The sequence below is a fragment of the Streptococcus sp. zg-86 genome (assembly GCF_017639855.1).
GTDB lineage: Bacteria > Bacillota > Bacilli > Lactobacillales > Streptococcaceae > Streptococcus > Streptococcus zhangguiae.
In genome coordinates this window covers 461,372-519,042 of the sequence record NZ_CP072115.1, presented here as the reverse complement: position 1 = coordinate 519,042, position 57,671 = coordinate 461,372, and the positions used below count along the sequence as shown (strand labels likewise).

Here is a 57,671-nt window from a genome sequence, read left to right as displayed (position 1 = left end):
TTTACTTTCTTTAGCAAGGAGCGCTACCACTTCAAAAGCTCGTTCCGTATCCAAACTGGCTGTCGGCTCATCTGCTAATATCAAGGCTGGATCATTGTATAAAGCGCGGGCAATCGCCACTCGTTGGCGCTCTCCTCCGGATAAATCCTTGGGAAATTTTGTTTTTAAATGCGCTACATCCAACTCTGCTAGCAATTGTTCTCTCTTTTCCTTGTTCGAACATTTATTAACACGGTCTACCAATTCCAACTGTTTTTCTACCGTCAAAAAAGGGATCAGATTAGAGGATTGGAGGATAAAACCAATATCTCTGTAACGAAGCTGGGCCCGTTTCTTTTCTGGTAAATCAGAATAATCTGCTTGATTAATGATAATCCGCCCCTCTGACGGAGTTTGCAAACCACCTGCCAAGGTCAAAAAGGTACTTTTTCCAGACCCAGATGGTCCAATAATCGCTACAAATTCTCCAGCTTCTACACTAAAATTCGTTGGTTTCAGCGCAGTAATCATCTGCTCTCCGTCTTGAAATTGTTTACTAATGTTTTCAAATACTAAGGTACTCATCTTTTTCCTCCTAGGATAAATTCTGCAATGGATCGACTTTAAAAATGGAGCGAACAGAGAAGCTAGCACCCATTAAAGCAAATAAAATCAAGGAAATACCCACCCCTCCATAGAAAATCCAATTATTCTCAAAGGGAACTGCACTTGGAAGAGCAAGGGAGGACAGATAAGTCAAGACGAGACCAAGAAGCGTACCAAGCCCAGAAAGTAAGAAGGTCTGTGCTACGACACTCGCTGAAATGAATCCATTTGATAAACCTTGAATCTTCATTAAGCCAAAAATTGGTGCTTTTTGCGTTGTCAAGACATAGATGAAAATAGCAACTACAATGGCGGCAATCACAACTAAAAACCCAATCATAAAGGCAAAGGTCACATTTTGCGCCTTATAACCTGGAAGGTGTTCGATAAAATCAGCAGTCGTTAATTTCTCCAATTCTTCTGGATGAGCAGTCACTTCCCCTCGGACAATGATTCCACTAACCAAGGTAACATCATCTTGATTTGGCACCTTACTCGTTGTTGGTAAATCGTCAAAATCCATATAGACAACTGGGGCAACACCAAAAGCTGCACGATCTGTGTATCCAACAATGGTAACAGGTTCATCAAAAGCAGAGAGGTGGATCATTTTTCCTAATTCAAAGCCTTCTTTTTCTCCTAAGGATTTATCAACGACTACTTCGTGTGCCTTTTCAAACAAACGCCCTTCTACGATATTCGGTTCTATGAAGGAGCCTTTTTCAATGGCAAACACGCTAATTTTTTCCTTATCGTCAGAACTTGCATCCTCTTTTACCCACGCTGCACCTGCTTGTTGCTTGAGGAGCGCCTTCTCATCAGCTACTACATCATCTGCTAAATGGCGATCAATGTGCGAAGCTGTTATCAACTTGTTGGCTTCTGATGAGAGCAAGACTGTATCCGCCTGCCATTTATCAACTGCTGCCCTATTTTGCTGCATCAAGCCATAGGCCAATCCTGTCAGGAAAAAAACCAGATAGGCTATCAATACTAATAAGCCCAGAACTAAGCCATAACGGAGCTTACTCTGACGCATTTCTTCAATTGCTAAAAACATATATCCTCATTTCTATTTGTTCATTCGTATCACTTTTCTTTTGTCTTCCCTATTTCCAATCGGAATGCTAGGTAGAATTTTTATCATTTTTCACATTTTTACTCCCTCTTTTAATTCTCATGAGAACTATTTTAGTTCTTACGAGAACAAATTGCAAGAATTTTGTCTTATTCTCTATGAATACCAGAGGATGACATTATAAATACCAGATAGCTAAGGTAACGAAAAAAGCCTTACAGGTTTGATAACTTTTCCTGTTAAGGCTCTTCGCATGATATTTTCATTCCTAGATTAAATGTTGCTCACGTTTTACAAAAGTCTCCTTGGCTAGAGATACTAAGGTTTCGATTAAATCAGGATAGGTAAGACCCATATTATCCCATAAAAGTGGGTACATAGACCATTGAGTGAACCCTGGCATAGTATTTAACTCATTGAGAAAAATTTCGCCGTCTTCCGTTAAAAAGAAATCGCAACGAGATAGACCACAACCACCAATTGCTCGAAAAGCTGCTGCTGCATAGGTCCGCATTTGCTCCGCAATCTCAGATGAAATGGCTGCTGGAATTGCCATGGTAATCTTATTATCAATGTATTTAGCATCATAGTCATAGAAGGCAACATCCTTAACAACTTCACCTGGTAGGGTTGTCTTAACATCAGCATTACCTAATAGTCCAACTTCAATTTCTCGAGCGTTCACTCCTTGCTCTACCAAGAGACGGCTGTCATAACGAAAAGCCAGTTCAATCGCAGCTCGTAACTCAGCTTGATTTTCTGCCTTAGAAATACCGACACTTGAGCCCATATTCGCTGGCTTAACAAAGACAGGATAAGTCAGATTAGCTTCTACTGCACAAATCTTTGCTTCTACATCTTCACCTTCAATAACCGTTTCAAAAGCCACTTGTGGAATGCCTTCTGAAGCTAAAACGTGCTTGGTCGTAATTTTATCCATAGCTACACTTGAAGAGAGGACATTGGTTCCCACATAAGGTAAGCGCAAGATTTCTAGGAAGCCTTGAATGGAGCCGTCTTCGCCCATAGGACCGTGAAGCACAGGAAAAACAACCGCATTTTCTTCATAAATATCACTCGGCCGAATCCCTTGGCTTGGAATAATAGTGTTATTGGTCATTAATTTTTCATCCACAGAAGGTGTGGCATCAAATTCTTGTGTCTTGATAAAATCACCATTTTGCGCAATAAAATACGTTTTAACAAAAAATTTCTCATAATTAATCGCGCGCATCACGCTCTCAGCAGATAATACAGATACTTCACGTTCTGCCGAACGACCACCGTAAAGGAGGATAATGGTTTCTTTTGACATGGCTATTTCCTAACTTTCTCTCACAATTTTCATCTTATTTCAGCTCCCAAAAGGACAAGTTTAGAGCTCTGTACGATTTTCAATGGCCCTCAAGAGCGTTACTTCATCGGTATATTCAATATCTGAACCAACCGCTAATCCTCTTGCCAATCGTGTCACTTTAATACCTGCAGGTTTTAGAACCCTTGAGATATACATAGAAGTCGCTTCGCCATCAGCTGTTGCATTGGTGGCAATAATGACTTCTGTCACTTCGTTGTCCATTAAACGTGTTAGCAAACTTTTGAGGTTAATATCATCTGGTCCAACACCGTTCATAGGCGAAATCAAGCCATGCAGAACATGGTATAGTCCGTGGTATTCTTGAATATTTTCCATGGCTGAGACATCTCTACTGTCTTCAACAACTAAAATCGTAGATAAATCCCTTGTCTGATCTTGGCAAATGGCACAGGTTTCTTCTTCTGCCAAATTACCACAAATCTGACAATAGGCCAAGTCGCGCTTAGCAGCTAGCAGATTTTTAGCAAACTCATTCACGACATCTTCTTCCATACCAATCGTATAAAAGGCCAGACGGGTCGCTGTCTTAATCCCAATTCCAGGTAGTTTCGTATAACTCTCAATCAATTTTGCAATAGGTGTAGGGTATAACAATTCTATTTTCTATCTTTCTATAACATTCTTTAAACGTTGATTTGACGGTTTTTATCAAAGTTCCAACTTTGATTACATTCTATATTTTTTACAATTTTTAGAGCATTTCTGCCCCTTTTTGAGCAAAAAATTTTATGTCATACTCTATCAATATCCAACATTAACATTTTTCGATACTTTATTAGATAGTGCGGACGCAAGAGTTGCATGGCTACATTTGAAGTCTACGGTCTCAAAATTTCCTTTATTCGCAACAGTTGTTTAAACACCTTCGGCTTACCGTATTTCCAACCTGACACAATCACTATCCTAACTTTGTCAACGTAACCAATTTCTATTTTTTAAGGTTATAAATGGTGGATAAACTGATTATGTTTGAATTTCAATGAGTATCAATTCATATCTTTTTTCTATATTTAGTATACCACAAAATAATCAAAAGTGAGTTCTTTTACAAAAAAACACCAGCCTCACAGCTGGTTGTTTTTTGGAGATTATGAAAAATTTTAGGATTGACTATAGTATACCCTAGTCCAAGTAGTAAAACATCGGTCTTAGGACTGAATATTCTCTTTTTTACAACCGTTCAACTCACTCTACTCTCCCAGTACCTTTCTAGCGCATTGGATGAAGAGACTGGTATAGATTGATAATTTCTGTCGTAATCCGCTTACTAGTAGATGATTCGAGGTCTGTTAAATTCGGCAAGATGACTGCTACAGCAATCTGTGGATTCGCACTCGGCGCATAGGATACAATATTGGTATTGACTGCATCCAAGATCTGACCTGATTCTGTTGTTACAAAGGTTTCGGCTGTCCCTGTCTTGGCACTAATGGACACACTGGCACCTTCTCCAATAGCTCGTCCAGTTGTAAAGCCACTAGCACCATTTACAACCAGATAAAATCCTTGCTGAATGAGATCCATTTCATCAGCTGACAGATTGACCTGATTTAATTCCTTACCAGCTATTGGCTCCAGCAACTCACCAAGATTACCTTCTGCATTATTGGCATAGATTCCCTCTGCTATATGAGGACTGATGCGACGACCACCATTTGCTACGGTAGCAGCATATTGAGCCATTTGCATCGGTGTATAGTTATCAAATTGACCAAATGAATTGGTAATATAATTTGCAATCGTATAATCTTTAGGAATAAAACCGGTTGATTCAAGCGGTAGATCAATTCCGGTTGGAACTCCAAGCCCGTATTCGCCAAAAGTTCCACGCAATTTCTCCATTGAAGCACCGAGCGAATCATTCTCGTTTAAAATCATCCCCGGTATGTAGGGTTGCCCCAGTATACTCAAAGCAAGCTGAACCATATAGGTATTGGAGGAATATTGTAAGGCTTCTACCGCAGAGATATTCCGATTCCCAAATGCAGTAAACCAAGATGTAATCGGAGTAGAACCCGCAAATTGAATCGGTTGATCGGTTAACACTTGATTTCCCGCAATGATACCGTTCTCCCAACCTGCTGTCAGGGTAGCTCCCTTGACAATAGATCCTGGAACAAAGGCATTGGTCACGGTACCCAAGGCATTTTCTTTGACTTCATTGGTCTTTTTATCATGGCTATACCCTGCCATAGCAAGAACTGCTCCTGTCTGAGGTTCCATAACGACTGCATAAACACCTTCAGAATAACGGGCACTTCCTGTTGCTAATTCACTATCAAAATGGCGTTTTAAAATCGCATTAACCCCATCTTGAAAAGCAAGATCAATCGTTAATTTAATATTCTTACCTTTACTGCCTTCTTGCAAGGTTTGAATACTCTCCACATTGCCATTACGATCCAGGTTGATTTCCTTCTTTTCTCGCTGACCTTGCAACACTTCTTCATATTGTTTTTCTAAATAAGCCGTTCCCACACGGTCATTGAAGGAATAGCCCTTTGCTAAATACTCCTTGGCATCTTCTTCTGGCAAACCAGCTTGTTGAGTAGTCACCGTTCCAATAATCGAAGCAAGAGAAGTCGGCACCACTACGCGCTTCCAATTGCTAGCAGTTGAAATACCTGGTAAGTCAGCTTCATTTGCCGCAATCATGGCAATCTGCTCTGCCGTGAGTGGATCAGTAACCAGATTGACTGTTTCAAAGTAAGCTGCGGCATTCATCTGTGAAAAGAGTTCTACTACCTTTAATTCTTCATCTGAATAAGCCAGCTGCTCTTCTGTCAAGCTTGCAACAGCACTGTTATAAATAAGGGATTCATCAAGAAAATTCCCATCTGTGTCCAATCGCTGTTCCTTAGGCAATTTCTTAACAACTTCTGCATACACTTCTGGATCAGCCAAGTAGTAATCTGCACGTTCTCGTGGCGTCACATCACTCTCGGTCACAGTAACCCATTGTAACAACTTCCCAGCTACTTCTTTCATCTGCCGAGCTGTCATTTTATTGGAGCGTGTAAAGGTCGCTACTTGCTCTACCTGATTCTCCACCAAGGGAACACCCTTAGCATCATAAATCTGACCCCGCACAGAGCTGTTTGTAATGACTTTTTGACTAGCTTTTGCTAGTTTAGCAGTATAAAAGTCTTTATTGATAATCTGCATATAAGCCAATCTTGCAATCAAAATGGAAAACAAGGCAATCACAATAGCAAATAGAACGGTTAAACGCCGAGGAATAAAACTCTCCTCACGCCCCTTACGGGAATAGGTATTTTTCGTCACTCATCAAACCTCATTCTAGAAAATTCTTCTCTATTATAACATATCGAACTCATTTTTTTCTGTTTGGACAAGTGTTTTTTCAGCCTATTTCTTATCAAGCCTATGCCCGTGACTGACTTGTTTCAAGACACCGTTTTCAATGTTCCATGTCTGATTCGTTACGTTAGCGACAAATGCTTGATCATGGGAGATGACAATCAAACTTCCCTTATAGTCTTTTAAAAATTGTTCCAAAGCTAGAATGGTCGTCAAATCTAAAAAATTGGTTGGTTCGTCCAAAATCAATAAATGATGGTCACTCAACAAAGTCTTTGCTAGGGATAATCGAACCCGCTCACCGCCTGATAAAACAGCCACCTTTTGCCTTGCTTTCTCATAGCGAATGCCAAGCATTGCCAGTAGATTTAAAATCGTTACCCTATCTTGGACTGAACAACTAGCGGCATTTTCAAAGGCTGATTGTGTTTCATCAAGATCCTGCAAATCCTGAGCAAAATAAGCTATGGCTAGTTTTTCTGAAAAATAACCTGCAAGTTCTTTTCTCACCAACTGACGAATAAAAGTCGTTTTACCAGAGCCATTTCTTCCCGTAAGCGCGAGACGATCTCCTTTTTGCATCGAAAATAAAGGATAGTCAAATAACCGCTGACCGTCTATCCTAATCTGACCTGCTTCTAAACGGAATAAGGTATGAATGTCTTGTTCGATTACCCCTTTCATCTCCAATTTTGCCCAAGCTTCTTTGCGGGGCTGCCTAATCTTTTCTAAGCGTTCTATTCGCTTCTCAATCGCTTTTGCTCCCTTGGCCATAGCCTTTGCCTGACTATCGTAACTTCCCATTTGGGATTGGACTTTCCACTCCGAACTCGATCGCCCTTTTTTGCGCTTGGTTAACTTATCTGCTCTTTGTTTTCGCGTTTGTGCAACATCACGCAAGTGATTGACCGTCTGCCGGTAGTGCTGATAAGCCTGTTCTTGCTGCTCACGCTCCTTTTTTCTCGCTTCTTCAAATGCCTGATAATTGCCTACATAGGACGTAATTGTTTGTTCGGCTAATAGCCAAATATGGTCAACAACTTGATTCAAAAAATAGCGGTCATGACTCACGACAATAACTGTCCCTTTATACCGTCTTAATTGATGAATCAACCACTGACGATTTTCTTGATCCATACTAGCCGTCGGCTCATCCAAAAAGAGGATACCTGCCCGTTGAGACAAGGCTTTTTTGATAGCCTTCAAGGTCTGCTCACCACCCGATAAACTACTCGCCTCCTTCAACTGTGGTACATAAGCCCAATCTGAGCGTATCCATACCTGCCCACTGTATTCTTCATCTGCTCCGATGAAGATTTTTAATAAACTAGACTTTCCTATTCCATTTTCACCTACAAGCCCAATTCTTTGTCCTGATTGAACTTCCAAATGAGGAATCGTGACTAACTCTCTGCCTTCCACTTCCTTTTGAAGATTGATACAGCTGATAACTTCCATACTTGGTCTCCTTCTGATGCTTGCAAAAAGATTTAGAAGGGTACACAAAAAAGCCATGCTAAAGTAGCAACGTCTAACATAGCCTTCCTTTGCTGTGACAGTCAAAGAAAAACCAATGACTACTCATAAACATCCAAGCGAGACAGATCAATTCATCACCTCACCATGTTCATCAAGTAGAACTTCTAAATCTCAACAGTACAGTCTTGCCCCTTGTATCAGCACTATCCTTAGTGCACAGAAATAATACTCATCAAAAATCAGCTGCTTCTATCGTTAACTCACCTGCAGAAGTGGGACTCAATCGTGATTTCGAAGAAATCGATTATCCTCACTCCTGTATTTCTAGATTCGAGCTAGGTTTGTCTCAGCCTACTACCTTCGATTTCGTTGGCTAATCAGATGTTGATTTTATAGAGTATAAGGGGGAAAACAAACAGTGGATTTAGTTGTTATTCATGGTTTTTCTAACCTCTTTTCATTTATTAAGCATACTATACCACACTTTTTAGCCACTCGCAAGGAGCTTTCTCCTACAAACAAAAACCATACAGACGGTAAACGTCCATATGGCTCTGATGTGATTATATCTCCGTTAAGGGGGTAGCGGTGTCTGGTGATGTATCGTAAACTTGAAAATCAACTCCAACTCCCAAATCCGCTTGGGCAAGCTGATTGACCATGGTCATGTGGGCCAGTTCCTTGATATTGTTTTCCTTACTCAGATGACCTAGGTAAATCTTCTTGGTTCGATTACCAAGAGAACGAATCATGGCATCTGATCCGTCTTCGTTACAAAGATGTCCCTTGTCTGACAAAATCCGTTGCTTGAGATTCCATGAATAAGAACCCGCCCGCAAGATTTCCACATCGTGGTTGGACTCAATCAGGTACCCGTCCGCATTTTCAACAAGCCCTGCTAGTCGATCGCTCACATAACCTGTATCTGTTAGCATCACAAAGCTCTTGTCATCCTTCATAAAGCGGTAAAATTGTGGACAAGCTGCATCATGGCTGACCCCAAAACTCTCTATATCCAAATCCCCGAAAGTCTTGGTCACTCCTAATTCAAAAATATGCTTTTGCTCTAGGGCAATCTTACCTAATTTTCCCTCCATGGCCTGCCAGGTCGCTTCGTTAGCATAAATGTCCATGCCATATTTACGAGCTAGAACGCCAATCCCGTGAATATGATCGCTATGCTCATGCGTAACTAAAATGGCATCCAAATCCTCCGGTCTGCGGTCAATTTCTGCCAGCAAACTGGTGATTTTCTTGCCCGACAAACCTGCGTCCACTAAAATCTTTTTCTTCTCTGTCTCCAAGTAAAAGGAATTTCCACTCGAACCAGAGGCTAAAATACTATAACGAAATCCTGTTTCTCCCATACACTCCTATTCTTCCTCTTCTGCCTCCTCCCACTCATCTGTCATCATATCCTTCATATATGGTAAGACAATGGTAAAGGTTGAGCCATGCCCGTACTCGCTCTTAGCCCAGATAAAGCCCTTATGCTGCTTAACAATTTCCTTGGCAATAGCAAGGCCAAGTCCTGTCCCACCTTGCGCCCTTGAACGAGCCTTATCCACTCGATAAAAACGATCAAAAATGCGGGGCAAATCAGCCTTGGGAATTCCTAATCCTTCATCTGAAATCGACACAATCAATTGGGTATCTGTCGTCTTCATGCTAAAGGTAATCTTGCCACCATCAGGTGAGTATTTGAGGGCATTGTTTAAAATATTATCCATGACCTGGGTCATCTTGTCTGTGTCAATCTCAATCCAAATCGGTGTAATTTGATAATCACGGATAATCGTATATTCCTTATCTGTCTCCTTATTCTTCATCTGATCAAATCGATTTAAAATAAAGGTGACAAAGGCCGTAAAGTTAATCAGTTCCACATCAGCTGAGCTGACTTGATTGTCAATCCGTGACAGGCTGAGCAGGTCTGAAATCATCCGCATCATCCGATTGGTTTCATCGAGTGACACCTTGACAAAGCTCGGTGCTACTGATTCCGTCAAGGCTCCATCATCAAGGGCCTCCAGATAGGATTTGACTGAGGTGAGCGGTGTCCGCAATTCATGGCTGACATTGGAAACGAACAACCGTCGCTCCCGCTCTTCCTTAGCTTGTTCGGTCATATCATGCAAGACGACGACCAGACCTGAAATCAAACCACTTTCGCTTCGAATCGTTGCAAAATTGGCCCGTAAGGTCAAAAACTCCCCATTTTCATTATCATGTTCGATGACAATTTCAGGCGTTTGGGCTAGCAAATCCCGAAAACTATACTGTTCACGAATCCCTAAAATGTCCAATAAATCACGTTGTTCCGTCGTTTTAGATGTCAGTCCCAACTGCTTTTGCGCTGTCTCATTGACCATAATGACTCGGCCCATACGGTCTGCAGCCATCACTCCGTCGCTCATATAGGCAAGAATGGAGGACAGACGCGTCTTTTCCTGCTCCAAATGGTCATGGGTCAAGCGAATCACTTCAGACAAGTCATTGAGCGAATTGGCCATATCTGTAATCTCAGGGCTACCCCGCATATCAAGGACATCTGAATAATCCAACTCGATTAGGCGCTTGACTTTTTCATTGAGTTCTTTAATCTGCTGATTATCGCGATGATTTTCAATCAATAAGACACTGAGTGCAATGACAAAACCAATCAAGATGACGACAAACCAAAACTCAGGTGTTGTTATTAAATACCGTAATTGATTAATCATTTCCCTTTATATAATACCCTACGCCACGCCGTGTCAAAATGTATTCTGGACGGCTCGGTGTATCTTCAATCTTCTCACGCAAGCGACGAACCGTTACATCGACTGTTCGTACATCACCAAAGTAATCATAGCCCCATACAGTTTCAAGTAAATGTTCCCGTGTCATTACCTGCCCCAAATGCTTAGCTAAATGGTGCAGCAATTCAAATTCACGGTGAGTCAATTCCAACTCCTTGCCATGTTTTTTCGCCACAAAAGCATCTGGAAGAATCACCAAATCTCGAATGGTCAACTCAGGCGTGCCTGTTGTTTCAATCTCCAACTGGGTTTCAGACAATTCGCTCCGGCGCAATAAGGCCTTGACCCGTGCCTGCAATTCCCGATTCGAAAACGGCTTCGTCACATAGTCATCCGCTCCAATTTCAAGACCAATCACCTTGTCAAACTCGCTATCCTTAGCAGATAACATCAAAATAGGCACATTGCTGGTCTTGCGAATGGTGCGTGCCACTTCCAGTCCATCAATTTCTGGTAGCATCAAATCCAAAATCACAATATCTGGAAATTCTGCTTCAAATAAGGCCAAGGCTTCTCGACCATCAAAGGCTGTCACCACCTCATACCCCTCTCGGGTCATATTAAATTTGATAATGTCTGAAATCGGCTTTTCATCATCTACAATCAAGATTTTTTTCATTTACTCTCACCTCATCATTCTTATGCCATTATACCAAATCTCTCCCAAATTAGCATGGCGGAAGTGTGGGGAGAGATTTTCTAGCTGCCAAAAAGAAAGAAGCCCCTCTATATCAAAAGTCAAGAAATAATCTAAGAACCTGTATACGCAACGCCATAAGCTTCTTAAAATCCGACTACGGTGTAATCATTTCACAAAATCCTCCTCTGATGATACTGACTTTTCAACCTCCTTAGCTAATAAGAGAACGTTCGCTCGACAACCTAGCACTTGGGAGTGATTTGCCAGCTTCCTTTGATTTTTTCAGAAGTATCTACTGGACACTGAAATTCTTGATCCATCGTCTCTTCAAAACTTTTGCGATAACCAGCATCGGCTGAAAGAGTCTTAATTCAGGAGCGGTGGTTTGAGAAATAGGGTTCAAGTTTGTCCCCATTCTTGATCAGTTAAATCCGTATTATATCTTTTTCATGTCATACCTTTAAGTTCTAAGTCATTGTGCGTGAGTGATTGGAGCAATAAGACATACTGACTAAAGACTGTAACTAGAAATTAAGATTTACTATCGTTATGAAAATTGGGATTGATCATCCCTGAAAATTCTGCTTAGTTTCTAGAAAACGATTATTTTGCGCTACTGATATCTTCTTCATCGTTAAAAGCATCGATTTTCCTATTTCTGACGACACAAGTTTTAACATCAAAAGCGGATTATCCTCAATCTCTTGACTTCCCAGAGTAGTTACAATCCCTGCAAAAATAAAATCAAGTTGTATTTTCTCCTCTGTTGTCAAACGATCTTCATTAATCGAAAAAGAATCTAACCATATCTCCTTTAAAAAGTCATTCACCAGTTGTTTCAGGTATGTTGACTCACTTCTAGCACACAACATGATGCGCCTCGAATTTGGTAAAATAGACATATCAATATCTGAATTTTTTTCATCATCTTGCAATGTTAAAACAGTTAAAATTGACGAAATCATCATTCTCGAGGCATCGTTCCTTGTATTATTCTTAAAAGCTTGATAAGCCAAATCATCCATATCTTTATAATGATAATAAAAAGAATTACGATTAACCCCAGAATCTTGAGCAATCCTAAGAACAGTAATATCCGTATATTTCTCCGTCTCTAAAAGTTTCCAAAAAGCATTTTCTATTTTTACTACAGCCCCATTAGCATATTCCGTTTTCCTTGGACGCGCCATATTGCCTCCTATAATTAGACACTTTACACTCTACTGCCTGTTTTATTTTACACTGTGTCGTATTATAATTTAATTATAATATAATTGAGAGGTAATTTCTATGAAAAAAATGATAAATAATTGGTATAACATTTCTATCTATCTCGCTGGTCTAACTGCTCTGCTTGCGATCTTTTTACCAGTAACCGAGGTGCAAAAATGTCTTTTGGCTTCCATTTGTATTTTGTTTCTACATTTTTTCGAGGAATTCGGTTATCCTGGAGGATTTCCCCTACTCGGAGTAAAACTACTCCTCGGTACCAATGAGATGGATAAAACCAAGTGGGATTGCAACAATCTCAGTTCTATGTTTGGAAACTGGACATTCCTAATTTTAGTTTATGTATTCCCACTTTTACTACCTAATGTGCGTTTTCTAACATTATCTGCCATGTTGTTTCTTTTAATGGAAGTCATTATGCATTCCATATTTAATTTAAGGTTAAAAAGCATTTACAATGCTGGCTTAATTACCGCAATTTTGGGACTAGGTCCTATTGGCTTATACTATTTCATCAATCTATTTGATAGCAAAATCTATATCTGGTATGACTATGCCCTTGCCGTACTTTGGTTCATTATCGTATTTATATTCTGTTTTCGCTCTAAAATCTATTGGGAACTTGGCAAGAAAGATGGATATGTCCTTACTGATCAAACGGCATTTGGTGTAAATCAGTTAACAAAAAATTAATCTGAAATATCTAAAAAGACTTCTTTCTGGTAGGACAAGAATACTCGGAAGAGGTCTTGATTTTAAAACCTGTATTCACAACATCATAAGGCCCTTAAAATCCGAATAATATGTGATCATTTCATAAAAGCAACCTCTGAAGATACTGATTTTTCAACATCCTTAGCTAATTATCTAGAGTGATGCAAGCAAGAGAAAGTCCAATCGACACCCCCTCGCTTGGGAATACTTTGCCAGCTTCATTTGATTTTTTAGAAATATCGACTGGACACTAGAACTCCTCAGTCATCATTTCTTCAAAATTTTTGCGATAACCAGTATCAGCTGAAAAAGTCTTTTAATAAAAAATAATGCGATAAAAACCGAATGATTGGTGCTTTCTCAAAAGAGACTAAGTGTCCATCATTCGGCTTTTTATTTTTGTATTAGATTATTCGTTACATTTTCAATCACTCTGACTTTTTCAGTGACTTTATCTGTCGGTGTTGCTTTTTTCTCGTTATTACCTTGAACTAATTTCTTAGCCAATTTTATGAACTTCCTGCTCATAGTCTAAGCATAAAAGAAACCCTTATACCTCTCTGAAATTCCAAATCATTCCGGCAAATCCATCAAAATTTCCTTTGCCAAAAGGTATTTTCAATGCAATCGTAGCATTCGATAATTTCCATATCATTTGAATCATAAACTATGCCGATTATAGGGCTCGAACCTACGACCTACGCGTTACGAGTGCGTTGCTCTACCAACTGAGCTAAATCGGCTTTTCAGTCATATTGTAGCACTTTTATTTTGCATGTCAAGTAATCTTTGTAAACGCTTGCTTTTTAAAAAGTTTGTGATATAATGAACATATCAAAACAAACCGGAGGAAACGTTATGAAAGCTGTTGTTGTAAACTCTGAATCTACTGGTGTAGAAGTAGTCGAAAAAGAACTGCGTCCGCTTGAAACAGGGGAAGCTCTCGTTGAAATTGAATATTGTGGTGTCTGCCATACAGACCTACACGTAGCTCATGGTGATTTCGGTCAGGTTCCTGGTCGTATCCTTGGACATGAAGGAATTGGGATTGTCAAAGAAATCGCTCCAGATGTGAAAAGTTTGAAAGTCGGCGATCGTGTTAGTGTAGCTTGGTTCTTCGAAGGTTGTGGTGCTTGTGAATACTGCAATACAGGTCGTGAAACGCTCTGCCGTACGGTAAAAAATGCTGGTTACTCTGTTGATGGAGGAATGGCAGAACAATGTATTGTGACTGCCGACTACGCTGTCAAAGTTCCTGAAAATCTTGACCCAGCACAGGCTAGTTCCATTACTTGTGCCGGCGTAACCACTTACAAAGCTATCAAAGAAGCACACCTCGAACCAGGACAATGGATTGCTCTATTTGGAGCAGGGGGACTAGGAAACTTGGCTGTTCAGTATGCAAAGAAAGTCTTCAATGCCCATGTTATTGCTATTGATATCAATAATGATAAATTGGAATTAGCCAAACAGGTTGGTGCCGACATTGTCATCAATGGACATGAGGTGGAAGATGTAGCTGGTCTGATTCAAGAAAAAACTGGTGGTGCGCACTCTGCTGTTGTAACAGCTGTCTCAAAAGTTGCCTTTAACCAAGCAGTAGATAGTGTCCGCGCTGGTGGCCGTGTCGTAGCTGTTGGTCTTCCGTCTGAAATGATGGACCTCAGCATCGTCAAGACCGTTCTTGACGGTATTCAAGTTGTTGGATCGCTCGTTGGAACTCGTAAAGACCTCGAAGAAGCCTTCCAATTTGGTGCAGAAGGACTAGTTGTCCCAGTTGTTCAAACTCGACCAGTTGAAGATGCTCCTGCTGTCTTTGATGAAATGACTGCTGGTACAATCCAAGGCCGTATGGTTCTTGACTTTACACACTAATCAATTTTCTATAGTTAATAATATCCAACAACCGCTGAAGAATCTTTTCAGCGGTTGTTCCCTATTTATCAAATCGGCTTTCCAATGTTCATCTGTTTACGCCAGTCCGGCACTTTGCCATCGTCTGCCCAATATTCGTCCAGCTCCACAATCACATCATCTTGAAGTTTCAGAAAGCTGACCGCATGAACAGAAAAAGATTTGTCAACAGGAAAAACACGCGTGACGATAATAATCGTATCCCCTACCTCTTCCATACGTTCGATTTCCCCATCCCAGTTGCCAGGATAGTCACAATTCGCTCGGATATATTCATCCACAGAAAAACATTCATTGGTGCAGGGCCATCGGACTACAGCCTCCTCGGCAAAATAGCTTCTGAGTTTTTCCTCCTCTTGTGCCACTACAGCTGTCACAAACGACGATATGTCCAGCAACAGAACCTCCTCCTCATGATAACATTTTTGACATGGATTAAAAGGAAATTTCAACCTCTCCACATCATGCGTTTAAACTCTCTCACGACTAGCTTGGTCTGTTGATAATTGGATAGGGCATTTTCCGCATACAATCCTTGCGGGTTAAAATAGCTACGGTCATAATCAGCTTCACATTTGCCACTACGATTGGGCGCTCGAAAGCCTTTGGTAGCTTGATTTCGAAAAACGGGATCATGAGGGCCAACCGTATCAACATCCAAGTCCCAGTGGCGTTTACCAGCCTTGCCATAGTTAAAACTAGCCCCATTGACAATCCCGATTTCGTCTACTTTCTGAGCATCCATTTCATTGAGAAAATTACCTTTACTGTCAAGGATAAATTCCGTATGAAAATGAATCAAAATCTTGATATTAAAGGACGAATAGCCTGACGGATACCGCTTTTCACCATTTTCAAACTTGAGCTTGTTATGCAAGCGAGCAGACGTTCCAATTGTATAATCCTTCTTCCAAGACCACCAAGGATAGATTTTTCGCAGATAACGAACAAGGGCACGACTATCTGTTTCTCCCACTTTTTTCACATGCTGGCGGACATACTCGGCCTGCTGACTAGAGATGACATAACGCAGTTGATGGACTTGCCTTGCCAGTAAGTCTTTTTCTGCCATACTCGTTCCTGGAAAGGTTTGATCAACAACATGGGACAAGTCCCACCAAAAAGGATCATGAGGAGCAAGATTCGGATGAAAACGAGCGACTAGGGCTTGATTTTCAGCCAATTCTCCTGACACATCGTCTGGCATTCCCACGATAGCAATGACAATCTCCAAGAGCTGTCTAGGAGGCAAATAATTTTTTTCCAACTGCCACAGCTCACGAAACAAAGCTGAGCCAATCCGACTGTCACTCAAATCTAGCTGTCGTTCTACTATATTCGCTAATACCTCATCTGACCAGCCTTGAGCCTTTAGAGCTAAAAATTGCCCTGCTACACGGTAGCGTTCTTCTAGTCCTATCTGGCTAAATTCCCACTTGCGTTTCGATAAGATTTGCCACATGATTTCCTCCTTTCCAATTCTAAAAACTATTCATAGAGTTATAGTGGATTGAGAAAGGAATGGGACAAAGCAAGGAGCTGTAGATAGAACTGGCGTTCATCAAAGCGACTTAACGATGTCCTAACCTTTATTCAATTCACTATACTTCATTGAGTAGCGATTGGGTATCCAAAAACGAGAAACTATAACATAATAGGAACCGAGTTTTCTCAGCCCCTATTGTTTTGTCTATGCTAACATAATTTCAGACATAGCTGAAGATTTCATCAACTGTGTGGGGTATCACAACAAAATCGATTGCTTCGAAAGTTCGATTGTTGCTCCGCTACCTAAACATCTTTTGGGGCGCGAGAGTAGTTTGCAATATCTGCCAAGATTTGCTCTTTGAAGTCTGCAAGACTCACTGTCTGCGTTTCCTTGTGTCCATAGCGACGAATGTTAACCGCACGGTCTTCCATTTCCTTATCTCCGACAATCAATTGGTATGGAATTTTCCCAGTTTGACTTTGGCGAATCTTGTACTGCATTTTTTCATTTCGTTCATCAACAACGGCACGCACACCATGATTTTGCAATTCTTTAGCGACTTCCCAAGCGTAGTCCACATGTTTTTCATTAGAAACAGGAATCAAGGTGACCTGAGTTGGGGCAAGCCAAGTTGGGAAGGCACCTTTATAGGTTTCAATCAAGATAGCAGTAAAACGCTCCATGGTAGAGATAACACCACGGTGAATCATAACTGGGCGGTGTTCTTCTCCGTCTGCTCCAATATAGCTTAAATTAAAGCGTTCTGGAAGCAAGAAATCCAGCTGAATAGTCGATAAGGTTTCTTCATTTCCAAGAGCTGTTTTCACTTGAATATCCAATTTTGGACCGTAGAAAGCAGCTTCTCCTTCTGCTTCAAAATAATCCAATTCCATGTCATCCATGGCTGCTTTTAACATGGCTTGAGCATTTTCCCACATTTCATCATTATCGTAATATTTATGCGTATCTTCCGGATCACGATAAGAAAGACGGAAACGGTAATCTGTCAAATTGAAATCTGCATACACATCAATAATCAATTGAAGCGCCCGTTTAAATTCTTCTTGAATCTGCTCTGGGGCAACGAAAATGTGACCATCATTCAAGGTCATTTCACGGACCCGTTGCAACCCTGAAAGGGCACCTGATTTTTCATAGCGGTGCATCATACCAAGCTCAGCAATACGAACTGGCAATTCGCGGTAAGAACGAACATGATTTTTATAGACTTGAATGTGGTGTGGACAATTCATTGGACGAAGGACAAATTCCTCACCGTCTCCCATGTCCATGGTTGGGAACATATCTTCTGAATAGTGATCCCAGTGACCAGATGTTTTGTACAATTCAACGGAAGCAAGTGGTGGAGTGTAAACATGTTGGTAGCCAGAAGCCAACTCCTTATCCGTAATATAGCGCTCCAAAGTGCGACGAATCGTTGCTCCATTTGGCAACCAGAAAGGCAAGCCTTGTCCTACTTCCTGACTAATCATGAAGAGATCTAATTCTTTTCCAAGTTTTCTGTGGTCACGTTCTTTGGCTTCTTCCCGCATTTGGATGTATTTCTTCAAATCGTTTTTGTCAAACCAAGCTGTACCATAGACCCGTTGCATCATGGCATTATCACTATTTCCACGCCAGTAAGCACCTGCTACATTGAGCAATTGGAAGACTTGAATACGACCAGTTGACGGTACGTGAGGACCACGGCAAAGATCTACATATTCTCCCTGACGGTAAATGGTCAAGCCACCCTCGTCCTCTGAATGCTCCTCAATCAGTTCCAATTTGTACGGATCGTGTTTGAAAATCTCACGCGCTTGATCCTTTGACACTTCCTCACGAATGCTTGGGAAATTCTCCTTGACGATTTTCTTCATCTCTTCTTCAATGGCAGCCAAATCTTCGTTTGAAATCTGTCCAGCCTCATTGTCTGTGTCATAGTAGAAACCGTCTTGAATAGCAGGACCAACTCCCAAATGAATTTCTGGGAAAAGGCGACGAGCCGCCTGCGCAAACAAGTGGGCTGCTGAGTGACGCAAGATGTCAAGCGCATCCTCATGGTCTGGAGTGACGATTTCAAGTGAGCCATCTTCAACAATCGCACGAGTGGTATCAATCAATTTGCCATTGAATTTCCCAGCAAGCGCCTTTTTAGCTAGAGAATTGCTAATTGATTGTGCAATCTCAAAGGTTGTAACACCAGACTCAAATTCGCGCACAGCGCCGTCTGGAAAAGTAATCTTAATCATGTTTTTCTCCTTATTTTCTGTTATCAATTTAAACAAAGTCATCCGGTGCCTGACCATCATGAGCCAGCCACATGCATTCTCCTAGGGATAGGTTGGTAAAACGAGCTGTAAAAGACGAATCTTCCGGACTGCAGGCATAAATACCAAAGGAAATGGTTTCTTTCGCTTCATGCAAGTGACAAATCCGCATCTGCTGGAAATGCTGGCCATCTGTCGAACATTCAAGACGGAAATCCTGACCTCTGCGGCTCAGACGATACCACATCTCTCTTACATCTGCTGCAATCTCCGTCGTTGCCCAATCTGAATAACCTTGATTGGTCACAACACTCCCCAAATGCTGAATGGTCTCATTTTCATACTCAATCGAGGCTTTGAGCCAATTTTCACTATCTAGATAAACCACGACACCACATTGATCAAACCGGTGCTTGCTATCAAACTGTGTCTTTACGACAAAAGAGAAAAATTCCTCGTCTGTCTCCATTTGTAGCACAGGAGCATTGTCGTTACGGAAATGGTAATAGGTTCGTTGCCAGAGATCTGTATGTGGCAGTGTCGTTATCGTTATTTCCTCATCTGATAAATTGTAGGCAGCAGGCTCCCTCGTCCACTTGAGTTTATCAGCTGTAAATATCCGGTCCATTGGTCTCTTCCTTTCTTATTACTCATCAACAAGCAGCCACTTCGGTCATTCATTCACTTAGTACTATTTTCAGTCGTAAAAAGAGTCGGCTATTGATTGTCATGGAGTATCCTCTACTATCTGTCCATCTCCTTTTTCACATAAAAAACGACATCCCGAAAAGGACGTCGCAACGTGGTTCCACCTTCATTCGTGCTGACCAACTATTCACCTCATGCAAATAGAACTAGCACCTCGAATCAGCTATATCGTAGCAACCGTTTTATGTTTTCATAAAAGCTAGGAGAGGAGTATCTCATCAGGCTTTTTATGCGTTTGCAGCAACCACGCACTCTCTTGAAAAAAGGTCCTAACAGACTTGTCTCTGATTGTTATTATAGCACCTTTAGACAAAATTTCAAGTATTTTGCAGATTTTTTCACTGCTCTTTGTACATTTGCTTCACCAGGTATCCAAGTCCATTTCCCAAAAGGGCTAGCAGACTATAGATTACTTGGTAAAGGAAAATCCATTCTTTCCAGTAAAGAATCGTCAAAGGAAAGAGTACGAACACACAGATTGCATAACGGATTTTGAAGCCATCCATCAGTCCATAGATGAGGCAGGCTAGAAAAACCACTAGCGGAATATAGAACAAAATATGGTTGACATAAAGCGATTTTTGAACTAGTTGATCACTACTGATATAGGGGATTAGCAATGGAAATCCCATATAGATAAAGGATATAAGTAGGAGAAATACACTATCTTTTCTTAACTGTTTCATAACCATTCATCCTCTCTTTAGTTGTTCCTTGAGAAATACTGCTCCCATTGTTTCTTCCCTAAATCAAGCGTATTGAGATAGAGAACTTCTGCACCAATGTTTGGGTCAGTCACCTCTGTACTAATCTTTGGTCGTCCATTGGCATTTTTAACCTGGTAGCGAATCATTGCGCCTTGGGGACTAAATTGGTCATCCGAATCTGTCACATAAACGGCTGCAAGTTTCCCATTGCTATCATATTCTGCCCCCCACAAGGTCACAATATGACTTCCTCCCAAAATAGGATAGACCATTCCAATCAGTTGTTCTTGACCGAGTAATTCAATCAAGCGTTGACTAAAATCTGTATAATCTGCTGGAGCAGTTCTCTCACTCAAGCTATGGTAGCTAAAGACATCATAGAAGAGGCCGGCACTTGCATGAGGAAGCAACTGGTCATCTTCTAGCTTTTTCCCACGATGAGGAGGATAGCCATTGATAAAGAAATCCAGCACTAAATCTGTATAGTAACCTCCACCACCGGCATAGAAGCTCTTCAACAATTGATAAACCGCACTATTTTCTTGGTCTTGTGGCGACTGGATAAAATCCGTCAACTGATAGGTTCGACCGCCAACTGTTCGAGTTGGATTTCCCTGTTTTTCGATATACCTTTCCAACTCCTCCTTATTCTGATCCATCCACCAATGAAGCATATTGGTAGCCGTTACAGCAAAGCACAAGTTTTTATCCGCCGTATCCTGTGTCGATTTATTAATATCATACCAGCCTTGGTTTGCGACAAAAGGCGCCTTGTATTCGATATAGGTTTTATGACCAGCTGGAGTAATTGTCTTTTTGAAATCACCTTCATTTCCCATTTGAGGAGGCCGTATTCCCTTAGCCCAAAGAATGGAGCGAAGCTCCCCTTCTTCATCACGATACTGACTAATATTCTTGTTTGTTCCTTGCTCAAGCATATGACGAACCGAATCTTGATCATTTTCTGTGCTGTCTACCTCTGATAAGCTATCTGGCTTTTCGGAAAAGTTTTCTTCTGAAAGAATTGGAGCTGTTGGAGGATTTGGTGTATCTTCAGGTTCCGTAACATTTGGTAAATCTGACGCATCAGAACCCGGTTGCGGTGCGACAGAATTTTCAATACTTTCAACATTTGATGTGTCAGAAGATGAATTAGGGTCAGATAAATCACTATCTGCTGGAGTTTCTGGTGTGGTAGTGGCTGTTCCTGTACCCATGGAATTTGGCACTTCTGCTGTATCAGTCGCATCAGAAGCTGGGTTCGTGGCAACAGGAGTTTCAAGGCTTTCAACATTTGATGTGTCAGAAGATGAATTAGGGGCAGATAAATCACTATCTGCCGGAGTTACTGGTGTGATTGCTACTGTTCCTGTATCCGTGGGATTTGGCACTTCTGTTGTGCCAGCCGCTTCAGAATTGGGGTTCGTGGCAACAGGAGTTTCTAGACTATCATCACTCGACGTGGCAGAAGATGAATTAGGGTGAGCTGAACCAGTATCTGCTGGAGTTACTGGGGCGGTGGCGGCTGTTCCTGTACCCATGGGATTTGGCACCTCTGTTGTGTCAGCCGCTTCAGAATTTGGGTTCGTGGTAACAGGAGTTTCTAGACTATCATCACTCGATGTGTCAGAAGATGAATTAGGGGCAGATAAATCACTATCTGCCGGAGTTACTGGTGTGATTGCTACTGTTCCTGTATCCGTGGGATTTGGCGCTTCTGCTGTGTCAGTTGCTTCAGAATTTGGGTTCGTGGCAACAGGAGTTTCAAGGCTTTCAACACTTGACGAGGAAGAATCAGAAGATGGAGTAGTTGAAATAATTTCTACGCTTTCAGATTCCTTAGTAGTTGATATATCTGTCGTATCTGTTGGCTCAGAAGCTGGGTTCGTGGTAGCAGGAGTTTCAAGGCTTTCAGCACTTGACGGAACAGAAGATACGTTAACTTGGGGACTTACAGCTTGAGCTACTGCTATCCTAGATACCTCTGTTAACAGCGGAGAAGAGTCCGTACTTGCAAAATGCTTTTCTGAAACACTCTTGTCCATAGGAGATACTTCTGACGAAGCGGTCAATTCATCAGCAACGAGCTCCTCCTCACCACTCTTTTCAAGATAGCCAATAAAGGAATAGCCGTCAATCTGAATCCTACCATCCGGTAAGGCATCTCCCTTATTTAACAAAAATGTCTGCGAATACTGGGCAAAAAGTGAAACATGTAGGGCATCAACCTGTGAAATAAAACTAACCCCACCCAGACTTGTAAACAACAATAACGAAACTACTGTTCTTTGCTTTTTCAACTGCCGAACCGCAATCACCAGCAAACAAGCTCCACCAATCAAGGGAAGAAGTCTAGCATGGCTAGCGGTTTTGGGGAGACTGACTTGCTTGTCCAAACGATAGACCAAATAGTAAGTCACAGAATGGTCAGCCACTTGTGGTAAATCTGACCGTAAGACCTGCTTCTCTGTTTCTGCTAATTCGTCTTCTGCCACATATTGGTAGGTTAACTGCACTCTCGCTGTTTCTTCTGTAGCTTCAACAGAAGAACTTCCAACCATTCCTACCAATAAACCGACCATTGCCGAACAAACACCGACCGTTAAAGTCCGAATGGCAAACCGAATTAATTTCCCTTGATTTCTCACCTTACTACCCTCTCTTATCTCTTTTCTTATCCCTATCATACCCTATTTTACGCAGAAACGAAAGCGCTTTACTCTATTTCTAAACAAACTTTCTCGTGGGCATACTCAGTCTGAAGGGGTCATTTTGCCTATCTCGTAAAAAAGAGATGAGTCACTCTGCCTCACCTCCTATTTTTCTCGTACCAAGCAATCACTTTTCTTCATCTTCAAAATAATTCCGAATCGATTTTACTTGCTCTACTGATTTTTTTACAATCGCCGCCGTCGTGTCCGATGACTTGACAAAGGCCCGTTTGGGTAAACTAATTGCTTCTTTTAATAAGGTTTCTGCTGTGCTATCTTCATGGATGTGTTCGCGCTTAAAATCATGAGAAATTTTTAAATCAAGATAGTATTCATAGACCCTACGACCAAAATTTTCAGCTGAAATCTCATACAGCTTTCTTTCCAACTGATAAGGATTCATGTTAGGGGTGACAACTATGGCATCCAACACTGCATCAGCCAACTCAGCTTCTCGCTGATATAGGGTACCAAACATTTTATCTGTCACAACATTTTCTAAATAGGGATTCCATGCTGCAATAATCGGTGTGCCAGAGGCTAGACTTTCTAAATAAGTCAGCCCCTGCGTTTCGCTAGTTGAAGCAGAGATAAAGAAATCCGCAGCCTTATAATAGAGCGCTGTTTCACTTGGCGCTATCATCCCTGTCATCAAAACACAATTCTCTAACTGCAAATCTATAATTTGCTGCCTCAACTCCTCCGCATAAGGGCCGCCTCCTGCAATGACTAGTTTGACCTTCTTATTTTCTAATAAAATCCGTGGTATGGCTGCAATAACAGCCTGAATATTTTTTTCATAAGAAATCCGTGACAGGCTCAGCAACATGGTTTCATCTTCTTCAATTCCCAAGTTCTCACGCAATTCAGCTACCATATCTGACGTAATTTCTGGTCGATCAAATTTTGCTAATTCAATCCCTGTTGGAATCACGCGTTTGGATACCAATATATGATAGTCGTTCAGAAGATTGTCCACAATTTCGCTCGGACAAATCACCCCATCCAAATCCTTGAAAAAAGCTCGAACCAAGTATTTGACCATGCTGGGACGAATTAATTTCCCATTTGCAATATAGCGCACATAATCTTCATACTGCGTATGGTAGGTATGTACAACAGGAATATCCAGTTCTCGAGCAACCATTTTCCCCAAAATTCCTAAGGAGAATTCCGTCTGTGTATGGATAATATCCAAATCATAGCGACTGGCAATCTTCAACGCATCTGTAAATCCCCGATAGGCGATTCTCCGATCTTTAAAGGCGAAAAAAGGCACACTTGGAATCCGAATAATATCCCAATCTTCATAGCGATTGACATCCTTATCCGTTGTCGTAAAGATAAAAACACGATGTCCCTGCTTTTCTAACTCTGTTTTCAGGGTCTTAATAGAAGTTGCAACTCCTGATACCTGAGGAAAATAGGTATCTGTAAATAGTCCAATTCTCATCTATAACTCCAATACTTTCCGATAAGCCTCTACCAGCTGATAAGATACCTTATCCATTGACCGACTTTCTGCTACGCGATAACCTGCTTCTCTCTTATCCACCTGTTTCTCCAAAATCTTTTGGATAGAGGTTACAAAATCATCCACCGTATGGCCCAATTCTGCACAACTCTCATCAATCCAGCCCTCGTATACAGGAATATCACGCAGAACGACCTGTTGGTGACTGGCTAGAGCTTCCAAGACGACAATTCCTTCTGTTTCTTCATAGGACGGGAAGAAAAAAGCATCTGCACCACTCATTGCCCCCTGAAAAACCGCTCCCTTAAAGTAACCAGGAAAAGATACATTTGCGGGATGAGCCCCTTCGACAATCTTACGAATATAAGAAGGAATCAACCACTTATTGATACTTCCAAGCCAAATGAAACGGACATGAGGCATGCGCTCTGCCACCTTAACAAAATCTTCAATACCTTTCCGTCTGAAATAAAGTCCCGCACAAACCACTACTGGTTGACCTTCTTCAATCCCAAAATACTGCCGAAAAATTTCTTCTTTTCGTGGATCTTTTCGGTATTTCGCAAGGTCAATTCCATTGGAAACAGCAAGAATTGGAGTTGTGACACCATAGCCTTGAATCAATTTCTTAGAATATTCAGAGGGTGTAATCACAAAATCCGCCTGCTGGTACATACGAGCCAGATATTTACCCACTAAAGGCGCTAAGAGGTTTGAGCCGATAAAGGAATTCCGAAAATCTTCCCGAGTTGAATGCCCATGCAAAATAACTTTTTTTCCTCTACGCTTGGCTGTTTTTAACAAGAGCCAACTTCGTGGACCATAGGTATTGATATGAACCACATCATAATCACCTAGTAGGTCTGTCGTGTAGGGAATCCCAGCCAAATCGAGCGCCTCCATTTGATGAGATAGGGCACGCCCAATTCCTGATTTTTCTAAAACAGCTTTTCCTTCCAAATACAATAGCACTTTCATGCACTCATTATACCATAAAATCTATTTTCCTCCGCCTCTAAACTGTAAAAGGAAGTCTATTCAGGAGTAAGCTTATTCCTTTCCTTTTTCAAATGGGTTGCAACCCACTATGGCTCTCCAACATTCCTAACAACTAGGTTTTGACATATATTTTATAGTTCATAAAAAAAGCCAGACATCTCTGCCCAGCTTCATTCATTATTTGGTTGATTTGCGTTCTTTAATACCATGATTCAAAATCACTTCACGTGTATCCAACTCTTCCTTATGCATAATCTTTGTCAACATCCGCATGGCAATTGCACCGATATCATACAAGGGCTGGCTAACAGAAGTTAAGTTTGGACTGGTGAATTTTGTCACCAAGGAGTCGTCACTTGTGATAATTTCAAACTCTTCTGGTACCTTGATTCCCTTATCGACAATCCCATTGAGCAAGCCTGCTGCAATTTCATCTTCTGCTACGTAGGCCGCTGTGGCACCAGCATTCAAGATACGATCTGCAAGAGCATAGCCTTCTTCGTACTTGTATTTGGATTCAAAGACTAGACCCTCGTTAAAGGTTAGGCCTTTTTCTTTCAATCCTTCCTTGTAGCCTGAGAAACGTACTTTTCCATTGATTTCATCCACTAGAGGACCTGACACAAAGGCAATTTTTTCATTGTTTTTCGCTAACAATTCAACTGAATCTTTTGTTGCTTTCGCATAATCAATATTGACACTTGGTAACTGATGTTCTAAATCAACTGTCCCTGCAAGGACAATCGGAGTCCGTGAACGAGAAAACTCGGCACGAATCTTATCTGTCAAATGGTAGCCCATGAAAATAATGCCGTCCACCTGTTTTGAAAACAGCGTATTAACCACGTTGATTTCTTTTTCATCATTTTCATCACTGTTTGCCAAGACAATATTGTATTTATACATGTCCGCAATATCATCAATCCCTTTTGCCAAGGTCGCAAAATAGGCATTGGCAATATTTGGAATAACTACCCCAACCGTTGTCGTTTTCTTACTCGCCAACCCACGCGCCACGGCATTTGGTCGGTAATCCAAGCGATCAATCACTTCCAATACTTTTTTACGTGTGTTCTCTTTTACATTCTTATTGCCATTTACTACTCGGCTAACGGTTGCCATGGAAACGCCTGCTTCCCGAGCAACATCGTAAATGGTTACCGTATCATCAGTATTCAACATAATCGTCAGTTCCTTTCACTTTCTTTTTATGAAAATTACGCTTTCACCCTCTTTATAGTGTATCACTTTTTGAAATCCCTTTCAAGAGATAGACCACATTTTTTTGAAAAAAGATGAGAAATCAAAGAAAATACTTGGAAATGAGCAAGAATCCCCAAAATCACGGTCCATAGCTTTCCTTTCTGCACGATTTCAACCGATTCCCTATCCTTCTTTTTCGTGCGTCCATTCACACATTGAGAGGAACTTATTCCCTTCATATCCTACTTCTGACCAGACCTCCTCATCTCTTTTGTTTTTTCACAATAAATCCTTGATTTTTTTGCTCTTTTTTGACACAATGAAACAAGTAGAAAGAAGGTATTTTTATGAGCAAAATCAATGATATTCTGAAACAATTACACCGTACTGAATTAGATATGGCTGTCTTTTCAGATCCTGTTTCGATTTCCTATCTGACTGGTTTTTATAGCGACCCCCATGAACGCCAAATGTTCCTCTTTATCAGCCAAGAAAGTACACCGCTCCTCTTTGTTCCAGCCTTGGATGCTGAACGCGCTCGTCAATCAGTTGCCTTTCCAGTTGTAGGCTATGTGGATTCTGAAAATCCTTGGGAAAAAATCAAAGCTGCTTTACCAGCCAAAAACTACAACCACATTGGACTTGAGTTTGACAATCTGATTCTGACCAAATATCAAGGCTTAAAAACTGTCTTTGAGCAAGCAACATTTGACAATCTTACTCCAATCATCAACCGCATGCGTTTAATCAAATCAGCAGATGAAATCCAAAAGATGATGACTGCAGGAAAATGGGCTGACAAGGCAGTTCAATTAGGTTTTGAGGCCATTTCACTCGCTAAAACAGAAACAGATATTATCGCTGAAATTGAATTTGCGATGAAACGCGAAGGACTTGAAATGAGCTTTGAAACCATGGTCTTAACAGGTAACAATGCTGCGAATCCTCATGGTATCCCTGGCCCTCACAAGATAGAAAATAATGCCCTTCTCCTCTTTGACCTAGGGATTATGGCAAATGGCTATGCAAGCGATATGACCAGAACAGTTGCGGTTGGCCAACCTGACCAGTTCAAAAAAGACATTTACGCTCTCACGCTTGAAGCCCAACAAGCAGCACTCGACTTTATCAAACCGGGTGTAACAGCCCATGAAGTAGACCGCGCAGCTCGTGAAGTGATTGAAAAAGCAGGCTATGGTGAGTATTTTAACCACCGCTTGGGACACGGAATTGGGATGGATGTCCACGAATTCCCGTCGATTATGGAAGGAAATGATCTCGTCCTCGAAGAAGGCATGTGCTTCTCTGTTGAACCAGGTATCTATATCCCTGGAAAAGTCGGCGTCCGCATTGAGGACTGCGGCTACGTCACAGCAAATGGTTTTGAAGTCTTTACTGATACCAGCAAGGAACTATTGTATTTTGACTAATACTCGTCAAAAATCAGCTTCTCCCATCCTTACCTTGCTGAACTGTTGAAAAAGAAATTACTTGGGAGTGGACAAAAGTCCAATTCTAAATACAAAAAGCGAACAAAGCTCGTTTTCTAACCTTCAGAATGCTAGCTTGTTCGTTTTTTATGTCTAATATATTATAAGATTTAATGATAAAGAATGTCAAAAATCAACATCTTTCTGTCCTAACCTCACTACCTACAGTTTCATTGCCTAATTAAATTTTTTATAGAGTATCAGCAAGAAAACGAGCTAGCAAAGGGGAAACCCATCAAAAAAGTCTTTTGATAAAAAATAATACAATAAAAACCGAATGTTGGTACTTTCTCAAAAGAGACTAAGTAACCATCATTCGGTTTTTAGATGTTTCTTTTAATTTTTGTATTAGATGATTCGGTACAGTTTCCATCACGCTGACTGAGTCACTGGGTTCGAAAAGATTAGTTTGTTTTTATACTTTGTAACTATAGGAATGAAATAGCTCTCAACCTCAAATTCTATTTTACATTCGGATTTTGCTGAACGAGTGCCTGATAGCCTGCAACGCCTAGAATTTCTCTCGATGCTGCGTGGGCTGCACCGTCAACCAACTTGACTGTGTCTGGAGTCGGATTTTTCTCCGCCAATTGCTGACTATTTTCAGGTAAAATAAATCGATCATCTGCACCATGGATAAAGGTGATTGGAATGCTCTGATTGTTTGCAACTGCATCAATGGCACTAGTTTCTTTCATATCAACACCGTAAATATGTTTGGTCATCCAACTAACTCCCGGCATGAGAAAACTGACGTGATTGGCCTGATAACCAGCCGCAATTAAGTCATACAGATTGGTAAAACCACAATCTGCTACGACAAATTGAACCTTGGGTTGGTATTGTAAGGCGTTTAGCGAAATGGAGCTGCCCATTGACTCCCCCTGAAGTCCTAGATAACTATCAGAACCATAGCGTTGGTAACTATCTTCAATCAAATACAGAAGATCTTTTGACTCGACATTACCCAATGTCACTGTGGCTGGAGCATTCTTCCCATGGCCACGAACATCATAGATAATGCAGTGATAGCCCAAGCTACGATAGACTTCCACATACTTGGCGGCTCCATTTCGATTGGAACGAAAGCCGTGGGTGATAATCACATACTTTTTACTATTAGGATCCGCTGCCTTGACCAAGGTCACATGCAAGGGATAATCATCCACCCCCTTAACGGTATACTCTTCTACCTCATATTGGTCAAAATCATTCCACAGGCCATGCTCTTTTTCCCATGCTTCTTCCTCAGCTAAGGTCATCGGAGTAGGTTTTACAATACTTTTCGCAAAGTAAAAGGAAGTCCCTACATAGGCTAGCACGAGCATGAAAACTCCCCCTAGACCAATAATTTTCCACCACTTCATTGATGTCTCAATCCTTCCTATTTTTTGCAATATCATAGGCCAGACTAAGTGTTGCTAAGAGAGGGACACTTCCTTGTTTGAAGAAAATACTGATATCGCTAGTCCAACCACCATAAAGAGCCACGACTAAAATATAAATCAGCGTTACCAATAGCAGTTCAACCTTATTTTTACTGAAAACTAAGGTGTAAACAAGTACGACAGCAATCATCAGATTGTAGACACCCTGATTTTGAAAGAGTAATTGAACCGTATCCGTCTTTAGCACCTCAACAGGAATGGCAAAGACGCGCGAAGTAGTCTCTGAAGCAGTCATAATGGTCTCCAGATAAAAAATATAGAGAAATTCTAAGACAACCAGACTACTAAAAAAGCATGTGAGGTTTCCGATTTTTTTCATTTGTACTTCCCTTTCTATCACTTATTTCATACCAACCCGCACGACAATGCCGTCAGTATCAGTGAGTTCGAGCAGACGAGACTGAAGCCATCGAACAGAAACTCCTAAATGGATTGCCCGTTCGTACACCGCCAGTAAATATTCCTTGCTTTCGACAAGAACGGTAAAATATGCCAGACCTGCTTGACCTTTTTGATGTGGTTTAAGGTGTTTTCCCGACCATTCATTAACAGCAAGGTGGTGATGATAATCGCCAGAAGCCAACCAACTGCCTGTCGGTATAGAAAATTTATCCTCCAACCCTAGCAAGGCTCGATAAAATGCACTGGCTGGCTGACTTTCTCGAACAGATAAATGGACATGCCCCATGCGAGTGCCTCTTGCTAGCTGAAAAGGCTCTGTATAGGCCCCATCTTCATACAATTCTTGCACAGCCAATTCCTCCGTCACACCAACAATTCGCCCATCTTCTCGGATATCCCACTGCATCACATCCTTATCATAATAGAGTTCGATACCATTTCCTTCTGGATCTTCCAAATAAATAGCTTCGCTATAGCCATGATCTGAACCTCCCACCATCGAAATGCGGTTCTCCACCAAGCGTTTAAAGATAGCTGCCAAGTCTTTTCGCTCAGGGACTAAAAGGGCTAGATGATAAAGACCACACGTCCTGGATTTCCCTTGAGTAGCAGGTAACAGACGAACAAGCCCTTCCTTGCCTACTCCTAATAGGACCTCTGTGTCAGTTTCTGCAAGCACTGCTAAGCCTAGTATCTGCTGATAAAATTGACTAACCCGATACACATCCTCCACATAAAGCGCAACTTCTCCTAGGTAAATCTGACTGTGGTAAGGATACATGAAATCAACCTACTTTCCAAGAACAGAAATCCGCTCATTCAGATGATTTCCATTTTCGATTTCATCCACCATGGCAATCGCATAGTCTGCATAGCTCATCTTGCTTTCACCAGCTTGATTCACCGTAAAGACTTCCCCAGCAAGAAGATACTCACCTGTTTTTGGATAATCTACTTCAAAATCTGCCGCAGGACTGATATAGGTCCAATTGACCTTTGATACCTTACGGAGTGCTGCCAAGCCCTTACTCATCGCCTCTGCCAATGGGAAGAAATCTTCTGGAAAATCAGGTGTCTGATAGAGTTGAGTAGTCAGGCTATCATCCAGATACAAACTTCCTGCCCCACCAACTACTAAAAGTCGCGTGTCGCTTCCAGCCAAAATACTCGCTACATGCTCCAAAGAAGTCGTGTGTTGCGGCAATGTTTCAGGAGCAAAAGCACCAAAAGCACTCACTACTGCATCAAATCCGCTCAAATCTGCTGATTCCAAGTCAAATAAATCCTTTTGCAGAACCGCTTGTGCTTGAGATTGATTACTTGAACGAACAATCGCTGTCACCTCATGGCCACGGGCTACTGCTTCTGCCACAATCGCCTGTCCTGCTTGTCCATTTGCTCCAATAACTGCTAGTTTCATTTTGTTTCTCCTTTTGTTGTAATTATTGTTGTTACAACTATATCTTAACACCGTTCAATTGTAATGTCAATTGTTACAACTCGAAAAATTATAAAATAAACGAACCACTCACATAAAAAAGACTGGCAAGCCAGTCCCTCAGAATGTAGACAAACCTCACAATTCAGAAAAACATTACAATGATATTTCATTTTCTGTAGTTTTAAGGTTAGAAAATTTGCGAGCGTAGCGAGCACAATACCGCCACCTCCGCCGTGCTAAAAGTGGGAGTAAGACAGAAGTCATGATTTCGTTGAAATCGATTATCCTCGCTCCTTTGTTTCTGGGCTCGGGCTAAAATAATCCACTGGATTATTTTACTCCGAAGGAAGTCGCTGATGTCCGAAAGCACATGAGAATGGTGGCAATAAAAAGACTTTTTCTTCGATCTGAGACTGGCAAGCCAGTCCCTATCAAGTACTCTCATTCTTATACGTTTACTCTTTTTCCTTCTGAGCCTTTGATTTAGCACGGAAGCTAGCGACGATGATACCAATTAACATCCCAAAACCTGATCCTATTGCAAGCACCATTGCCAGATGACCTAACACATTACCAATAATGATTCCGAACATGGGACCAAAAGACAAGCTAAGGCTGATTCCAATGGCTAGAGGATTGTCGCGCTCACTCTTCTACTCTCTATCTTTCTTCCTGTTCTATTTGCTTTCTTCATATACTGCTTTTTTCCTGTGCATCTTGAACCAAATCTGCCAAAGTCGTTTGATTCAGTTCAGCTTCTAAGGCTCGTTGCGCAACTTCTAAGCGACCATCTAATACCGCATGAATTGTTCGGCCAATGTTGCAATTTGGATTGGGATTGTCATGAAAGCCAAAAAGCTGACCTGATTTCCCTAAACTATCGACAGCTTCATAAATGTCGTAGAGCGTAATGTCTGATAAGTTTTGCACAACCCTAGCTCCACCCTTACCTCTTGTAACTGCAATCAGATTTGCTGCTTTTAACTGAGATAAGACATTACGGATAATCACGGGATTCACCCCAACGCTCGCTGCTAGGTAATCGCTTGTTACTTTGGTCTGCTCACCTTCTAGGGCTAATACGACCAAGACGTGGGTCGCAATCGTAAATCGACTTGAAATCTGCATAATCCCCTCTCCTTTTCTTTAGTATAACTATTTTTCCTTGTGACTGCAAGTCTGACTGACCAACTCTTCTAATACCTCTTCTCCAAACACATGTAATATAATCTCACATATACTTCATTCTGTCATTGACGAATCGAGCATGCAGTTGTATAATTATTTTCAAAATTGGAAAAATATACGGAGGTGATCCTATGAGCAATCAATCCACATTGCTTTTCAACAATCATGTCTACAGCTACTATGACATAAGGCAGGCCGTTTCTGCAGAAGGCAAGGAGCTTTCTCAGATTCCCTATACTATTCGGATCCTCATTGAAAGTTTACTCCGTACATATGACGGAAACGATGTCACAAAAAATCACATTCGCAATCTAATCCATTATGATGCTCAATCGCCAAGTGGTGAAGTCCCCTTTAAGCCCAGCCGTGTTATCCTCCAAGATTTTACAGGTGTACCTGTCATCGTCGATTTAGCTTCTATGCGAGAGGCTGTTCTAGCTCATGGTGGCAATCCCCATCTCATCAATCCTGAAATTCCAGTTGACCTAGTTATTGACCATAGTGTGCAGGTAGATGTATCTAGCTGCGACACAGCCTTGGAAGATAATATCACCTTGGAATTTGAGCGAAATAATGAACGGTATGAATTTCTCAAATGGGCGGAAACTGCCTTTGCGAATTACCGAGCTGTGCCACCTGCAACAGGGATTATTCATCAGGTCAATCTCGAATTTTTAAGCGATGTTGTTATCGAAAAAGAGAGGCTTCTCTATCCTGATTCCATGTTTGGAACAGATAGCCATACGACCATGATCAATGGAATCGGTGTGCTAGGTTGGGGCGTTGGCGGAATTGAAGCAGAAGCTGCCATGCTTGGTGAGGCTTCCTACTTCCCTGTTCCAGAAGTCATCGGTGTACGCTTCATTGGTCAACTCCCTACTATTGCTACTGCAACTGATCTAGCCCTAACCATTACACAGGTCTTGCGGAAGGAACAAGTCGTTGGCAAATTCGTCGAATATTTCGGACCCGGTCTTTCGAAATTGAGCCTAGCAGATCGGGCTACTATTGCCAACATGGCTCCTGAATATGGAGCAACCTGTGGCTACTTCCCCATTGACCAAGAAACCTTAAACTATATGCGCCTAACCAATCGGGATGAAAACCATATCGCTCTCACGGAATATTACGCTAGAACCAATCATCTTTTCTACAATCCACAGCTTGAACCAAGCTATACAAAAGTCATTACCATCGACCTCTCAACCATTCGACCTAGTATCGCTGGTCCCAAACGCCCACAAGATTTGATTGATTTAGCGGATGCCAAAGCCACATTTGAAACTAGCATTAGTCGTGAGGCCGGAACTCAAGGATTCGGTCTAGCTCCAGAAGAATTAGATAAGACCGTACCAGTTACGATTGACGGACAAGATTTTTCAATCCAAACCGGACATGTCGCTATCGCTGCCATCACCTCTTGTACCAATACTTCAAATCCTTATGTTTTAATGGCAGCAGGACTTCTCGCCCGCAATGCAGTCACAAAAGGTTTAAGGGTGTCACCAACTGTCAAAACATCCTTGGCACCAGGCTCCAAAGTCGTTTCTGCCTATCTGAGAGAATCCGGTCTCCAAACTTATTTGGACAAACTCGGTTTTCAAGTCGTTGGTTATGGCTGTACGACCTGTATCGGAAATTCTGGAAATCTTCGACCAGAACTGGCACAAGCCATTACAGAATCCGATTTAGTCGTCTCTGCTGTTTTATCAGGCAACCGCAACTTTGAAGGGCGAATCAATCCACTAGTCAAGGCCAATTTTCTAGCCAGCCCCCCATTAGTTGTCGCCTATGCCCTTGCAGGAAATACGACCATTGATTTGACAAGTCAACCACTAGGATTTACTCCTGACCATGAACCTGTCTACCTCGAAGATATCATGCCCTCACGGCAAGAAATCGAAACCTATGTAGAGCAATATGTCACTCGTGACCTCTTTGAAAAGGAATATCAACAAGTCTTTTCAGCTAGCCAACAATGGAATCATATTCCTGTCACAAAAAGCACGAGCTACCAATGGAAAGTCCAATCGACCTACATTCAAAACCCTCCATATTTTCATCAGTTAGACCAAGAATTGAGCATCCGCCCCCTTCTTCATCTCAAGGCACTTGCAAAATTTGGCGATAGTGTCACAACAGACCATATTTCTCCAGCTGGGAATATTGCCCGCACCAGTCCAGCAGGTCGGTATTTGACTGAAAATGGCGTTGACTACATGGACTTTAATTCCTATGGTAGTCGCAGGGGGAATCATGAGGTGATGATGCGAGGAACCTTTGCCAATATCCGCATAAAAAACGAACTCGCTCAAGGAAAGATAGGTGGCTTTACTTCCTATAAGGGAGACATTGTGCCTATTTACGAGGCAGCCATGGCTTATCAAGCAGAAAATATCGGTACGCTCATTATTGCTGGGAAAGATTACGGTATGGGATCTAGTCGTGACTGGGCTGCAAAGGGCTCTGCATTACTCGGTGTCAAGGCTGTGCTGGCTGAAAGTTTTGAACGCATTCATCGCTCCAACCTCGTGATGATGGGAATTGCTCCCCTACAATTTTTAGAAGGACAGACAGCAGATAGCTTAGGTCTAACTGGCTTTGAAAGCTATGACATTCACCTCCCTAAAGAAGCCGGTGTTCACGAAATCGTAGACATTGTCGCATATAGTGAGCATGGCTCCATCGCCTTTCAAGCCTTATTGCGATTCGATGCAGCAGCTGATATTCGCTATTACCAAAACGGCGGCATTCTTCCAATGGTCGTTCGTAAGAAACTAGCAGCCTCTAAACAATAGAAAGGACAGCCTATGACAGAAGAAAATGGATTAAAAGATCTCATCGCCTGCCATACTCGGATTAGCTCGATTAAAGATGATCAGTTAGCTTATGCAGGATATGCGATTTCTGAGTTAATGGATAATCATGCCTCTTTTGAAGAAACCATTTTTCTCTTGTGGCATTTGCACCTACCGACCGCAAAAGAATACCAGCAATTCACAGAAGAATTACGAGAAAATTACGACATTAGCGATGCAGTGGAACAATGCATTCTCATCCAGTCGCGCAAGCACCTCCACCCTATGAGTGTACTACGCTCCACCGTCAGTCTTCTAGGAGTCTACAATGTCAAGGCAGAGGAACGTTCTGCAGAAGCTACCTATGAGCAAGCCATTCAGTTAATGGCAAAAATGCCGACGATTATTGCAACTTTTGCTCGTCTACGAAATGGACAGACCCCCATTGCTCCCCGAAAAGACTTGGGATTTGCGGAAAATTTCCTCTATATGCTAACCGGAAAACTCCCAAGCCCCATAGAGATTGAAGCCCTCAATAAGGCCTTAATCTTACATGCCGACCATGAACTTAACGCATCAACCTTTGCAGCTCGGGTCTGTGCCTCTACCTTATCGGATATTTACTCTTGTGTCACAACCGCTATTGGTACCTTAAAAGGGCCGCTTCATGGAGGAGCCAACGAACGAGTCTTTGATATGTTGCAAGAAATCCGTCAGCAAGGCGACACCAAAAGCTATCTTCAACAAAAACTCGATTCCCAAGAAAAAATCATGGGCTTTGGCCACCGCGTCTATAAAACACAAGACCCTAGAGAAAGCTATCTCCGCCAAATGGCAAAAGAATTAACCCTAGGAACAGAACACGAAATCTGGTACCAACTGTCTCGAGAAATTGAAGACTACATGAAGCATAACAAGGGATTAATTCCAAATGTCGACTTCTACTCGGCAACCGTCTATCATGTTCTTGGCATTGACAGCTCTATCTTCACCTTAATTTTTGCCATGAGTCGAGTTGCTGGTTGGATTGCCCATATCCGAGAACAACAAGGAGCCAATAAACTCATTCGCCCACGTTCCCAGTACCTTGGACCAGAACACCTCACCTACCTTCCCTTAGAAAGGAGAAAAGATGTCGAACACCATTTATTGTAAACAAGGCCATTTGGTCGTCCCTGATAACCCAATTATCCCCTACATTGAAGGAGACGGGATTGGACAGGATATTTGGAAACAAGCCCAACAGGTCTTTGATTGTGCCGTTGAAAAAGCCTATCAAGGGCGCAAAAAAGTCGACTGGCTCGAACTGTTGGCAGGTAAAAAAGCCTATGATCAAACAGGCAGTTGGTTGCCTCCTGAAACCATGACCAGCATAAAACAGTATCTCGTTGCTATCAAAGGCCCTTTGGAAACACCTGTCGGTGGCGGAATCCGTTCACTCAATGTTGCCCTACGCCAAGAACTTGATCTCTATGCCTGCCAACGACCCGTTCGTTATTTCCAAGGAATCGAGAGCCCCCTCAAACATCCGGAAAAAACAAATATGGTTGTTTTCCGAGAAAATACAGAAGACATCTATGCCGGAATTGAATGGGAGGCCCAAACAGCAGAAGTTCAGACACTTATCCACTTTCTCCAAACCGAGATGAAGGTCAATCAGATTCGATTTCCTGCTAGCTCTAGCATTGGTATCAAACCCATTTCGATTGAAGGAAGTAAGCGAATCATCCGTGCTGCAATCGAATACGCCCTAGCCAATGATTTACGGCGTATTACACTCGTTCATAAGGGAAATATTCAAAAATTCACCGAGGGCGGTTTTCGGAAATGGGGCTATGAACTCGCTCAGCAAGAATATGGTCCATACCTACAGAGTGGAAAACTACAGATTAATGACATCATTGCAGACAATTTCTTCCAGCAAGCCCTCCTACATCCTGAAAAATTTGACGTGATTGTCTTGACAAACCTCAACGGTGATTACGCTAGTGATGCTCTTGCTGCACAAGTCGGAGGGATTGGCATTTCTCCAGGAGCCAATATCAATTATGAAACTGGTCATGCTATTTTTGAAGCCACACATGGTACAGCGCCAGATATCGCTGGAAAAAATCAAGCAAATCCCTGCTCCCTACTCCTATCTGGAGCCATGCTCTTTTCTTATATCGGCTGGCAGGAAGTAGCAGATCGTATCCAAAAAGCAATTGAAACAGCTATCGCAAATCAAGAAATGACAGCAGACCTAGCACAAGCCTGCAGCACAAGAGCCCTCAGCACCAGCCAGTTTGTTGCACGATTATTGGACTATCTCTAGTTCCATGATTCATAAAAATGCCCGAAGCGGCATTTTTTTCGTATTTTCTTACAAACCTCTTGACATTGACGTTACGGTAAGTTGTATACTGAGAGTGAGACAGAGATGGTTATCCAAAATCTCCATTTCATCGTCTCATCTCGCAAGGTTGACTAGACCTGTAAAATATGGACAATGTAATACTTTACCTGTCAGACAACTACTGCGCATTGAACTGTTCAATCTATAAAACCTACTGAGCTCTAAACCCCATCCAAACATCTTGCAAGATCAGAAACAAAGAGAGAAACAAGCATGACCTATTCTATTCGGAAATTAGCCGACTTATCCGGTGTCAGCACCCGTACCCTTCGTTACTATGAAGAGATTGGACTCCTTCTACCTTCTCGTAAAATGGACAGTGGCTACCGCTTTTATGGTGAAAAAGAGATTAACACCTTACAACAGATTCTCTTTTTTAAAGAACGAGGCTTTGAACTCAAGCAAATCAAAAACTTGCTTACCTCAAACAATACCGATACCTTAGCCCATTCAGAAGATCATTTGGCAGATTTAAAAGCTAAAAAGAAACGAATAGAGGCCATGATTGACAACCTCGAACGCACGATTCAAACAGAGAAAGGAACACAAACCATGACAACAGAAGAAAAATTTCAAGCATTTAAGGAACAGAAAATAGCTGAAAACGAAGCACAATACGGAGCTGAACTTCGCAAAAACTATGGTGAAGAAGCAATCGAACAGGCTAATCAACGTTTCGCCAATATGAGCGCAGAAACCTACAAGCATTGGCAAGAACTCGATCAAAAGATTAAAGCCTTACTCCTCCAAGCGATAGAAGAAGGATGGACAACAGATAGAAAAGAAAGCCAGAAAATCGTCCAACTCCACAAAGAATGGCTCCAAATCGCAGACAAGCACTATACTCCTGAAAAACATATCGGTATCGCCCAACTCTACATCACAGATGACCGCTTTACTGCCTACTATGATAAGGAACTAAACGGTTGCGCTGCTTTTCTGACCGAAAGCATTAATCACTGGGTAACAAGTCTGAACTAAACTGTTTTCCAATCTATCTCTCAAGACAAAAAAAGCGAGACTCGATCCCTAGTGAGCTAGTTTTTATGAAAGAAAGCTAGACTTGAAACAAAGGGAAACCGTTTTTCATGAAGGAGAGCTAGACTTGAGTTCTAGGGAAGCATTTTTCACGAAAGAAAACCAGACTTAGAATCTAGGGAACCAGTTTTCATGAAAAAAGCGAGACTCGAAACAAAGGGAGACAGTTTTTCATGAAGGAGAGCTAGACTTGAGTTCTAGGGAAGCATTTTTCACGAAAGAAAACCAGACTTAGAATCTAGGGAGACAGTTTTTACGAAAGAATTCCAGACCGGAAACAAAGGGAGACAGTTTTCACAAAAGAAAGCTAAACTTAGAGTCAGGAGAAAGAATGTTCTCATGAAAAAAGCAAGCTACTTTCACTTCTAACTAGCGAAAACAAGGTAGGACAAGCGATTGCTTGTCCTACCCTGTTCTTATTTGCTTTAACACGAGACGATTAAATGATGGTTCTGTTAAAAATTACGTTTTGAACTGTTGTATCCATAGCGTTCGATAAAGTCTTCACGGAATTCCAAAAGATTATCATCCATAATTGCCTGACGAACATTCTTCATAAGCTTAATCAAGAAATACAGATTATGGTAGCTAGTCAAGCGAATACCAAAGGTTTCGTCTGCCTTGAGCAAGTGACGAAGATAAGCACGCGTATAGTTGCGACAAGTGTAGCAATCACAATCATGGTCAAGTGGGGTGAAATCTTCTGCAAATTGAGCATTTTTCACTACCAAACGACCCTCACTGGTCATACAAGTCCCATTTCGAGCAATCCGTGTCGGCAAGACACAGTCAAACATATCTACCCCACGAATCACCCCATCAATCAAGCTATCTGGTGCTCCAACTCCCATGAGATAACGTGGTTTATTTTCTGGCAAGAGTGGTGTTGTGAAATCAAGCACCGCATTCATCTCTTCATGCGACTCGCCAACTGCCAGACCACCAATCGAATAGCCTGGAAAATCCATGCTCACCAAATCATGGGCAGATTGACGACGAAGATCTTCAAAACCAGCTCCCTGCACAATACCAAACAGGCCTTGGTCATGTGGACGGCGGTGTGCTTTCAAGCCGCGTTCAGCCCAGCGACTAGTCCGTTCGATTGATTTTTTAACATAATCATAGGGCTGGTAGAACTGCGGGCATTCGTCAAAACTCATCATAATATCACTTCCGAGATTATTCTGAATAGAAATTGCCTTTTCTGGCGATAGAAACATTTTTGAACCATTAAGGTGGTTCTTAAAAGTGACCCCTTCTTCAGTAATATTTCGGCTATCCGCTAACGAATAGACTTGGAAACCACCACTATCTGTTAGAATGGCTTGGTCCCAGTTCATGAATTTGTGCAGACCACCCGCACGCGCAATCAACTCATCCCCTGGACGAAGCCAGAGGTGATAGGTATTGGATAAGATAATGCCTGACCCCATTTCCTTGAGTTCCTCGGGCGACTGGGTCTTAACCGTTGCTTGGGTTCCAACCGGCATAAACATAGGTGTTGGAAAGGTTCCGTGCGGTGTGATAATCTCCCCCAAACGAGCCCCTGTGTGCTTTTCTTTCTTGATCAATCGATATTGAATCGGTGATGTCATCTTCTACCTCCCACTAGGAAAAACAGTCCTAGGTATTTTGTCTTGTCTACACGATTTCTTCTTCACGGGCAATTATTTCCCCATGACCTTATAAAAAGAAACCGTACAAGCCTCTCTAGTCTATCAAAAAAAAACTAGCTTGTCATCTCATATTATGCTACACTATTGGAAGGAGGTTTTTATGTTTTCAGTTCAACAAATTCGTGCTAAAGCACGCCAAACGATTGCAGAAACACCCGGAGCTTATCTCATTGCTCTTATCCCTGTCATTATGGGAGTTTTGATTAACTTGATGACATCATCAGAGTCTAACAATTTAGTTCTGCAACTGATAAATAATCCTGTCCCAAGTCCATCTCACATTATTAATGCAACAGCCTTTCCATTCTTATATGGTATTTTAGTAGATTTAATGGGACTATCCATATCTTTTGCTCTTTTTCAAATAATCTACAAGCTACGTGAGAAGGTCCAAGCAAAAGATGCTTTCACCATCTTTAATCACCAACGATTTGGTAGTATCCTTGCAACCTACCTAGTAAAAGCTATCTTGCTCTTTCTATGGGGACTTGTGGCTACAATCGGACTATCTGTCATGCTCGGTGGCGCAATCTTAAGCCTAGTTGCAACCATCTCTACTCCAGCTCCCCAAGAAAATCTATTGGTCATTGCTGGCTTCATGATGATTATCGGATTATTAGTTATGATTGCGGGAATCGCGCTCTTTCTGCCGCAATTCTTCGCCTACTTCCTTGTAGAACCACTTCTCTTTGACCAATTGACGCACAATACCTATACTGGACCCATGGCCGTCATCAAAGAAAGTCGTCGCTTGATGAAAGGGTATAAAATGCAAGGATTTGTCCTTAACCTATCTTTCATCGGTTGGTATATTTTAACCTTCATTAGTTTTGGTATTGTCGGAATCTATGTCATTCCCTACTACCATACTAGCCATATTTACTTCTATCAAGCAGTTCTTGATGACCGGGCAATCAAAGAAAAATTTGTACAAAGCATGATGCCATAGCACATAAAAACGTATGGAAATTCATACGTTTTTTGTGTATTCAGATTTTTATAGTGGATTGAGAAAGGAATAGGACAAGGCAAGGAACTGCAGATAGAACTGGCATTAATTGAGGATTACTCCATAATCCCTATTTCCAACCTTCAACAGTCTACTGGACTATTGAAGCAAAGCGACTTATACTCGTCAAAAATCAAAGTCTGACGTCGTTAACTCACCTTGCTGAACTTCAGTTCTAGCTACGATTTCGTTGCCTAGTCAGATTTTGATTTTTATAGAGTATAACGATGTCCTAACCTTTATTCAATTTACTATACCGTTACACTAAGCACCTTCCCACCATATTCTTCTCTTATTCCACCATCGCTGATTTCAAATAGGCATCTACCATGCTCTCTGTGGCTTTAATAGAGTCTACATGAGTACGCTCGTAGGAATGGCTAGACTCGATTCCTGCACCAAGTAGGGCATGCTTAACGTCTGCTCCTGCATGCATAGCTGCTGAAGCATCTGAGCCATAATAAGGATAAATATCAAGCTTGTAAGGAATGCCATGTTCTTGCGCTAACGCAACCAAATGCTGGCGCAATTCGTAATGATACGGACCTGAAGCATCTTTGACACAGATTGACACAGTGTATTCGTCGGTCTGCTGGTCATCTCCCATTGCTCCCATATCGACAGCCAAGTATTCTACAACTTGTTCTGGTAGGCTAGAATTTGCCCCATAGCCAATCTCTTCATTATTTGAAAAATAAAAATGGGTCGTGTAGGGCAGAATAATCCCCTCTTCCTTGTACACCTTGAGCAAGTTCATCAAAATAGCAGCAGATACCTTATCATCTAGGTGCCGGCTCTTGATAAAACCACTTTCTGTGATAACGGTCCGTGGGTCAAAGGAAATAAAATCGCCCACATCAATCCCCAAGGAGCGTGTTTCTTCAGCAGATTTTACCTTTTCATCCAGACGAATTTCCATGTTCGCCTGATTGCGCTCTGCGGTTTTCGCATCAGCGTATACATGGACAGAGGTCTGGTGCATAAGAATCGTTCCTGTATAGGTCTTCCCATTTTTAGCGACATGAATCAAGCAATTTTCTCCCTCAATAGAAGGATAGCCAAAGCCACCAATTAAATCCATTTTCAATCGACCGTCTGGTTTAATTGCGCGCACCATAGCCCCTAAGGTATCCAAATGCGCCGTCACTACTCTATGACGGCTATCATCTGCTCCTACTACACTCACCATGACACCACCCTTGGGCGTTTTCACGACTTGATAGCCAAATCTCGTAATCTCTGACTGAACATAGTCCATAATCGCTGTCGTATAGCCTGTTGGGGAAGGCGTATTGGTTAATGTAACAAGATAATCAAGTGTGTTCATCTTTTCTCCTTTTACTTTCTATCCATCTTTTCCTTATTATACCATGTTTGTTGACTTTTTTTGTTATAATGAAAGCATGAAAACCTACGAAAAAATTTATACGATTCTATTGAATGCAAAAAACTATGTTAGCGGGGAAGAATTGGCTCAAGAATTGGGCATTTCAAGAACCTCTGTCTGGAAAGGCATTCAACAGTTAGAAAAACAAGGTCTTGTTATTCAGGCTAGAGCCAACCGTGGCTATCGCCTTGAACAAGGAGATTTATTGCTCCCTCAGGATATCGAAGACAGCCTTCAAATCCCTGTTCATCTAAGTAAAAATAGCACTTCAACCCAACTAGATGCCAAGCATGGAATCGAGCGCGGGGATTTGAACCCAGCCCTTTATCTGGCAAGCAGTCAAGGACAAGCTCAGGGTCGATTTGGCAGACCATTTTTTACGGCTGAAACAGGTGGCATTTACATGACCTTGCACCTTTGTCCCAAAGCTCCCTTTCAAGATTTAAAACCCTATACCTTATTGGTTGCAGCTGCGATTGTTCAAGCCATTGAAGGGCTAATCGGTATCCAAACAGAAATCAAATGGGTGAACGACATCTACCTCCATGGCAAGAAAATTGCAGGTATCCTAACAGAAGCTGTTTCTTCCATTGAGGCCCAAGTCGTCACCGATGTGATGATTGGGGTCGGATTGAATTTTCATCTCCTTGACCTACCAGCAGAACTGAAAGAAAAGGCAACCAGTCTCTTTCTTGAAAAACCAACCATCACGCGCAATCAATTGATTACTGAAATTTGGCGAATCTTTTTTACCACAAGCGAAGAAACATTACTAGCCCTTTACAAAGAAAAATCACTTGTTCTTGGAAAACAAGTGACCTTTTCAGAGCACAATCAGCTTTATCAAGGAAGAGCCCTTGAGATTACAGATAGCGGAATCTTGCAAGTGGAGCTAGAAGACGGCACTATCAAAAGCCTAGTAAGTGGGGAAATCAGTCTGTCTTCTTGGTAAGACTTTCAACGACACGAATCACCTTGCTGACCCGATAGCTCAAGCGAAGATTACGCACAACAAAAAATCCATAAATGGCTGCCCAAATATATTCGCCGGCTAAAATCGCCTCGTTCATCCAATAAGTCGCAAGAGCCGTTGTAAGGGCTAGAAACAAAAACTGGGAAATTCTCATAAGACTAGTATACCAAAAAATCAGCTTCAAGGCTGACTTTTTTATCTTGTTTACAAAAATGTTACTATTCAACGACAGAAATGAGTCGAACCTTTAAAATATTGGAACGAACGGCCAATTCTTCAATAATTTCTACTAGCGAAACATCTTTAGGCAGTTGCAAAGTGAAGATATTACGGTAAATCTTCCGCCCATCTATATTTTGAACATCAAAGAGTACATTGGTCAACTCAATATGGTGTTCTGCAAAAAATTCTGTTAAAAATTCCTTGGTTTCCTGACGATGAATAAAGTGAATCTCCAACCGTTTAATTTCCGGAGTAGGGATAATATAGCTAACCAGCATTAAGGAAAAGATAACCGCCAAAAAGGCCAATAGAGCGATACTATAATAGCCCATTCCTAAAGCAATCCCAATGCCCGCAACAGTCCAGAGCGAAGCAGCTGTTGTCAAACCGGCCACTCTATGCTTTGTCACCACAATGGTACCCGCACCTAAAAAACCAATTCCGCTAACAATAGGAGCGAGAAGCCGTACCTGATCGACTTCAATCATCGGCTGACTCTGCAATTTCTCGTAAAAAACTGCACTCTGAATCAGAGCAATCGTTGTCGCTCCAATACACACTAACAGGTGGGTTCGAAGACCAGCTGGCCGACTCTTGCGCTGACGATCATAGCCAATCAATCCCGAACATAAAATCGCTAATACCAATCGAATGAATATATCTTGTATGGTCATACGTTTTTCCTCTGGTTTTTGCCAATCATGAACACATCTTCCTTACTTTTTTACAATACACAGTCTGCCAAGGGAAGGACTTACCTCAATCCTCCACAATTGTGACAGTATCCGCCAAGAATTGAAAGGCTTCTGGAACAAGGGTTTCTTCTTCTGTTGCTTCTGGTACAGCCTCTTTCTGCCCTTTTGCCTTGGCTGAAAATTCTGCACGAATAGCTAACCAATCTGTCTGTGCAAGGGCTAAAATATGAGGTGAAAAACCTGCTGCCTTACTCAAGATATTCCCAAACATAGCATCTAAGTTTTCACGTTTCATCGTTTGTTCCGCATTGAAAGCTGACTCAAAGGCTAGAATTGCATGGTGTTCGTTGGCCGCAACAGGCTGAGAACCAACCAATAAGGCCTTGTCTGCTCCAGATAAACTTTCGATAATTTCCCCCCAAGCATTCTGCAAGCGAGTCAAATTCTCTCGGGCTAGGTTTGGATTTTCCATCGCTTCTTGTAAAATAGCATGGACCTTATTGGTATCTGGACGGTATTTTTTATTCGTCTGTGGTTTACGAGAAACTGGCTTGATCTCTAATGGTTGCTTACCAAGACTAGCAAGCTGCTGCTGCAAGGACTGAACCTGAGCTTTTAAGGTCTCTACCTGTTCAAGCAAACCTGCTGGAATGGCTGCTTGGTTTGGTTCAACCTTCTGACCAGTAATATCAGCCAAGCGAATGGTCATCATTTCAGCATAGATTTTCGGTTGAGGACTGGTTTTAATATCTGCTAAGGCGCGCGTAACAACCTCAATCATGGCAAAAATACGGTCTTGTTCCATCTCAAGATTAGCTATAAAAGTCGAACTGGTATGAGTGTTTTCCCCACCTGTCTGCACAATCAGCAAATCACGCAGATAATAGAGCATATCTGTCGTAAACCGTACCATACTTTTGCCATTATCAAAAATGGTCTGCAAGTGCTGAAGAGCTGCTGGAGCATCTTGCCTGCGAATACTGTCCATATAAGCATCCAGAGCCTTCAGACCAATCGATCCTGTGATTTCCTCTGCAACTTCCAAGGTCAAGACCCGGTCGACACTCAGACTGAGAGCCTGATCCAAAATAGAGAGGGCATCTCGCATACCACCTTCAGCACGACGGGCAATCATGGCAATGGCTTCTTGGTCAAACTCAATGGCTTCCTGATGAAGAATATGGTTCAGGTGGTCTGTAATATCTACCACCTTAATCGACTTGAACTCAAAGCGCTGCACCCGAGACAAAATCGTCGCGGGAATCTTGTGCAACTCAGTGGTCGCAAGGATAAAGACAACATTTTCTGTCGGCTCTTCTAGGGTTTTCAAGAGGGCATTAAAAGCCCCTGTCGAGAGCATGTGAACCTCATCAATAATATACACCTTGTAGTGGGCAAGACTGGGAGCATAGGTCGACTTGTCACGAATGTCACGGATTTCATCCACACCGTTATTTGAAGCCGCATCAATCTCAATCACATCTTCCAAACTGCCATCAGTAATAGCTTTACAGATATAGCAGTCATTACAAGGCTCTCCAGCTGTCTGATTGGGACAGTTCATGGCCTTGGCAAAAATTTTCGCTGCAGATGTTTTACCTGTTCCCCTCGGACCTGAAAAGAGATAGGCATGGCTGATTTTTTCTTGCTCAATTGCCTGCTTGAGAGTGGTCGCGACTACCTCCTGTCCAACCATCTCTCCAAAGGTTTGGCTACGGTATTTCCGGTAAAGGGCTTGGTACATCAGTTCTTTTCTCCAAACATGGCAAAATTCCAATCCGTTCCTTCCATTAAAAGAGCAACGAAGCGTTCTAGGTATTCCTTGTCAATGGCATCATAATCAGCTACTAGGCGAGAATCCAAGTCCAGCACCCCCAAGAGCTGCCCATTTTTCATCATAGGGACAACAATTTCAGATAAGGCTGCCGCATCGCAAGAAATATAGTTGGCATGGGTGCGTACATCATCTACGATTATCGTCCTAGCCTCCTCAGCTGATTGGCCACAGACACCCTTCCCAAGAGCAATATGAACGCAGGAAACGCCACCTTGAAAAGGCCCTAAAATCAACTCCTTCCCATCAAACAAATAAAAGCCTGTAAAGACAGAATGAGGAAGGGCCTGATTAAGCAGGGCAGAAGCGTTGGATAGATTTGCTAGCGCATTGCGTTCGCCATCAAGAAGGCCTTGTAACTGGGCAAGCAAGAGGTCATATTGTGATTTTTTTTCTTGTTCTAACATACTTCTTATTATAGCACAAAATGGGACAAAATGAGGGACAGAGTCTTTTCTTTCATGCGAAATTCTCTTTCCCTCATCATTTTCTATTGCTTTTCATCCTCTCTCCAATACGCCGGTCGATTGCGTTCATAAGCTGCAATCAAATCCTCGTATTGAAGGGTAATCCCAATATCATCCAAACCATTTAAGAGCTTGTACTTCCATTCGCTATCAATATCAAAATGAAAATCGCCAATTGGTGAGATAATCACCTGTTTTTCTAGGTCAACGGTCACCTCATCATCAGGGCTAAGCTTTGCCAATTTCTCTCGCACCTCTCGTGGTTGGACAATCGGCAACATGCCATTATTTAATTCATTGTTGTAATGAATATCCCCAAAAGAACCTGCAATGACAACCTTAAAGCCATAGTCAGCTAAGGCCCAAGCTGCGTGTTCACGCGACGAACCAGCTCCAAAATTGTCACCTGTCACCAAAATGGTCGCTTTGCGGTACTCCTCTTGATTAAAAATAAAATCAGGATTTTCCGTATAGGCATGATCTAGGTAGCGCCAAGCATACATCAGATACTTGCCAAAACCTTTTTTATCAATCAACTTCAAAAATTGCTTGGGTAGAATCTGATCCGTGTCAATATTGTCATTCATCAGAGGAACAGTTGTTCCTGTATAAGTGGTGAATTTTTCCATCCTTACTCTACCTCCGCAAGCTGTCTCACATCCACAAAGCGCCCCGCAATCGCTGCCGCTGCTGCCATAGCAGGACTACACAGGTGCGTTTTCGCGCCAAATCCTTGCCGATCCTCAAAATTTCGATTGCTGGTCGAGGCACAATGAACCCCCTCAGGCACCTTGTCTGGATTCATCCCCAGACACATGGAGCAACCCGGATCTCGCCATTCAAAACCGGCCGCTAGGAAAATCTTATCCAAACCCAACTTTTCAGCTGCTCGCTTGACAGGTCGACTCCCTGGCACAACAATGGCGGTTAGGTTAGGCGCAATTTTTTTGCCCTTGACAAATTTGGCAGCTAGTATCAAATCACTCAAGCGCGCATTGGTACAAGACCCAATGAAAATATACCCCAACTCAATCTCTTCAATCTTCTGACCAGGACGTATCCCCATATAATGATAAGCTCGTTCATCATTCATATCCTTAATCGCTGGAAATGGCTCATCGAAGGAAACCCCCATAGAAGGATTGGTCCCCCAAGTCACCATAGGAGCAAGAGTCGAAACATCCATGCAAATGATCTTATCATAAACAGCATCCTCATCTGATACCAAGGTTTTCCAGTCTGCAATGGCAGCCTCAATGTCTGTTGGTACATTAGCTGTTTTTCTGACATAGTCAAAGGTCGTTTGGTCAGGATTCATCATGCCGATTTTGGAGCCAAATTCAATCGACATATTGCAAATGGTCATGCGTTCTTCCATACTGAGTTGATCGACTGCTTCTCCACGGTACTCCACCGCATAGCCGACACCGAGTCCAACACCGTATTTGGCAATGAGAGCTAAAATAAAGTCCTTGGCATAGACCCCTTTTTGCGGACGACCGACAAATTCAACCAAGAGTTTTTTGGGTTTAACCTGCCAAATGGTCTGAGTGGCAAAGACATGCTCAACTTCACTGGTTCCAATACCAAATGCCAAAGCTCCAAAGGCACCATGGGTCGCTGTATGACTATCGCCACAAACAATGAATTTCCCTGGTTGGGTACGACCTGTTTCTGGCCCGATCATGTGGACAATCCCCTGAAGTTCTGAACCGTGATCGGCACAATCAATGCCAAACTCACGAACATTATCAGCCAAGGTATCCATTTGCGCCTTTGAAATCACATCACGAATGTCAAAAATATTAACAGTTGGCACATTATGATCAAAAGTGCCATAGGTCAAATCAGGTCTTCGCAAGTGTCTGCCAGCTTCACGTAATCCTTGAAAAGCCTGAGGACTCGTCACTTCGTGGATATAATGCTGATCGACATACATGAGCTGGGGCTGCCCTTCTTTTCCCGTAACGACATGGCGTTCCCAGACCTTATCTAAAATCGATTTCCCAGCCATGCTACCTCCCAATCCAGTAAATCAACACTCCGTCTATGATAAGACCCAGTAGCCAAGCTAATTGGAAATACCATTTTTTCGTCTTGTGGCGAAAACGAGTTCCACCTGCCCAAGCTCCTAGTCCACCACCCAAGATACTCATCCCCAATAAGGTCTTTTCGGAAATCCGATAAGCTTGGTGTTCTGCCTTTTTCTTATCTATTCCATACGTCACAAAGACGACTAAATTCCAGACCATGAGGGTCATACTAATAATTTGTTTTCCTGTCATAAATGTTTAATGATTGCTTCTACCACTTCAAAAGTAGAAGCATTTCCTCCTAAATCTTTGGTCACAATACCTGCTGCAAAGCTGGCTCCAACTGCTTCTTCTATTTTTCTTGCGACAAGCTCTTCTCCAAAACTCTCACGTAACATCATAGCCACCGATAAAATCATGCTGACGGGATTGGCAATGCCCATTCCTGCAATGTCAGGAGCAGAGCCATGAATTGGCTCATAAAGACTAGTCCCTGTCCCATGACTGGCTGACGGCATCACCCCAAGAGTGCCTGATAAGACACTTGCTTCATCTGATAAAATATCTCCAAAGAGATTTTCCGTCACGAGCACATCAAAGCGAGCGGGATTGGTAATCATAAGCATGGCTACACTATCAACCAATTGGTGTTCCAAGATGACCTCAGGGTAGTCTTTGGCAACCCTATCTGCGACTTGTCGCCATAATTTTGAGGTTGCAAGAACATTTTGTTTGTCAATGCTGGTTACTTTTTTCTTTCTCGTTTGGGCTAATTCAAAGGCCTGACGCATGATTCGCTCAATTTCCACAACATGGTACTCATTGACATCACGTGCCATTTCCTCTTCAAGCCTGTGCTCCCCAAAATAAATTCCTCCAGTCAACTCACGAACCACAACGAAATCCACATCTGCAATCCGTTCTTCCTTTAAGGGTGATAAGTGCTTCAGAGCAGGCCAAATCGTCACCGGACGGATATTGGCATATAAACCGAGTTTCTTGCGCAACAAGAGCAAGCCCTGTTCTGGTCGAATAGGAGCCTGATCGTACTGGGGACTTCCAATTGCAGCAAGGAGGACTGCATCTGCCTTCTGGCAAGCCTCTAAAGTAGCTGAGGGAAGCGGATGTCCTTCTGCATCGATTCCTGCACCACCGAAGTTTTTCTCAATAATGTCATAGTCAAAAGAAAGGTGAGCTTTCACCGCATCAAGCACCTGCAATCCTGCCTGCATAATTTCAGGCCCAATACCGTCTCCAGCTAGGGCAACGATTGTTTTTTTCATACCACCCTCCTTGACTACTCTAGCATATCGCGATAAGAAACACTTTGTCCAATACTGCCTTCATTTTCTTTTTGGACAAAGATGTTGGCATGGATATAAGCAATGGCACTCGCTTTCAAAACGTCAAAGTCCAGTCCTGAGGCATTGAAAATCGTTTCTGTTGCTTGATTTTCTACCGTCACTAAAACACGCGCCTGCGAGTCAATGCCGTCTGTCACGGCCTCAATATTATAAGACAAGAGCTTGACCTCTTGGTGGAAGAAGTCATCAATCGCATTGAAAATGGCTTCGACACTTCCCTTACCAGTTGCTTGGCATTCTACCTCTTCTTGGTCTTCGTTGACAAGGCGAACAGTTGCCACCATACTATCACCCTCTACAGCAAGTGTCAAGTCATCAAAATGGAATCCTTCTGGATTTTCTACCGTAACGCCTGCAATCAAGGCACGAATGTCTGCATCTGTAATTTCTTGTTTCTTATCGGCCAAAGCTTTAAATTTCGCAAACAATTCATTGATTTCTGCCTCATCAAAATCAAGGGCCAATTCTTTTAGTTTCTCGACAAAGGCATGACGACCTGAAAGTTTTCCAAGTGGCAAGCTATTACTCTTGACCCCGACCAATTCTGGTGTAATAATCTCATAGGTCAATGGATTTTTTAGTACACCGTCTTGGTGAATACCAGACTCATGTGAGAAGGCATTTCCACCAACCACAGCCTTATTTTTAGGAATGGCAATTCCAGAAAAACGAGATACCATTTCTGATGTGTTAATCGTTTCATTCAGAACAATATTCGTTTCCACCTGATAATAATCCGCACGAATATTGAGCGCAACGGCTACTTCCTCCAAGGCTGCATTTCCTGCCCGCTCACCAATACCATTAATCGTACCCTCCACACGACCAGCTCCATGTTTAATAGCAGATAGGCTATTTGCCACCGCCATTCCCAAATCATCATGGCAATGAGGGCTGAAAACAATCTCACGATCCGCTTTAACCTGTTCAATAAGATACTGGAAAATCTGACCATATTCTTCTGGTGTTGTGAAACCAACTGTATCTGGAATGTTAATGTAGGTCGCCCCTGCATCCACCGCTGTCTGAACCACTTCCAATAGAAAATCCAATTCCGTCCGTGTTCCGTCCTCTGGTGAGAACTCGACAATCTCGAATTTGGAACGTGCATAGCTGACATACTCTGTAATGGTCGCAAGAATTTCTTCCTTGGTCTTTTTCAGCTTGAATTCTCGGTGAATAGGACTGGTTGCAATAAAGACATGAATCTGCGGATATTTCGCTTCTTTGAGCGCTTCATAACAGGCATCAATATCCGACTTAACTAGACGAGCAAGACCAGTAACGGCAGTTGTTTTCATCGCTCTTGCAATCTCTTTCACCGCTGTAAACGAATCTGGACTAGCCGCAGGAAAACCTGCTTCAATTGCTGAAACTCCCCATTTTTCCAATTGCTTAGCAATGGCAATCTTTTCTTTAATTGAAAAATTCACTCCTGGTGTTTGCTCTCCGTCACGAAGACTGGTATCAAGAAATTCAACCTTACGCATCTCTACTCCTCTTTCCTTGCTAAATAAAATAAAAACATCTCACTTGCTCAAGCGAGATGTGGTAACTCCCGCTTGGTAAGCCAAACAGGACTAATGCTTTTTGGCACTAGCCCCCTCGTCGCAACAATAAGTTCATAGACGAAACGAGTTTCATTTGACTTTCTCCTTGTAGATGAATAAGTCTATTATATCATTTTTTCATATTATTGCAACAATTTTCTGTATTGTTCCAATTATCTGATAATTTATCAAAAAAGAAAGAAGCGTCCCATCCGCTTCTTTCTTGCTTTCTCTTTTAACCACGACTGCGCAAAATGCTTTCTACCTTGGTATTAATCAAGTCAATAGCAACGACATTGGATACCCCTTCTGGAATGACAATATCTGCATAACGCTTGGTTGGTTCAATAAATTGATGATACATGGGTTTTACCACGTCCAGATACTGGGTAATGATACTATCAAGACTGCGCCCACGTTCTTCCATATCCCGTTTGATTCGGCGGATAATCCGTACATCATCATCCGTATCCACAAAAATCTTAATATCCATTAAATCACGTAGGCGTTTGTCTTCTAAGACAAGAATCCCCTCCACAATAAAGACATCTTGGGGTTCTTGGTGATAGGTCTTGTCTGAGCGAGTGTGTTGAGTATAGTCATAGATTGGAATATCGACTGCCCGTCCAGCCAGCAATTCACTCAAGTGATAAATCATTAAATCCGTATCAAAGGCAAATGGGTGGTCATAGTTGGTTAAAATTCGCTCTTCAAAAGTCAAGTGCGATTGATTTTTATAATAGGAATCGTGCTCGATCATCGAAATACGAGCGTTGGGAAAGTTATCTAGGATTGCGCGTGATACGCTTGTCTTTCCACCACCAGAACCACCTGTTACGCCAATCATAATCGGTTTTTGTGCCATGTCTTACTCCTCTATTTTATTCAACCTATTGTACCATAAAATCCGCTATCCGTGTACTGCTTTTATGTTAGAAGAATAGCAGCTGTTCTGACCTTCAGCAATCTCTCACCATTCATGGTATAATAGATGTATTCAGTTAAGGAAAGGGAACACCATGTTACAACTCGGTATTATCGGAACAGGAGCTATTGCCCATCATTTTGTCGCAGCAGCTCATCAGACAAAACACTATCAACTAGCAGCTGTCTATTCACGGACTATGGAAAATGCAAGAGCATTTGCAGGTCGCTATGACACAGATATTCAGCTTTACACAGATATGGCAGAATTTCTCGCAAGTAGAATCGATATCCTTTATATTGCTAGTCCCAACTCCCTCCACTACGGGCAAGCCAAAGCGGCCCTTCTTGCTGGCAAGCACGTCATCATTGAAAAACCTGCTGTCACTCGACCAGAAGAATGGGCTGACTTGGTAGCACTCGCTAAAGAAAAGCAGGTCTTTGTTTTTGAAGCAGCTCGCAATTACCACGAACAGGCTTTTGCCACCATCTCTGACTTTTTAGCGGATAAGGAGATCTGGGGAGTTCATTTTAGCTATGCCAAATATTCGTCCAAAATGCCTGATCTCTTAGACGGAAAAACGCCAAATGTCTTTTCTAGTCAATTTGCAGGTGGTGCTCTCATGGACTTAGGGATTTATCCAGTTTATGCTAGTATCCGTCTCTTTGGTGCACCCATTTCTGCTCGCTATACCGCGCAACAATTGCCAAATACGGTGGACTTAAATGGTTCTGGACAGCTTATGTATCCAAACTTCCAAGTAACCATTCAGACAGGAAAAAATATCCATAGTTCACTTCCTGCTGAAATATATACCAATCAAGGTACACTCGTCTTAGACACGATTGAACATATCAGCTCTGCTATTTTCCACCCACTAAAAGGAGAACCTGAGACACTTGCCATCACGCAAGCTCCCCACACTATGCTAGAAGAAGCAAGGCAATTCGCAACCATGATTGAGCAGCCTCAACCAGAACTCTATGAGAATTGGTTAGCCGCAGCACAAGCCGTCCACACTACTCTGTACCGTATGCGGCAAGACGCCCAGATCCATTTTGAAGGAGAACCACATGAAAACGACACTTCCTGCTAGTTGGCAACATCAACTGGAACACCTTGGCTTTACGAGCTTTACTGCAATTCAAGAGCAGCTCTTTGAACCCATTAGAAGCGGAGAGACAGTTCTTGGTATTAGCCCAACTGGGACTGGTAAGACCTTGGCCTACTTGCTACCTAGCCTCTTGAATATTCAGCCTAAAAAAGCCCAACAATTACTCATTTTAGCTCCCAATACAGAGCTAGCCGGTCAAATTTTTGATGTTTGTAAGACCTGGGCTGATCTCTTAGGACTCCAAAGTCAACTCTTCTTATCTGGTTCTAGCCAAAAACGGCAAATCGAACGTTTGAAAAAAGGTCCTGAAATTCTTATTGGAACTCCCGGTCGCATCGTTGAACTCATCAAATTGAAAAAAATCAAGATGATGAATGTCAATACCATTGTACTAGACGAATTTGACCAGTTGCTCAGCGATTCTCAATATCCTTTTGTAGATAAAATTTGTCGCTATGCGCCACGCAATCACCAGTTGATTTACATGAGTGCAACGAATAAGGTCGATGTGGACAAATTAGCTCCCAATACCTGCACCATTGCAATCGACAATCTGGAATTAACCAATATCCAGCATTTCTATCTTCAAGTAGAAAAGCGAGAAAAAGTCGAATTACTACGCAAACTTGCCCATGTAGAAGATTTCCGTGGTCTTGTCTTTTTCAATTCCTTATCTGATCTTGGAAGCGCTGAGGAAAAATTGCAATACCGTGGTATCGAAGCCGTTTCTCTCGCTAGTGATGTCAATGTCAAGTTTCGCAAGGTTATTTTGGAAAAATTTAAAGACCATGCCCTCACGCTGCTTCTTGCAACCGATTTGGTAGCACGAGGAATCGATATTGATACCCTTGAATGCGTTGTGAATTACGAAGTTCCGCGCGACCAAGAAACCTATACCCACCGTGCGGGACGAACTGGCCGTATGGGACAGGACGGTTTTGTCATCACCCTTATCAGCCATCCAGAAGAACTCAAAGCGCTCAAAAAATATGCCTCGGTACAAGAAATCTTTCTCAAAAATCAACGCTTATATGTAGATAAGTAGAATAACCCAATCGGAGCTGGACTCAAGTCTAGCTTTTCTTATTAAATTTAACAAAAGCAGATTGATACTCAATGCAAATCAAAGTTAGCGTTTTTGTAACTTTCTTAGATAGTTTGTGAATACATTCCCTTTTTCCTATCACTATTCATTTCGTCTACTGAAAAAACATACTATTTCACTCACTTAGCTTGCTCTATTTTATATCAAAGTAAATCATTCTAAATAAAATGGCTATTTTTGAAATGAATAGGACGTGGCATATACATAATAGTATGTGGTATATATAGAATAGTCCAGTAGATTATTAATACTCAAGACTAAAAATAGAAAAGCGAAGATAGTCAGAGAATTCGACTCTCCCTCAGTTCCACAATAAATGTCCATTCCTTTTCTCTATCTCCACTCTAAATAACAAAAAGGTAAGCTGATACGGTTTATTAGCCTACCTTTTTGTCTATTCGAATCTGACTACCTGACTATTCTCCAGGCCGAGATGACTGTTGATCATAGTAAATCAACTGTGGATTCAGATTTTTTCCGAGTAGTTCACTAACCGTTACGGGTTCGTAACCTTCTCCTAAGAGAAATTCCAAAACAGATGTGAGCGAGTCAACCGTTGGTTGATGAATGTCATGCATCAAGATAATGCTACCTGGATAGGTACAGGCTTTCACTTCACCTAGGATAGACGTAGCATTGCGGCTCTGCCAGTCTTTTGAATCAACGGACCAGTAAATAACCGGCAACTGCATCACCGACATAACAGCTTGGTTTACTGATCCATATGGTGGGCGCATCATCTTCGGCTCTTGACCAATAACCTTTTGAATAGCCTCTCTTGTCTGATCCATCTCTTGCTTAACTTGGTCCCCCGATAAGGTTCGAAGGTCAGCATGATCCCACGTATGACTCGCCACTTCGTGGCCTTCCGCAACAATTCGTTTTAAAAGCTCTTCATTGCCTGCGATATTTTGTCCAAGAACAAAGAAGGTTGCTTTTGCCTTGTATTTCTTTAAAATGTCAAGAACCTGTGGTGTCGTAATTGCGCTTGGTCCATCATCAAATGTCAGGGCAATCCGTTTCTGATGTTTTTTAGCCTCTTCTTCAGCCTGATACGTCGCATAAGCTTGCTGATCTTCACTTGCTAAGAATTCTTCCTTCACAATTCCAAAAATCGTTGCAATTGGTAAAGCTAATTGCTTAACCTGAAATTCCTTTTCAGGAAGATCAATTATTAATTGACTTTGCTGGTAGACAAATGGATAGTTCGCTAGATTGCTTGCTTCAAATTGAGCAACCATTTTTTCGATATCTGCTTCCGCTAACTGCTTGGCTGCCAAATCAGACTTCAACTGCGCACTAAAGGCTGCCTTCAAAGATTGACTATCTGCCACAAATGTCTCTAAAGTAAAGGGCTGATTGTCCTTGGTTACTAGTACTGTTCCTCCTGTTTCACTTTCTGCTGATGAAATCGAAAAAGTATGAACATGATAGCGCTCTGACTGAATCTGTTTAGCTTCTACACCTGAAAAATTCGTGTTAACATCTTTAACGGATACAAAAAAGAGTTCCTTAATTTTTCCACTAGGCTTCTTTGTCCCAACTTTTTCAGCCACATAAGCTTCTATTTTCTCTTTGAAGACAGCATTTACTTGTCCATTGCTATCTTTAGGAATACCTGCTTCTACATGCGTAGTGTCAATATTTCCAGACTGAATAACATAATCTTGCTTATTTAGGATTGTTGTTTGTTTTTCTGAAATAAATCGAGCTATCTTTTGGTCTTGAAAATAGGTAAAAGCCTTCATACCTAACATAGCGACAAGCCCCAATAGGACTAGATTTACAACAATCAAAATCATTCCTTTCTTCATCTTTCCCTCTCACTTTCCTGTTCTCAACCAAGCATTTTTATACGAAAAAGGCAAGACTCTGTTTCTTATCCGATTCTTGCCTATAGTGTCTAATCTGCGCGAATAACTTCTACCCGATAACCGTCTGGGTCTGTTACAAAATAGTACCGTCCCGGATTACCTGGCAAACCTGATAAATCAGTTGTTGGATAGCCTAACGCTTTGTGCTTTGCATTATCTCCTTCTAAATCATCCGAAGAAAGTGCTAAATGTGAAAAACCATCCCCAACCACATAAGGACCGTGATCATAATTGTAGGTCAGTTCAATCTCAAATTCATCTCCTGGAAGCGCCAAATACACCAAGGTAAACTTATGTTCCGGATAATCTTTACGGCGTGTTTCCTTAAAACCAAAGGCTTTTTCATAAAATTCTTGAGACGCTTCTAAATTTTCAACACGCAAACAAGCGTGCAACATTTTTTTACTTGCCATATCAAACTCCTTTTCTAATCTGTCATAATCATTATATCATAATCACACATTTTTTTCTTACCTAAAGGATGTAAAATGTAAAGAAACTACCGACGACTCTACAACAGCTATCGTTTCTCACTCCCACTA

49 protein-coding genes and 1 tRNA gene (1 of these 50 cut by a window edge) are annotated in these 57,671 nt (G+C 41.9%); 11 read left to right on the top strand and 39 right to left on the bottom strand.

Features of this window, described 5'->3' with window-relative positions:
• The 10 genes from J5M87_RS02630 to J5M87_RS02585 form a co-directional block, all read right to left on the bottom strand.
• Positions 1-564: the 5' portion of an ABC transporter ATP-binding protein gene (locus J5M87_RS02630; RefSeq protein WP_154608204.1), read on the bottom strand. Its footprint begins 105 nt before the window's first position; only the first 564 of its 669 coding nucleotides appear in the window; the start codon lies at positions 562-564; its stop codon lies beyond the left edge, outside the window.
• A gap of 10 nt (positions 565-574) precedes the next feature.
• Positions 575-1,645 (bottom strand): FtsX-like permease family protein, encoded by a 1,071-nt coding sequence (locus J5M87_RS02625; RefSeq protein WP_154608203.1) that lies wholly within the window; start codon positions 1,643-1,645, stop codon positions 575-577.
• Between the two features lie 286 nt (positions 1,646-1,931).
• Positions 1,932-2,978 (bottom strand): D-alanine--D-alanine ligase, encoded by a 1,047-nt coding sequence (locus tag J5M87_RS02620; RefSeq protein ID WP_154608202.1) that lies wholly within the window; start codon positions 2,976-2,978, stop codon positions 1,932-1,934.
• Between the two features lie 60 nt (positions 2,979-3,038).
• The gene (gene recR / locus J5M87_RS02615; protein WP_154608201.1) at positions 3,039-3,635 is read right to left on the bottom strand and encodes a recombination mediator RecR; all 597 of its coding nucleotides are present in this window, start codon (positions 3,633-3,635) and stop codon (positions 3,039-3,041) included.
• Positions 3,636-4,250: 615 nt separating this feature from the next.
• Positions 4,251-6,326 carry a penicillin-binding protein PBP2B gene (gene pbp2b / locus J5M87_RS02610; RefSeq protein WP_208769378.1) on the bottom strand — a complete coding sequence of 692 codons (2,076 nt, stop codon included), beginning with the start codon at positions 6,324-6,326 and terminating at the stop codon, positions 4,251-4,253.
• 84 nt (positions 6,327-6,410) lie between these two features.
• A complete protein-coding gene (gene abc-f / locus J5M87_RS02605) occupies positions 6,411-7,820 on the bottom strand; it encodes a ribosomal protection-like ABC-F family protein (RefSeq protein WP_154608200.1) in 1,410 nt (469 codons plus the stop codon).
• A 584-nt stretch (positions 7,821-8,404) separates the two neighbouring features.
• A complete protein-coding gene (locus tag J5M87_RS02600; RefSeq protein WP_154608199.1) occupies positions 8,405-9,208 on the bottom strand; it encodes an MBL fold metallo-hydrolase in 804 nt (267 codons plus the stop codon).
• Between the two features lie 6 nt (positions 9,209-9,214).
• Positions 9,215-10,564 carry a cell wall metabolism sensor histidine kinase VicK gene (gene vicK, locus J5M87_RS02595; RefSeq protein WP_154608198.1) on the bottom strand — a complete coding sequence of 450 codons (1,350 nt, stop codon included), beginning with the start codon at positions 10,562-10,564 and terminating at the stop codon, positions 9,215-9,217.
• Positions 10,557-11,261: a response regulator YycF gene (yycF, locus tag J5M87_RS02590; RefSeq protein WP_154608197.1), complete on the bottom strand. Its 705-nt coding sequence runs from the start codon at positions 11,259-11,261 to the stop codon at positions 10,557-10,559. Before yycF ends, vicK begins: the two co-directional genes overlap by 8 nt.
• Before the next feature lie 587 nt (positions 11,262-11,848).
• A complete protein-coding gene (locus J5M87_RS02585) occupies positions 11,849-12,472 on the bottom strand; it encodes a TetR/AcrR family transcriptional regulator (RefSeq protein WP_154608196.1) in 624 nt (207 codons plus the stop codon).
• A 100-nt stretch (positions 12,473-12,572) separates the two neighbouring features.
• On the opposite strand from J5M87_RS02585, the gene J5M87_RS02580 reads away from it, so the two are divergent.
• Positions 12,573-13,205 carry an HXXEE domain-containing protein gene (locus J5M87_RS02580; protein ID WP_154608195.1) on the top strand — a complete coding sequence of 211 codons (633 nt, stop codon included), beginning with the start codon at positions 12,573-12,575 and terminating at the stop codon, positions 13,203-13,205.
• 691 nt (positions 13,206-13,896) lie between these two features.
• Here J5M87_RS02580 and J5M87_RS02575 read toward each other — a convergent pair.
• Positions 13,897-13,969 (bottom strand) — tRNA-Thr (locus J5M87_RS02575).
• 115 nt (positions 13,970-14,084) lie between these two features.
• Between J5M87_RS02575 and adhP the strand changes: the two genes are divergently transcribed.
• A complete protein-coding gene (adhP, locus tag J5M87_RS02570; protein ID WP_154608194.1) occupies positions 14,085-15,101 on the top strand; it encodes an alcohol dehydrogenase AdhP in 1,017 nt (338 codons plus the stop codon).
• A 68-nt stretch (positions 15,102-15,169) separates the two neighbouring features.
• On the opposite strand, the gene J5M87_RS02565 is transcribed toward adhP, so the two are convergent.
• The 9 genes from J5M87_RS02565 to ccpA all read right to left on the bottom strand — a co-directional run bounded on the left by J5M87_RS02565 (position 15,170) and on the right by ccpA (position 26,677).
• Positions 15,170-15,538 carry a nuclear transport factor 2 family protein gene (locus tag J5M87_RS02565; protein WP_230082355.1) on the bottom strand — a complete coding sequence of 123 codons (369 nt, stop codon included), beginning with the start codon at positions 15,536-15,538 and terminating at the stop codon, positions 15,170-15,172.
• A gap of 50 nt (positions 15,539-15,588) precedes the next feature.
• Positions 15,589-16,602: a DUF3114 domain-containing protein gene (locus tag J5M87_RS02560; protein WP_154608193.1), complete on the bottom strand. Its 1,014-nt coding sequence runs from the start codon at positions 16,600-16,602 to the stop codon at positions 15,589-15,591.
• Positions 16,603-16,931: 329 nt separating this feature from the next.
• Positions 16,932-18,881, bottom strand: a complete 1,950-nt coding sequence (thrS, locus tag J5M87_RS02555; protein ID WP_154608192.1) for a threonine--tRNA ligase — start codon at positions 18,879-18,881, stop codon at positions 16,932-16,934.
• Between the two features lie 28 nt (positions 18,882-18,909).
• Positions 18,910-19,527: a DUF1349 domain-containing protein gene (locus J5M87_RS02550; protein ID WP_154608191.1), complete on the bottom strand. Its 618-nt coding sequence runs from the start codon at positions 19,525-19,527 to the stop codon at positions 18,910-18,912.
• Positions 19,528-19,945: 418 nt separating this feature from the next.
• Positions 19,946-20,293 (bottom strand): hypothetical protein, encoded by a 348-nt coding sequence (locus tag J5M87_RS02545; protein WP_154608190.1) that lies wholly within the window; start codon positions 20,291-20,293, stop codon positions 19,946-19,948.
• Positions 20,294-20,310: 17 nt separating this feature from the next.
• Entirely contained in the window at positions 20,311-22,962 is a 2,652-nt protein-coding gene (locus J5M87_RS02540) for an IdeS/Mac family cysteine endopeptidase (protein ID WP_181351470.1), read from the bottom strand.
• Between the two features lie 190 nt (positions 22,963-23,152).
• Positions 23,153-24,478 (bottom strand): glycosyltransferase family 4 protein, encoded by a 1,326-nt coding sequence (locus tag J5M87_RS02535; RefSeq protein WP_154608188.1) that lies wholly within the window; start codon positions 24,476-24,478, stop codon positions 23,153-23,155.
• Positions 24,479-25,477: a glycosyltransferase gene (locus J5M87_RS02530; protein ID WP_154608187.1), complete on the bottom strand. Its 999-nt coding sequence runs from the start codon at positions 25,475-25,477 to the stop codon at positions 24,479-24,481. It lies immediately after the preceding gene.
• Between the two features lie 198 nt (positions 25,478-25,675).
• Positions 25,676-26,677, bottom strand: a complete 1,002-nt coding sequence (gene ccpA / locus J5M87_RS02525; protein WP_154608259.1) for a catabolite control protein A — start codon at positions 26,675-26,677, stop codon at positions 25,676-25,678.
• A gap of 371 nt (positions 26,678-27,048) precedes the next feature.
• Between ccpA and J5M87_RS02520 the strand changes: the two genes are divergently transcribed.
• Positions 27,049-28,131, top strand: coding sequence for a M24 family metallopeptidase (locus tag J5M87_RS02520; protein WP_154608186.1), 1,083 nt, complete (start codon positions 27,049-27,051; stop codon positions 28,129-28,131).
• A 521-nt stretch (positions 28,132-28,652) separates the two neighbouring features.
• On the opposite strand, the gene J5M87_RS02515 is transcribed toward J5M87_RS02520, so the two are convergent.
• The 5 genes from J5M87_RS02515 to J5M87_RS02495 form a co-directional block, all read right to left on the bottom strand.
• On the bottom strand, positions 28,653-29,558 hold the full coding sequence (locus J5M87_RS02515) for an alpha/beta hydrolase (protein ID WP_154608185.1): 906 nt from the start codon (positions 29,556-29,558) through the stop codon (positions 28,653-28,655).
• Between the two features lie 7 nt (positions 29,559-29,565).
• Positions 29,566-29,958, bottom strand: a complete 393-nt coding sequence (locus J5M87_RS02510; protein ID WP_154608184.1) for a DUF1304 domain-containing protein — start codon at positions 29,956-29,958, stop codon at positions 29,566-29,568.
• 21 nt (positions 29,959-29,979) lie between these two features.
• Entirely contained in the window at positions 29,980-30,822 is an 843-nt protein-coding gene (locus tag J5M87_RS02505; protein ID WP_154608183.1) for a VOC family protein, read from the bottom strand.
• A gap of 9 nt (positions 30,823-30,831) precedes the next feature.
• A complete protein-coding gene (locus tag J5M87_RS02500) occupies positions 30,832-31,461 on the bottom strand; it encodes an NAD(P)-dependent oxidoreductase (protein WP_154608182.1) in 630 nt (209 codons plus the stop codon).
• 711 nt (positions 31,462-32,172) lie between these two features.
• On the bottom strand, positions 32,173-32,610 hold the full coding sequence (locus J5M87_RS02495; RefSeq protein ID WP_154608180.1) for an Rrf2 family transcriptional regulator: 438 nt from the start codon (positions 32,608-32,610) through the stop codon (positions 32,173-32,175).
• A 191-nt stretch (positions 32,611-32,801) separates the two neighbouring features.
• On the opposite strand from J5M87_RS02495, the gene acnA reads away from it, so the two are divergent.
• From acnA to J5M87_RS02475, 4 genes are all read left to right on the top strand, one after another.
• Positions 32,802-35,468: an aconitate hydratase AcnA gene (gene acnA, locus J5M87_RS02490; RefSeq protein WP_154608179.1), complete on the top strand. Its 2,667-nt coding sequence runs from the start codon at positions 32,802-32,804 to the stop codon at positions 35,466-35,468.
• Positions 35,469-35,480: 12 nt separating this feature from the next.
• Complete coding sequence (locus J5M87_RS02485; RefSeq protein ID WP_154608178.1) at positions 35,481-36,623, top strand: citrate synthase; 1,143 nt, start codon at positions 35,481-35,483, stop codon at positions 36,621-36,623.
• Complete coding sequence (gene icd / locus J5M87_RS02480) at positions 36,601-37,782, top strand: NADP-dependent isocitrate dehydrogenase (RefSeq protein ID WP_154608177.1); 1,182 nt, start codon at positions 36,601-36,603, stop codon at positions 37,780-37,782. Before J5M87_RS02485 ends, icd begins: the two co-directional genes overlap by 23 nt.
• 294 nt (positions 37,783-38,076) lie before the next feature.
• Entirely contained in the window at positions 38,077-38,844 is a 768-nt protein-coding gene (locus tag J5M87_RS02475) for a MerR family transcriptional regulator (protein WP_154608176.1), read from the top strand.
• A gap of 512 nt (positions 38,845-39,356) precedes the next feature.
• On the opposite strand, the gene tgt is transcribed toward J5M87_RS02475, so the two are convergent.
• Positions 39,357-40,496: a tRNA guanosine(34) transglycosylase Tgt gene (gene tgt / locus J5M87_RS02470; RefSeq protein ID WP_067088573.1), complete on the bottom strand. Its 1,140-nt coding sequence runs from the start codon at positions 40,494-40,496 to the stop codon at positions 39,357-39,359.
• Positions 40,497-40,677: 181 nt separating this feature from the next.
• Between tgt and J5M87_RS02465 the strand changes: the two genes are divergently transcribed.
• Positions 40,678-41,526 carry a DUF975 family protein gene (locus J5M87_RS02465; RefSeq protein WP_160463212.1) on the top strand — a complete coding sequence of 283 codons (849 nt, stop codon included), beginning with the start codon at positions 40,678-40,680 and terminating at the stop codon, positions 41,524-41,526.
• A 352-nt stretch (positions 41,527-41,878) separates the two neighbouring features.
• Here the strand turns inward: J5M87_RS02465 and J5M87_RS02460 are convergent, their stop codons facing one another.
• The gene (locus J5M87_RS02460) at positions 41,879-42,913 is read right to left on the bottom strand and encodes a M42 family metallopeptidase (protein ID WP_154608174.1); all 1,035 of its coding nucleotides are present in this window, start codon (positions 42,911-42,913) and stop codon (positions 41,879-41,881) included.
• 76 nt (positions 42,914-42,989) lie between these two features.
• Between J5M87_RS02460 and birA the strand changes: the two genes are divergently transcribed.
• Positions 42,990-43,925, top strand: a complete 936-nt coding sequence (gene birA, locus J5M87_RS02455; RefSeq protein WP_154608173.1) for a bifunctional biotin--[acetyl-CoA-carboxylase] ligase/biotin operon repressor BirA — start codon at positions 42,990-42,992, stop codon at positions 43,923-43,925.
• Here birA and J5M87_RS02450 read toward each other — a convergent pair.
• The 10 genes from J5M87_RS02450 to udk form a co-directional block, all read right to left on the bottom strand.
• Positions 43,906-44,100, bottom strand: coding sequence for a DUF3272 family protein (locus J5M87_RS02450; protein WP_154608172.1), 195 nt, complete (start codon positions 44,098-44,100; stop codon positions 43,906-43,908). The two genes, birA and J5M87_RS02450, sit on opposite strands and share 20 nt — an antisense overlap.
• 64 nt (positions 44,101-44,164) lie before the next feature.
• Positions 44,165-44,842, bottom strand: a complete 678-nt coding sequence (locus tag J5M87_RS02445; protein ID WP_154608171.1) for an MgtC/SapB family protein — start codon at positions 44,840-44,842, stop codon at positions 44,165-44,167.
• A gap of 85 nt (positions 44,843-44,927) precedes the next feature.
• Positions 44,928-46,607 carry a DNA polymerase III subunit gamma/tau gene (gene dnaX / locus J5M87_RS02440; RefSeq protein ID WP_154608170.1) on the bottom strand — a complete coding sequence of 560 codons (1,680 nt, stop codon included), beginning with the start codon at positions 46,605-46,607 and terminating at the stop codon, positions 44,928-44,930.
• Positions 46,607-47,104, bottom strand: coding sequence for a GAF domain-containing protein (locus J5M87_RS02435; RefSeq protein ID WP_154608169.1), 498 nt, complete (start codon positions 47,102-47,104; stop codon positions 46,607-46,609). Before J5M87_RS02435 ends, dnaX begins: the two co-directional genes overlap by 1 nt.
• 83 nt (positions 47,105-47,187) lie before the next feature.
• The gene (gene leuD / locus J5M87_RS02430; RefSeq protein WP_067086137.1) at positions 47,188-47,793 is read right to left on the bottom strand and encodes a 3-isopropylmalate dehydratase small subunit; all 606 of its coding nucleotides are present in this window, start codon (positions 47,791-47,793) and stop codon (positions 47,188-47,190) included.
• A 2-nt stretch (positions 47,794-47,795) separates the two neighbouring features.
• Positions 47,796-49,178: a 3-isopropylmalate dehydratase large subunit gene (leuC, locus tag J5M87_RS02425; protein ID WP_154608168.1), complete on the bottom strand. Its 1,383-nt coding sequence runs from the start codon at positions 49,176-49,178 to the stop codon at positions 47,796-47,798.
• A 1-nt stretch (position 49,179) separates the two neighbouring features.
• Positions 49,180-49,449 carry a DUF1294 domain-containing protein gene (locus tag J5M87_RS02420; protein ID WP_154608167.1) on the bottom strand — a complete coding sequence of 90 codons (270 nt, stop codon included), beginning with the start codon at positions 49,447-49,449 and terminating at the stop codon, positions 49,180-49,182.
• Complete coding sequence (leuB, locus tag J5M87_RS02415) at positions 49,446-50,480, bottom strand: 3-isopropylmalate dehydrogenase (RefSeq protein WP_154608166.1); 1,035 nt, start codon at positions 50,478-50,480, stop codon at positions 49,446-49,448. Before leuB ends, J5M87_RS02420 begins: the two co-directional genes overlap by 4 nt.
• Positions 50,481-50,494: 14 nt before the next feature.
• Positions 50,495-52,051: a 2-isopropylmalate synthase gene (locus J5M87_RS02410; protein ID WP_154608165.1), complete on the bottom strand. Its 1,557-nt coding sequence runs from the start codon at positions 52,049-52,051 to the stop codon at positions 50,495-50,497.
• Between the two features lie 295 nt (positions 52,052-52,346).
• Positions 52,347-52,976, bottom strand: coding sequence for a uridine kinase (gene udk / locus J5M87_RS02405; RefSeq protein WP_154608164.1), 630 nt, complete (start codon positions 52,974-52,976; stop codon positions 52,347-52,349).
• Positions 52,977-53,130: 154 nt separating this feature from the next.
• On the opposite strand from udk, the gene J5M87_RS02400 reads away from it, so the two are divergent.
• Together J5M87_RS02400 and J5M87_RS02395 are read left to right on the top strand one after the other, a co-directional pair.
• Entirely contained in the window at positions 53,131-54,132 is a 1,002-nt protein-coding gene (locus J5M87_RS02400) for a Gfo/Idh/MocA family protein (RefSeq protein WP_154608163.1), read from the top strand.
• On the top strand, positions 54,110-55,195 hold the full coding sequence (locus J5M87_RS02395) for a DEAD/DEAH box helicase (RefSeq protein ID WP_154608162.1): 1,086 nt from the start codon (positions 54,110-54,112) through the stop codon (positions 55,193-55,195). The genes J5M87_RS02400 and J5M87_RS02395 overlap by 23 nt, the downstream gene beginning before the upstream one ends.
• Before the next feature lie 476 nt (positions 55,196-55,671).
• Here J5M87_RS02395 and J5M87_RS02390 read toward each other — a convergent pair whose 3' ends face one another.
• Together J5M87_RS02390 and gloA are read right to left on the bottom strand one after the other, a co-directional pair.
• Positions 55,672-57,069: a polysaccharide deacetylase family protein gene (locus J5M87_RS02390; protein WP_154608161.1), complete on the bottom strand. Its 1,398-nt coding sequence runs from the start codon at positions 57,067-57,069 to the stop codon at positions 55,672-55,674.
• Between the two features lie 89 nt (positions 57,070-57,158).
• A complete protein-coding gene (gene gloA / locus J5M87_RS02385; RefSeq protein WP_067086165.1) occupies positions 57,159-57,542 on the bottom strand; it encodes a lactoylglutathione lyase in 384 nt (127 codons plus the stop codon).
• Positions 57,543-57,671: the final 129 nt, after the last annotated feature.

Excerpts from the sequence above, each read along its gene's own strand:
- J5M87_RS02625 (WP_154608203.1), bottom strand. The coding sequence starts at position 1,645 with ATGTTTTTAGCAATTGAAGAAATGCGTCAGAGTAAGCTCCGTTATGGC.
- J5M87_RS02620 (WP_154608202.1), bottom strand. The coding sequence starts at position 2,978 with ATGTCAAAAGAAACCATTATCCTCCTTTACGGTGGTCGTTCGGCAGAA.
- abc-f (WP_154608200.1), bottom strand. The coding sequence starts at position 7,820 with ATGGAAGTTATCAGCTGTATCAATCTTCAAAAGGAAGTGGAAGGCAGA.
- J5M87_RS02600 (WP_154608199.1), bottom strand. The coding sequence starts at position 9,208 with ATGGGAGAAACAGGATTTCGTTATAGTATTTTAGCCTCTGGTTCGAGT.
- vicK (WP_154608198.1), bottom strand. The coding sequence starts at position 10,564 with ATGATTAATCAATTACGGTATTTAATAACAACACCTGAGTTTTGGTTT.
- yycF (WP_154608197.1), bottom strand. The coding sequence starts at position 11,261 with ATGAAAAAAATCTTGATTGTAGATGATGAAAAGCCGATTTCAGACATT.
- J5M87_RS02585 (WP_154608196.1), bottom strand. The coding sequence starts at position 12,472 with ATGGCGCGTCCAAGGAAAACGGAATATGCTAATGGGGCTGTAGTAAAA.
- J5M87_RS02580 (WP_154608195.1), top strand. The coding sequence starts at position 12,573 with ATGAAAAAAATGATAAATAATTGGTATAACATTTCTATCTATCTCGCT.
- adhP (WP_154608194.1), top strand. The coding sequence starts at position 14,085 with ATGAAAGCTGTTGTTGTAAACTCTGAATCTACTGGTGTAGAAGTAGTC.
- J5M87_RS02560 (WP_154608193.1), bottom strand. The coding sequence starts at position 16,602 with ATGTGGCAAATCTTATCGAAACGCAAGTGGGAATTTAGCCAGATAGGA.
- thrS (WP_154608192.1), bottom strand. The coding sequence starts at position 18,881 with ATGATTAAGATTACTTTTCCAGACGGCGCTGTGCGCGAATTTGAGTCT.
- J5M87_RS02550 (WP_154608191.1), bottom strand. The coding sequence starts at position 19,527 with ATGGACCGGATATTTACAGCTGATAAACTCAAGTGGACGAGGGAGCCT.
- J5M87_RS02545 (WP_154608190.1), bottom strand. The coding sequence starts at position 20,293 with ATGAAACAGTTAAGAAAAGATAGTGTATTTCTCCTACTTATATCCTTT.
- J5M87_RS02535 (WP_154608188.1), bottom strand. The coding sequence starts at position 24,478 with ATGAGAATTGGACTATTTACAGATACCTATTTTCCTCAGGTATCAGGA.
- J5M87_RS02530 (WP_154608187.1), bottom strand. The coding sequence starts at position 25,477 with ATGAAAGTGCTATTGTATTTGGAAGGAAAAGCTGTTTTAGAAAAATCA.
- J5M87_RS02520 (WP_154608186.1), top strand. The coding sequence starts at position 27,049 with ATGAGCAAAATCAATGATATTCTGAAACAATTACACCGTACTGAATTA.
- J5M87_RS02515 (WP_154608185.1), bottom strand. The coding sequence starts at position 29,558 with ATGAAGTGGTGGAAAATTATTGGTCTAGGGGGAGTTTTCATGCTCGTG.
- J5M87_RS02510 (WP_154608184.1), bottom strand. The coding sequence starts at position 29,958 with ATGAAAAAAATCGGAAACCTCACATGCTTTTTTAGTAGTCTGGTTGTC.
- J5M87_RS02505 (WP_154608183.1), bottom strand. The coding sequence starts at position 30,822 with ATGTATCCTTACCACAGTCAGATTTACCTAGGAGAAGTTGCGCTTTAT.
- J5M87_RS02500 (WP_154608182.1), bottom strand. The coding sequence starts at position 31,461 with ATGAAACTAGCAGTTATTGGAGCAAATGGACAAGCAGGACAGGCGATT.
- J5M87_RS02495 (WP_154608180.1), bottom strand. The coding sequence starts at position 32,610 with ATGCAGATTTCAAGTCGATTTACGATTGCGACCCACGTCTTGGTCGTA.
- acnA (WP_154608179.1), top strand. The coding sequence starts at position 32,802 with ATGAGCAATCAATCCACATTGCTTTTCAACAATCATGTCTACAGCTAC.
- J5M87_RS02485 (WP_154608178.1), top strand. The coding sequence starts at position 35,481 with ATGACAGAAGAAAATGGATTAAAAGATCTCATCGCCTGCCATACTCGG.
- icd (WP_154608177.1), top strand. The coding sequence starts at position 36,601 with ATGTCGAACACCATTTATTGTAAACAAGGCCATTTGGTCGTCCCTGAT.
- J5M87_RS02475 (WP_154608176.1), top strand. The coding sequence starts at position 38,077 with ATGACCTATTCTATTCGGAAATTAGCCGACTTATCCGGTGTCAGCACC.
- tgt (WP_067088573.1), bottom strand. The coding sequence starts at position 40,496 with ATGACATCACCGATTCAATATCGATTGATCAAGAAAGAAAAGCACACA.
- J5M87_RS02465 (WP_160463212.1), top strand. The coding sequence starts at position 40,678 with ATGTTTTCAGTTCAACAAATTCGTGCTAAAGCACGCCAAACGATTGCA.
- J5M87_RS02460 (WP_154608174.1), bottom strand. The coding sequence starts at position 42,913 with ATGAACACACTTGATTATCTTGTTACATTAACCAATACGCCTTCCCCA.
- birA (WP_154608173.1), top strand. The coding sequence starts at position 42,990 with ATGAAAACCTACGAAAAAATTTATACGATTCTATTGAATGCAAAAAAC.
- J5M87_RS02450 (WP_154608172.1), bottom strand. The coding sequence starts at position 44,100 with ATGAGAATTTCCCAGTTTTTGTTTCTAGCCCTTACAACGGCTCTTGCG.
- J5M87_RS02445 (WP_154608171.1), bottom strand. The coding sequence starts at position 44,842 with ATGACCATACAAGATATATTCATTCGATTGGTATTAGCGATTTTATGT.
- dnaX (WP_154608170.1), bottom strand. The coding sequence starts at position 46,607 with ATGTACCAAGCCCTTTACCGGAAATACCGTAGCCAAACCTTTGGAGAG.
- J5M87_RS02435 (WP_154608169.1), bottom strand. The coding sequence starts at position 47,104 with ATGTTAGAACAAGAAAAAAAATCACAATATGACCTCTTGCTTGCCCAG.
- leuD (WP_067086137.1), bottom strand. The coding sequence starts at position 47,793 with ATGGAAAAATTCACCACTTATACAGGAACAACTGTTCCTCTGATGAAT.
- leuC (WP_154608168.1), bottom strand. The coding sequence starts at position 49,178 with ATGGCTGGGAAATCGATTTTAGATAAGGTCTGGGAACGCCATGTCGTT.
- J5M87_RS02420 (WP_154608167.1), bottom strand. The coding sequence starts at position 49,449 with ATGACAGGAAAACAAATTATTAGTATGACCCTCATGGTCTGGAATTTA.
- leuB (WP_154608166.1), bottom strand. The coding sequence starts at position 50,480 with ATGAAAAAAACAATCGTTGCCCTAGCTGGAGACGGTATTGGGCCTGAA.
- J5M87_RS02410 (WP_154608165.1), bottom strand. The coding sequence starts at position 52,051 with ATGCGTAAGGTTGAATTTCTTGATACCAGTCTTCGTGACGGAGAGCAA.
- udk (WP_154608164.1), bottom strand. The coding sequence starts at position 52,976 with ATGGCACAAAAACCGATTATGATTGGCGTAACAGGTGGTTCTGGTGGT.
- J5M87_RS02400 (WP_154608163.1), top strand. The coding sequence starts at position 53,131 with ATGTTACAACTCGGTATTATCGGAACAGGAGCTATTGCCCATCATTTT.
- J5M87_RS02395 (WP_154608162.1), top strand. The coding sequence starts at position 54,110 with ATGAAAACGACACTTCCTGCTAGTTGGCAACATCAACTGGAACACCTT.
- J5M87_RS02390 (WP_154608161.1), bottom strand. The coding sequence starts at position 57,069 with ATGAAGAAAGGAATGATTTTGATTGTTGTAAATCTAGTCCTATTGGGG.
- gloA (WP_067086165.1), bottom strand. The coding sequence starts at position 57,542 with ATGGCAAGTAAAAAAATGTTGCACGCTTGTTTGCGTGTTGAAAATTTA.